At 69.6% G+C, this 56,595-nt stretch carries 47 protein-coding genes (2 of these 47 running past the window's edge); 18 read left to right on the top strand and 29 right to left on the bottom strand.

The genetic code is table 11. The annotated features are described in order from the left end of the window. Window positions 1–830 carry the 3' portion of a LacI family DNA-binding transcriptional regulator gene (locus tag AC3A3H_RS09280; RefSeq protein ID WP_487614274.1) on the top strand. 157 nt of this gene lie to the left of the window's left edge, so only the last 830 of its 987 coding nucleotides appear in the window; the start codon falls outside the window, past its left edge; its stop codon occupies window positions 828–830. Window positions 831–906: 76 nt separating this feature from the next. Further along, window positions 907–1,290 carry a hypothetical protein gene (locus AC3A3H_RS09275; protein WP_487614273.1) on the top strand — a complete coding sequence of 128 codons (384 nt, stop codon included), beginning with the start codon at window positions 907–909 and terminating at the stop codon, window positions 1,288–1,290. On the opposite strand, the gene AC3A3H_RS09270 is transcribed toward AC3A3H_RS09275, so the two are convergent. Genes AC3A3H_RS09270 through AC3A3H_RS09260 form a run of 3 tightly spaced genes read right to left on the bottom strand, consistent with a single transcriptional unit; the run spans window position 1,246 to window position 2,632 of the window. Further along, window positions 1,246–2,067: a DUF1206 domain-containing protein gene (locus tag AC3A3H_RS09270; RefSeq protein WP_487614272.1), complete on the bottom strand. Its 822-nt coding sequence runs from the start codon at window positions 2,065–2,067 to the stop codon at window positions 1,246–1,248. The genes AC3A3H_RS09275 and AC3A3H_RS09270 overlap by 45 nt on opposite strands. A gap of 11 nt (window positions 2,068–2,078) precedes the next feature. Further along, entirely contained in the window at window positions 2,079–2,309 is a 231-nt protein-coding gene (locus tag AC3A3H_RS09265; protein ID WP_487614271.1) for a hypothetical protein, read from the bottom strand. Then, window positions 2,306–2,632, bottom strand: coding sequence for a hypothetical protein (locus AC3A3H_RS09260; protein WP_487614270.1), 327 nt, complete (start codon window positions 2,630–2,632; stop codon window positions 2,306–2,308). The genes AC3A3H_RS09265 and AC3A3H_RS09260 overlap by 4 nt, the downstream gene beginning before the upstream one ends. 244 nt (window positions 2,633–2,876) lie before the next feature. Here AC3A3H_RS09260 and AC3A3H_RS09255 point away from each other — a divergent pair, with 244 nt between their 5' ends. The 3 genes from AC3A3H_RS09255 to AC3A3H_RS09245 all read left to right on the top strand — a co-directional run bounded on the left by AC3A3H_RS09255 (window position 2,877) and on the right by AC3A3H_RS09245 (window position 6,101). After that, complete coding sequence (locus tag AC3A3H_RS09255; RefSeq protein WP_487614269.1) at window positions 2,877–3,416, top strand: MarR family winged helix-turn-helix transcriptional regulator; 540 nt, start codon at window positions 2,877–2,879, stop codon at window positions 3,414–3,416. Window positions 3,417–3,733: 317 nt separating this feature from the next. Beyond that, a complete protein-coding gene (locus AC3A3H_RS09250) occupies window positions 3,734–4,348 on the top strand; it encodes an RNA polymerase sigma factor (RefSeq protein ID WP_487614268.1) in 615 nt (204 codons plus the stop codon). Window positions 4,349–4,646: 298 nt separating this feature from the next. Then, window positions 4,647–6,101, top strand: coding sequence for a glucoamylase family protein (locus AC3A3H_RS09245; protein ID WP_487614267.1), 1,455 nt, complete (start codon window positions 4,647–4,649; stop codon window positions 6,099–6,101). A gap of 93 nt (window positions 6,102–6,194) precedes the next feature. On the opposite strand, the gene AC3A3H_RS09240 is transcribed toward AC3A3H_RS09245, so the two are convergent. Together AC3A3H_RS09240 and AC3A3H_RS09235 are read right to left on the bottom strand one after the other, a co-directional pair. Then, a complete protein-coding gene (locus tag AC3A3H_RS09240; RefSeq protein WP_487614266.1) occupies window positions 6,195–6,656 on the bottom strand; it encodes a hypothetical protein in 462 nt (153 codons plus the stop codon). 158 nt (window positions 6,657–6,814) lie between these two features. Beyond that, the gene (locus AC3A3H_RS09235) at window positions 6,815–7,117 is read right to left on the bottom strand and encodes a hypothetical protein (RefSeq protein WP_487614265.1); all 303 of its coding nucleotides are present in this window, start codon (window positions 7,115–7,117) and stop codon (window positions 6,815–6,817) included. Between the two features lie 281 nt (window positions 7,118–7,398). On the opposite strand from AC3A3H_RS09235, the gene AC3A3H_RS09230 reads away from it, so the two are divergent. From AC3A3H_RS09230 to AC3A3H_RS09220, 3 genes are read left to right on the top strand one after another with little or no spacing between them, the layout of a single operon-like run. Beyond that, window positions 7,399–8,619 carry an epoxide hydrolase family protein gene (locus AC3A3H_RS09230; RefSeq protein ID WP_487614264.1) on the top strand — a complete coding sequence of 407 codons (1,221 nt, stop codon included), beginning with the start codon at window positions 7,399–7,401 and terminating at the stop codon, window positions 8,617–8,619. Continuing rightward, window positions 8,616–9,584 carry an alpha/beta fold hydrolase gene (locus AC3A3H_RS09225; RefSeq protein ID WP_487614263.1) on the top strand — a complete coding sequence of 323 codons (969 nt, stop codon included), beginning with the start codon at window positions 8,616–8,618 and terminating at the stop codon, window positions 9,582–9,584. Before AC3A3H_RS09230 ends, AC3A3H_RS09225 begins: the two co-directional genes overlap by 4 nt. Then, window positions 9,577–10,638, top strand: a complete 1,062-nt coding sequence (locus tag AC3A3H_RS09220) for a redoxin domain-containing protein (protein WP_487614262.1) — start codon at window positions 9,577–9,579, stop codon at window positions 10,636–10,638. Before AC3A3H_RS09225 ends, AC3A3H_RS09220 begins: the two co-directional genes overlap by 8 nt. A 30-nt stretch (window positions 10,639–10,668) precedes the next feature. On the opposite strand, the gene AC3A3H_RS09215 is transcribed toward AC3A3H_RS09220, so the two are convergent. The 3 genes from AC3A3H_RS09215 to AC3A3H_RS09205 all read right to left on the bottom strand — a co-directional run bounded on the left by AC3A3H_RS09215 (window position 10,669) and on the right by AC3A3H_RS09205 (window position 13,946). After that, window positions 10,669–11,487: a helix-turn-helix transcriptional regulator gene (locus tag AC3A3H_RS09215; RefSeq protein WP_487614261.1), complete on the bottom strand. Its 819-nt coding sequence runs from the start codon at window positions 11,485–11,487 to the stop codon at window positions 10,669–10,671. Between the two features lie 78 nt (window positions 11,488–11,565). Further along, window positions 11,566–12,510, bottom strand: coding sequence for a glycoside hydrolase family 6 protein (locus AC3A3H_RS09210; protein ID WP_487614260.1), 945 nt, complete (start codon window positions 12,508–12,510; stop codon window positions 11,566–11,568). A gap of 347 nt (window positions 12,511–12,857) precedes the next feature. Then, entirely contained in the window at window positions 12,858–13,946 is a 1,089-nt protein-coding gene (locus tag AC3A3H_RS09205; RefSeq protein ID WP_487614259.1) for a TDT family transporter, read from the bottom strand. Window positions 13,947–13,991: 45 nt separating this feature from the next. On the opposite strand from AC3A3H_RS09205, the gene AC3A3H_RS09200 reads away from it, so the two are divergent. Further along, window positions 13,992–14,918, top strand: a complete 927-nt coding sequence (locus AC3A3H_RS09200) for a LysR family transcriptional regulator (protein WP_487614258.1) — start codon at window positions 13,992–13,994, stop codon at window positions 14,916–14,918. A gap of 79 nt (window positions 14,919–14,997) precedes the next feature. Here the strand turns inward: AC3A3H_RS09200 and AC3A3H_RS09195 are convergent, their stop codons facing one another. The 4 genes from AC3A3H_RS09195 to AC3A3H_RS09180 form a co-directional block, all read right to left on the bottom strand. Then, window positions 14,998–20,634, bottom strand: coding sequence for a beta strand repeat-containing protein (locus AC3A3H_RS09195; protein ID WP_487614257.1), 5,637 nt, complete (start codon window positions 20,632–20,634; stop codon window positions 14,998–15,000). A gap of 208 nt (window positions 20,635–20,842) precedes the next feature. Beyond that, on the bottom strand, window positions 20,843–22,456 hold the full coding sequence (locus AC3A3H_RS09190; RefSeq protein ID WP_487614256.1) for a helix-turn-helix transcriptional regulator: 1,614 nt from the start codon (window positions 22,454–22,456) through the stop codon (window positions 20,843–20,845). Continuing rightward, a complete protein-coding gene (locus tag AC3A3H_RS09185) occupies window positions 22,453–23,034 on the bottom strand; it encodes a hypothetical protein (RefSeq protein ID WP_487614255.1) in 582 nt (193 codons plus the stop codon). Before AC3A3H_RS09185 ends, AC3A3H_RS09190 begins: the two co-directional genes overlap by 4 nt. 113 nt (window positions 23,035–23,147) lie before the next feature. Then, window positions 23,148–23,786: a GntR family transcriptional regulator gene (locus tag AC3A3H_RS09180; RefSeq protein ID WP_487614254.1), complete on the bottom strand. Its 639-nt coding sequence runs from the start codon at window positions 23,784–23,786 to the stop codon at window positions 23,148–23,150. A gap of 61 nt (window positions 23,787–23,847) precedes the next feature. Here AC3A3H_RS09180 and AC3A3H_RS09175 point away from each other — a divergent pair, with 61 nt between their 5' ends. Beyond that, entirely contained in the window at window positions 23,848–24,741 is an 894-nt protein-coding gene (locus AC3A3H_RS09175; protein ID WP_487614253.1) for a transketolase, read from the top strand. Next, the gene (locus AC3A3H_RS09170; RefSeq protein WP_487614252.1) at window positions 24,738–25,709 is read left to right on the top strand and encodes a transketolase family protein; all 972 of its coding nucleotides are present in this window, start codon (window positions 24,738–24,740) and stop codon (window positions 25,707–25,709) included. The genes AC3A3H_RS09175 and AC3A3H_RS09170 overlap by 4 nt, the downstream gene beginning before the upstream one ends. Window positions 25,710–25,721: 12 nt before the next feature. On the opposite strand, the gene AC3A3H_RS09165 is transcribed toward AC3A3H_RS09170, so the two are convergent. Both AC3A3H_RS09165 and AC3A3H_RS09160 read right to left on the bottom strand, forming a co-directional pair. After that, a complete protein-coding gene (locus AC3A3H_RS09165) occupies window positions 25,722–27,914 on the bottom strand; it encodes a malate synthase G (RefSeq protein ID WP_487614251.1) in 2,193 nt (730 codons plus the stop codon). A gap of 28 nt (window positions 27,915–27,942) precedes the next feature. Next, a complete protein-coding gene (locus AC3A3H_RS09160; RefSeq protein ID WP_487614250.1) occupies window positions 27,943–30,570 on the bottom strand; it encodes a hypothetical protein in 2,628 nt (875 codons plus the stop codon). 203 nt (window positions 30,571–30,773) lie between these two features. Between AC3A3H_RS09160 and AC3A3H_RS09155 the strand changes: the two genes are divergently transcribed. Next, window positions 30,774–31,814 carry an aldo/keto reductase gene (locus AC3A3H_RS09155; protein ID WP_487614249.1) on the top strand — a complete coding sequence of 347 codons (1,041 nt, stop codon included), beginning with the start codon at window positions 30,774–30,776 and terminating at the stop codon, window positions 31,812–31,814. A gap of 27 nt (window positions 31,815–31,841) precedes the next feature. Here the strand turns inward: AC3A3H_RS09155 and AC3A3H_RS09150 are convergent, their stop codons facing one another. From AC3A3H_RS09150 to AC3A3H_RS09130, 5 genes are read right to left on the bottom strand one after another with little or no spacing between them, the layout of a single operon-like run. Beyond that, window positions 31,842–32,861: a lactonase family protein gene (locus AC3A3H_RS09150; protein ID WP_487614248.1), complete on the bottom strand. Its 1,020-nt coding sequence runs from the start codon at window positions 32,859–32,861 to the stop codon at window positions 31,842–31,844. After that, a complete protein-coding gene (locus AC3A3H_RS09145; protein WP_487614247.1) occupies window positions 32,858–33,700 on the bottom strand; it encodes an ATP-binding cassette domain-containing protein in 843 nt (280 codons plus the stop codon). Before AC3A3H_RS09145 ends, AC3A3H_RS09150 begins: the two co-directional genes overlap by 4 nt. After that, a complete protein-coding gene (locus AC3A3H_RS09140) occupies window positions 33,697–35,496 on the bottom strand; it encodes an ATP-binding cassette domain-containing protein (RefSeq protein ID WP_487614246.1) in 1,800 nt (599 codons plus the stop codon). The genes AC3A3H_RS09145 and AC3A3H_RS09140 overlap by 4 nt, the downstream gene beginning before the upstream one ends. Next, complete coding sequence (locus tag AC3A3H_RS09135; RefSeq protein ID WP_487614245.1) at window positions 35,493–36,434, bottom strand: ABC transporter permease; 942 nt, start codon at window positions 36,432–36,434, stop codon at window positions 35,493–35,495. Before AC3A3H_RS09135 ends, AC3A3H_RS09140 begins: the two co-directional genes overlap by 4 nt. Window positions 36,435–36,489: 55 nt before the next feature. Then, window positions 36,490–38,061, bottom strand: a complete 1,572-nt coding sequence (locus tag AC3A3H_RS09130; RefSeq protein WP_487614244.1) for an ABC transporter substrate-binding protein — start codon at window positions 38,059–38,061, stop codon at window positions 36,490–36,492. A gap of 217 nt (window positions 38,062–38,278) precedes the next feature. Between AC3A3H_RS09130 and AC3A3H_RS09125 the strand changes: the two genes are divergently transcribed. From AC3A3H_RS09125 to AC3A3H_RS09115, 3 genes are all read left to right on the top strand, one after another. Beyond that, the gene (locus AC3A3H_RS09125) at window positions 38,279–39,319 is read left to right on the top strand and encodes an aldo/keto reductase (protein ID WP_487614243.1); all 1,041 of its coding nucleotides are present in this window, start codon (window positions 38,279–38,281) and stop codon (window positions 39,317–39,319) included. A 26-nt stretch (window positions 39,320–39,345) separates the two neighbouring features. Continuing rightward, a complete protein-coding gene (locus AC3A3H_RS09120; RefSeq protein WP_487614242.1) occupies window positions 39,346–40,230 on the top strand; it encodes an aldose epimerase family protein in 885 nt (294 codons plus the stop codon). 148 nt (window positions 40,231–40,378) lie between these two features. Beyond that, a complete protein-coding gene (locus AC3A3H_RS09115; RefSeq protein WP_487614241.1) occupies window positions 40,379–41,140 on the top strand; it encodes an IclR family transcriptional regulator in 762 nt (253 codons plus the stop codon). Between the two features lie 5 nt (window positions 41,141–41,145). On the opposite strand, the gene AC3A3H_RS09110 is transcribed toward AC3A3H_RS09115, so the two are convergent. The 4 genes from AC3A3H_RS09110 to AC3A3H_RS09095 all read right to left on the bottom strand — a co-directional run bounded on the left by AC3A3H_RS09110 (window position 41,146) and on the right by AC3A3H_RS09095 (window position 46,630). After that, window positions 41,146–42,522, bottom strand: a complete 1,377-nt coding sequence (locus AC3A3H_RS09110; RefSeq protein WP_487614240.1) for an FAD-binding oxidoreductase — start codon at window positions 42,520–42,522, stop codon at window positions 41,146–41,148. Window positions 42,523–42,712: 190 nt separating this feature from the next. Then, a complete protein-coding gene (locus tag AC3A3H_RS09105; RefSeq protein WP_487614239.1) occupies window positions 42,713–43,786 on the bottom strand; it encodes an alkene reductase in 1,074 nt (357 codons plus the stop codon). A 70-nt stretch (window positions 43,787–43,856) separates the two neighbouring features. Beyond that, a complete protein-coding gene (locus AC3A3H_RS09100) occupies window positions 43,857–44,957 on the bottom strand; it encodes a flavin-containing monooxygenase (RefSeq protein ID WP_487614238.1) in 1,101 nt (366 codons plus the stop codon). Between the two features lie 65 nt (window positions 44,958–45,022). Then, window positions 45,023–46,630: a LuxR C-terminal-related transcriptional regulator gene (locus AC3A3H_RS09095; RefSeq protein ID WP_487614237.1), complete on the bottom strand. Its 1,608-nt coding sequence runs from the start codon at window positions 46,628–46,630 to the stop codon at window positions 45,023–45,025. A gap of 245 nt (window positions 46,631–46,875) precedes the next feature. On the opposite strand from AC3A3H_RS09095, the gene AC3A3H_RS09090 reads away from it, so the two are divergent. Further along, window positions 46,876–47,520, top strand: a complete 645-nt coding sequence (locus AC3A3H_RS09090) for a DUF1269 domain-containing protein (protein WP_487614236.1) — start codon at window positions 46,876–46,878, stop codon at window positions 47,518–47,520. Window positions 47,521–47,714: 194 nt separating this feature from the next. On the opposite strand, the gene AC3A3H_RS09085 is transcribed toward AC3A3H_RS09090, so the two are convergent. The 4 genes from AC3A3H_RS09085 to AC3A3H_RS09070 form a co-directional block, all read right to left on the bottom strand. Further along, window positions 47,715–50,618 (bottom strand): arylsulfatase, encoded by a 2,904-nt coding sequence (locus AC3A3H_RS09085; RefSeq protein WP_487614235.1) that lies wholly within the window; start codon window positions 50,616–50,618, stop codon window positions 47,715–47,717. A gap of 209 nt (window positions 50,619–50,827) precedes the next feature. Beyond that, window positions 50,828–50,983 (bottom strand): hypothetical protein, encoded by a 156-nt coding sequence (locus AC3A3H_RS09080; protein ID WP_487614234.1) that lies wholly within the window; start codon window positions 50,981–50,983, stop codon window positions 50,828–50,830. Between the two features lies 1 nt (window position 50,984). Further along, window positions 50,985–51,443 (bottom strand): DUF6325 family protein, encoded by a 459-nt coding sequence (locus AC3A3H_RS09075; protein ID WP_487614233.1) that lies wholly within the window; start codon window positions 51,441–51,443, stop codon window positions 50,985–50,987. Window positions 51,444–52,089: 646 nt separating this feature from the next. Further along, window positions 52,090–52,518, bottom strand: coding sequence for an Hsp20/alpha crystallin family protein (locus AC3A3H_RS09070; protein ID WP_487614285.1), 429 nt, complete (start codon window positions 52,516–52,518; stop codon window positions 52,090–52,092). A 441-nt stretch (window positions 52,519–52,959) separates the two neighbouring features. Between AC3A3H_RS09070 and AC3A3H_RS09065 the strand changes: the two genes are divergently transcribed. Next, the gene (locus AC3A3H_RS09065; protein ID WP_487614232.1) at window positions 52,960–53,280 is read left to right on the top strand and encodes a MerR family transcriptional regulator; all 321 of its coding nucleotides are present in this window, start codon (window positions 52,960–52,962) and stop codon (window positions 53,278–53,280) included. 141 nt (window positions 53,281–53,421) lie between these two features. Here the strand turns inward: AC3A3H_RS09065 and AC3A3H_RS09060 are convergent, their stop codons facing one another. Further along, complete coding sequence (locus AC3A3H_RS09060; protein WP_487614231.1) at window positions 53,422–53,742, bottom strand: hypothetical protein; 321 nt, start codon at window positions 53,740–53,742, stop codon at window positions 53,422–53,424. A gap of 409 nt (window positions 53,743–54,151) precedes the next feature. On the opposite strand from AC3A3H_RS09060, the gene AC3A3H_RS09055 reads away from it, so the two are divergent. After that, window positions 54,152–54,457 (top strand): hypothetical protein, encoded by a 306-nt coding sequence (locus AC3A3H_RS09055; RefSeq protein ID WP_487614230.1) that lies wholly within the window; start codon window positions 54,152–54,154, stop codon window positions 54,455–54,457. A 126-nt stretch (window positions 54,458–54,583) separates the two neighbouring features. Here the strand turns inward: AC3A3H_RS09055 and AC3A3H_RS09050 are convergent, their stop codons facing one another. Next, window positions 54,584–56,595, bottom strand: partial view of an HAD-IC family P-type ATPase gene (locus tag AC3A3H_RS09050; RefSeq protein WP_487614229.1) — the 3' portion only. It continues 265 nt past the right edge of the window; 2,012 of the gene's 2,277 nt are visible here — the last part of the coding sequence; its start codon lies beyond the right edge, outside the window — the gene reads right to left on this strand; it ends in the stop codon at window positions 54,584–54,586.

Genomic DNA, 56,595 nt, shown 5'->3' with positions numbered 1-56,595 from the left:
GCGCGCTGGCCCGCGGCACGAGCGACGTCGTGGTGCTGCTCGCCCCCGACCTCCCGAACCCGTTCTTCGGCCGCGTCATCACGGCCGTGCAGGAGACGCTGGGCGAGCGCTTCCAGCTCCTGCTCTTCGCGTCGCCGACCGGCGCACAGCCGACCGTGGCGGATGTCCGCCGCCTCGCCGCGCTGCGGCCCGCCGGGCTGCTCGTGTCCGCTCCGACCGCGGCGTTCCTGGACGAGGCGCCCGCGGGCGTCCCGTTCGTCCTGCTCGACGCGCCCGGCCTCGAGGATCGCGCGCCGACGGTCAACTACGACCTCGCCTCCGGCGTGGCCCGACTCATCGCCCACCTCGGCGAGCGCGGCCACACCGTGATCGGCTACCTCGACGGCTCCACCCCGGCCGCCACCTACGAACTGCGCCGCACCCTCCTGGAGGAGGAGGCCGGTCGCCGCGGGATGACGCTGCTCACCTCGCCGCCGGTCCGCAGCCGCCCGGACATCGCGGAGGCGAAGGCGGCGACGGAGGCCGCACTGCCCGGCTGGCGGGCCGCCGGCGCGACCGCGGTGATCGCGGCCTCCGACACCCTCGCCCACGGCGTGCTCGCCGCCTGCGCCCAGGCCGGGCTGCGGGTCCCGGAGGACATCGCGGTCGCCGGCTTCGACGATCTCCCGGCCTCCGCGGTCACCGCGCCCGCGCTCACCAGCGTCGCCCTGCCCGGCGACCTCCTCGGCTCGGTGGCGGCGCGGCTGCTGCTCGCCCTCATCGACGGCGGCGAGGCCCCGGAGACGCACGAGCTCCCCGCCGAGCTCGTCGTGCGCGCGTCCACGGGCTGAGAGTCCGCCGCAGGCCGCGTCATCGTCGGCGTCTCCACTGCTCTCTTCTACGGGGCGGGAGAGGCGAGGAGACGCGATGACCATGCACGACGATCGTCGGTGGGAGGATGCGGCGGGGTGGTCGGTGCGCACGGTCGCCCGCGTCGTTGCCGGCCTGCTCACGCTCGCGCGCGACCGCAGGCCCGTGACCGCCGAGGCCGAGGCCGACGACACGACTGCCCGCCCACACGATCCGGGGAGGCCGGCCGAGGTCGAGCGTCGCGGAACCCTCCGCTGGGCTGTCTGCCCGGTCTGTCCCTGGGAGGGCGGCGACCGCCTCGTCCACTTCGACGCGGTGGCCGACGCCGCCCACCACAATGACGCCGTCCACTGCAACGACGCCGTCCACCGGGCGACCGCCCTGGCCGCGGCAGCCTCAGAACCGGGCCAGCCAGGACCGGGCCATGTTGTACACGCCTGACGCGATGAGGCCCAGCCCGAGCACGACGATGACGGCCCCGCCGAACGGCAGCTCCTGCAGCGCGCCCAGACCACCCGCGAGTCCCGTCGCGGTCGCGGGCTGCATCCGGACCGCCGCGAGCAGGAAGGCCACGCCCGCGAGGACCACGACGACGCCCTTGGCGAGATAGCCCACCGTGCCCAGCACGACGATCCCGCGCCCGGCGGCGCCCGACGGCACGTGGATGTCCTGACGGAAGCCGCGCCGGATCCCCTTGACGAGGAAATGGACGCCCACCGCACCCGTCGCCAGCCCGAGCACGCCCAGCAGGAGCTGGCCTCCCGGTGTCGCGAGGATCCCCGCGCTCGCCTGGCGCGTCGCCGTGCTGGCGTGCGTCGGATGCCCGTCGGCGAACGCCAGCGCGCTGAACCCGAGCACGCCGTAGGCGACCGCCTTGCCCAAGTGCTCCCCGCGGGCGAGCCAGCGGTCGCGCGCCGAACCGGCCCGGACCAGCACGGCCTCGGTCAGCAGCCACAGCGCGAGGGCGAACAGACCGACCGCGGCGATCCAGAGCACGATGAACCCGCCGGGGATCTTCGCGACCTCGTCCAGCGCGCCGCTCTGGTCGGCCTCCCCCACGTGCGCGGCGCCGAGCTGGATGGCCAGGGCGCCGATGAGCAGCTGGATCAGCCCGCTCGCGGCGAACCCGGCACGCGCCGGGATCTCCAGCAGCTTGCTGTCGCCCGCCGTGCGAGCGGCTCTGCGGAGCTGGGCCTTGCCATCGGCGGCAGCGCTCATCGGACGGCCCCCTACGCGTCCTCGTGGACGCTGCGCAGCACCGTCCAGCCGTCGGCCGGAGCGATGGTCAACTCGCCGTCGCTGTCCGGGGAGTGCGCGAAGAACACGGCGGATCCGGGAGTCTCGCCCGGGCCGCCGTAGGTGGAGAGCTCGTCCTCGCCCTCCGGCGACCGGAGGACGTAGGCGCGTTTCTGGACCAGTTCCGCCCAGTCGGCGACCTCGTCTTGCGGGGTATCGGTCATGCGCGGCGCCGGACCCATCCGAAGAGTCCCGCCGCCTTCTGCGGCCGGAACCAGCTCGCGTACACCGCGATCCTGGCCTCCGTCAGCGTGGCGTACCTGCCGAGCGTCCGGCCGTCCGCCGCCGAGGCCGTGAAGCCGTCGTCGAGCTCCTCGATCATGCCGAGGTAGGCGGACGGGGTCTCGGCCACCCACAGCCCGGCGACCGGCTGACGCCAGGCGAGGTGCTCGCTCGGAGCCGGGGCGGCGGCCGTGCGGCGGCCGCGGCGGACCCGGGTCTCCGAGCGGCGCGGAAGCGGTCGTCCTGCCTTTACCGCGATCGTCATGGCGTTCCCTTCGGCTCGGTTGAGGTGGCGTGATCGATGAAGTAACTAGAGCTTCTAGCTAATCCATCGCCGAGGCAAGCTTTCGGAGGGGGGTTGATTCGCCGGGGTTGATCTGCTAGTTCGTTGCGGCGTTTGAACATCTAGGAGTTCACGTAGCTAGATCCACTAGCATTCAACTAGGCTCGACATGCACGACGAACTCGTCGTCAGACTCTCCGTTTTTCGGTGGTCTATCATCTGATCCATGACGACGGACAGGAACAGTCCGGCGCCCCAGCACTGGTACGGCGCCGAGACGGACCGCGCACGGGCCATCGAGGTCCTCGAGCACCTCCGCGGCTACGCAGCGGCCGACACCGCCATGCAACGCCGCTCCGAGAAGGCCATGGGACTGAACGAGAACGACATCTCGGCCCTGCGCTACCTCCTCCGCGCGGACGAGCGCGGCACCACGGTCGGCCCGCGCGAGCTCGCGGAATACCTCGGCATCCAGAGCTCGTCGATCACGGTCCTCCTCGACCGCCTCGAGAAGGCCGGCCACATCCGCCGCGTCCCCAGCCCGTTCGACCGGCGAGCCCTGATCATCGTGCCGACGCCGCCGACCGACCAGGTCGAGCGGGCGATCCTCGGCGACGTGCGCGAAGAGCTGGTCGACGTGGCGTCCAGCCTCAGCACGGAGGACGTCCAGACCGTCGTCGCGTTCCTCGGTCGGCTGCGGGACGCGGTCGATGGGATCAGCACACCCGTCGCGGACGGCGTCGAAACGACCACGTCGACCCGCTGACCGACGCCCGGACTGACCGGCCGCTACGCGACCGGGCTGGGTCGAGCTGAGCCGAGTCCATCAGGACGGAGCTGATCCCGCCGACCCGGCGCGGGACCCGCCCTCTCACGTGGCGGAAAGTGGCCGAATCCCTGTCCGGGAGCGGCTTTCCGGCGCGCGCACGCCCCCGTAGGTTCTTTCCATCCCGCCGCAGCTCCGGCCCGCGCGCACCAGGAATCCGGCTCCCGACCGGACCGCGCCGCGCCGGGCTGCCGGCGATCCCGACATCGTTGGGCCAGCCTCCCGTCCGCGCTCGGCTGCGCCCGGAAGGAACCTCCATGCGCCCGCACGCAGACACCGCCATCGACGACGATCTCGTCGCCCGCAGCCGGGCCGGCGACAACGAGGCGTTCGCCGAGCTCTGGCGTCGCCACGCCGACGCCGGCCGCAGGTTCGCCGCCTCCGTGACCTCCGCTTTCGACCCGGACGACCTCGTCTCGGAGGCCTTCGCCCGCATCTGCCGGACGCTCCGCAACGGGCACGGTCCCGTCCGCGGTTTCCGCGGCTACCTCTACACGACCATCCGCAACGCGTCCGCCTGCTGGGCCGCCGCCCGCCACGAGGTCGCGGTCGAGGACCCGGACCTGTACTACGACGAGCCGTGGAGCGACGACCAGCACGACCGCATCTGGGAGCGCTCCCGCCTCGCCGACGTGCTCGGCTCGCTGCCGGTGCGCTGGCGGGATGCCCTCTGGTACAGCGAGGTGGAGGAGTTGGCACCCGCCGAGCTGGCGGGCCTGCTCGGCGTCTCGCCGAACGCGGCCGCCGCCCTCACCTACCGGGCGCGCGAGGGTCTCCGCCGGGCGTGGGATGCGCACACCACGGAGGCCGCGGACGGGAAGTCCACCGCCGTCGGAGCATCGCCCCGGATCACCGGCGACGTGGCCGCCTGACGACCCACTGACCCGCCGCCCCAACTCCCACAGACCCTTGCGCATCCGAATGTATGCGCATACGGTGCGCGGAGTGATCGCCCCGCGTGAGCCTGTCCCCGCCGGGCGATGGTCGAAGATGACACGAAACGGAGACAGTCCCATGGCCAGGTCCCACCCGCCGCGGCGCTCACGCCGCACCACCGCGATCGTCCGAGCCGGCGCAGTGGCCGCGCTCGCGGTCGCGTCCCTCGCGGCCGCACAGACGGCGACCGCCGCACCGCCCCTACCCCCCTCCGCCCCTCAAGGCATGCAAGGGATGAGCGCCCAGCCGCCACTCACTCCCGCCCAGAAGGCCAGCCTCCTTCAGGTCGCCGAAGACACCTGGAAGTTCTTCCAGAACGACACCGACCCCACCACCCACCTGCCGCTCGACAACCTCGGGCCCGGGACCACGAGGGGCCAGTACACGTCCGCCGCGAACATCGGGACCTACCTGGAGGCCGTGGTCTCGGCCGGCGACCTCGGGATCGTCCCCCGCCCGCAGGAGCGCGCGCTCGTCTCCGCGACGCTCGACACCGTCGCCACCCTGAAGCGCTCGCACGGCTTCCTGTTCCAGTGGTACGACACCACGAACGGGCACACCATCCTGAACCCGGGCGCCGCCGACTGCTCCACCGAGACCACGCCGCAGCAGGACAACTGCTCGTTCCTCTCGGCGGTCGACAACGGCTGGTACGCGTCCGGCCTCTTGGTCGCGCGCCAGGCTCTGCCCGAGCTGCGGAAGCAGATCGACGCGCTCATCGCGCCGATGGACTTCTCGATCTTCTACGACGACCGGGCCCAGACGGACTGCAACACCAACCCGGCCATCGCGGGCAACCAGCCGACCGGGCAGATGTACGGCGGCTACTACGCCGGCCAGGGACCCGCCGGCTACCACAACGGCGCGATCTACAGCGATCCGCGCATCGCGATGTACATCGGGATGGGCCTGCACCAGATGCCCGGCGACGTCTGGTGGCGCACCTGGCGCACGCTCCCGCCGCAGCAGTGCAGCACCGACCCGGACTTCTCCTGGCAGGGCCAGTGGCCGGTCGGCGGCGACTGGCAGAAGTACACCGACCCGCAGAGCGGCAAGGTCTTCAACGTGTGGGAGGGCCACTACACCTTCCCGGGATCGTCGCTGACCTTCCTCCCGACCTGGGGCGGCGGCATGTTCGAGGCGATGCTGGCGAACGAGATCGTCCCGGAGACCACCTGGGGCCCGAACGGCTTCGGCTTGGCGGACGTGCGGACGGCGCAGGTGCAGGAGAAGTACACGACCCAGACCCTGGGCTACCCGGTGTGGGGGATGTCGCCATCGAGCACCGCCGACGACACCGGCGGCTACGGCATCTACGGCGCCACCGGCCAGAAGTTCCCGGCCGGCCAGGCGCTCGCCCAGTGCCCGACCTGCGCCACCGAGGACGTCGTCACGCCGCACGCCTCCTTCACGGCGCTCGGGGTGCTCCCGCAGGACGCGTTCGCGAACATCCAGAAGCTGCGCACGCTCTACCCGGGCAGCTACACCGCGGACGGCGGCTTCTACGACGCGGTCAACCCGGTCACCGGCGCGATCGGCCACCGCCGCCTCGTCCTCGACCAGTCGATGATCATGATGTCGATCGACAACGCCCTCCAGAACGGCGCCATCCGCAAGCACTTCGCGGACGACCCGGTGTCGTGGGCGGCGAAGACGTACCTGGGGATGGAGACGATGACGCTGAAGTAGGGAGTGCGGTCGCGCGCCCTCCCGGTCGAGCACGGCTGCGGCCGGGAGGGTGCGCGATGGCCGACTGGGGAGGACGCTGCCCTGTCACCTCCCTCAGCCGGCGGGCACCGCCGCCCGCCGCACCAGCGCCCGCGCGCCCACTGCCACGTACAGCACCGCGGCCGCGACGAACCCGACCGACATCGCGAACGACAGCCAGTCGCTTCCCGTGAGCATCGTGCCGACGCCGGCGAGGAACGTCAGGACGACCACCACGAAGGCCCAAAGGGCGGCTTGCTGGGCGACGCCCTCGCGGCGGGCGGTCAGCCAGACCCGCACAGCGACCACGAGGATGCCGATCCCGACGAGCGCGTGGAGGCCGAGGACGATGCCGGCGACGACGCGCGCGGCTCCGTCGTTCTCCGCCGGGCTGCCGAGCAGGTTCGCGCCCATCCCGAGCAGGAACTGGGCGGCCAGCGCGGTGAGCGCCTCCCGGGAGCGGCGCACCAGTGCCGCGGGAGGGTTCGCAGCGGCGCGAGGGTTCTGGGCGGCAGGGGATTTCTGGGGCATGGACATCGCGACTTCCCTTTCGGTCGGCGGAACGGACGGCTGCCGCCATTCTGTTCGCGCACCGGCGCCGTGTCATGCGGCCGGTGGAGTACTTGCCGGTACTCCCCCCGGAGTAGGCAGCACCCGCCCCCGGCGACCGCCACGCGCCCGACCGGCCAGCCGCCTCAGGCGACGCGCGGTACCCGGGTCGAGGCGATGGCCCCGGCGACGACGAGCAGGACCCCGAGCACGAGGACGAGCGTGCCCGTCACGAGCCCGGTGTAGTCGGGCGTGAGCGAACGCTGCGTGTACTGCGTGTAGGTGTGCACCGGCAGCGTCAGCATCCGGTCGGCCGAGCGCGCCGCGGCACTGAGCGAGACCTCCGCGATCACCACCCAGGCGACCCCGGCAAGCGCGACGGTCGCTCCGAGCGCGAGCAGCAGGACGACGCCGCTCCGTCGAACGGGTCTCCGGTGGTCATCGGCCATGGGGAGAACGTAGACGACCGGAGACCGGACACGGAAGTCTCCGTCCGGGGCCGACTCACTTCTCCTTCCACCGGCTCCTCCTCGACTTCCTCGGCGGAGCCGGGGTCGGCGAGCGCCGCTGAGGCGGTCGCACCGGCCGCACAGTTGGGGGTTTCCCTCAATTCATCCCCTCCGCCCCGCGGAGGTTGAGGGAAGCCCCCGAAGCCGCGGCGCCGCGGGTGCGGAAAGGTCAGGGGCGGCGACGTCGGTTCATCGCCCCCACCCGGAGAAGGAGCACGATTATGTCCGTCAGCGAACACCCCGCCCGCACCGACCAGGACGACCAGCACAGCGCGGTCAGGCCGTTCACCGTCGACATCCCGCAGGCCGACCTCGACGACATGATGCGGCGCGTGCGGGAGGCCAGGCTGCCCGAACGCGAGACCGTCGACGACACGTCGCAGGGGGTGCGCCTGCAGGTGATCCGCGACCTCATGGAGTACTGGAAGGACCAGCACGACTGGCGTGGTGTGGAGGCGCGGCTCAACAGCCTCCCGCAGTTCGTCACCGAGATCGACGGGCTCGACATCCACTTCATCCATGTGCGCTCGCGGCACGAAGGGGCCCTCCCGATGATCGTCACGCACGGCTGGCCCGGCTCGGTGATCGAGCAGCTGAAGATCGTCGGACCGCTCACCGACCCGACCAGCTACGGCGCGGACGCCGGGGACGCGTTCGACCTGGTCATCCCGTCGCTGCCCGGGCACGGCTTCTCGGGCAAACCCGACCGGCCCGGCTGGGACCCGATCCGGATCGCCCGCGCCTGGGCCGAGCTGATGCGCCGGCTCGGCTACGAACGGTACGTCGCGCAGGGCGGCGACTGGGGCAACGCGGTCACCGAGCAGCTCGCGCTGCTGAGGCCGGAGGGGCTCGTCGGCATCCACACCAACATGCCCGCGACCGTCCCCGACGGCATCCAGGCCGCGCTCGACGCGCACGAGGACCCGCCGGCCGACCTCGACGAGGAGGAGCGCTACGCCTGGGACCAGCTCGCCTTCTTCTACGCGCACGGCCTGGCCTACGCCCAGGAGATGGGCAACCGGCCGCAGACGCTCTACGCGCTCGCGGACTCCCCGGTCGGCCTGGCCGCGTGGATGCTCGACCACGACGCGCGCAGCTACGACCTGATCGCGCGCGTGTTCGCGGGCGGGACGGAGGGGCTGACCCGCGACGACATCCTCGACAACGTGTGCCTCTACTGGCTGACCAACACGGCGGTGTCGTCGGCGCGGCTGTACTGGGAGAGCAAGCTGGCGTTCTTCGCGCCGAAGGGCGTCCCCCTGCCGACCGGTGTGAGCGTGTTCCCGGACGAGATCTACGCCGCCCCGCGCAGCTGGGCGACGGCGGCGTATCCGAACCTGATCCACTTCAACCGGCTCGCGAAGGGCGGACACTTCGCGGCCTGGGAGCAGCCCGAGCTCTTCTCCCAGGAGATGCGGGACACGTTCCGCTCCCTGCGATGAGCGGGACGCCGGCAGATCTCGCGCACATCGTCGCGGGCGAACTGGAGGTCGAGTACGCGGACTCCGGGCCGCGCACCGGGCCGGCCGTGCTGCTCCTGCACGGCTGGCCCTACGACCTGCACGCCTTCGACGACGCCGCGGCGCTGCTGGCCGACGCCGGGTTCCGGGTGCTCGTGCCGAACCTCCGCGGCTACGGCGGCACCCGCTTCCTCGCGGAGGCCACCGTCCGCAACGGCGAGCAGGCGGTGTTCGCGACGGACGCGTTGGCGTTTCTCGACGCGCTCGGCGTCGCCGAAGCGATCGTGGCCGGCTTCGACTGGGGCGCGCGGACCGCGAACGTGCTCGCCGCGCTCCGGCCGGACCGCGTCCGCGGCCACGTCTCGGTCAGCGGCTACCTGATCGGGAGCCAGGCAGCCAACGCCCAGCCGCTGCCTCCCGCCGGCGAGCTCGCCTGGTGGTACCAGTTCTACTTCGCGACCGAGCGCGGCCGGCTGGGCTACGACCGCTACCGCAGCGACTTCGCCCGGCTGATCTGGCGGACGGCCTCGCCACGCTGGGAGTTCGGCGACGCGACGTTCGACCGCACCGCCGCCTCCTTCGCCAACCCCGACCACGTCGCGATCGTCGTCCACAACTACCGGTGGCGCCTGGGTCTGGCCGACGGCGACCCGGCGCTGTCCGGGATGGAGGAGCAGCTCGCGGCCCGTCCGCCGATCGCGGTGCCGACGATCACCTTGGAGGGCGACGCGAACGGCGCGCCGCATCCCGCCGCGGCGTCGTACCGGGACGTGTTCACCGGCCCGTACGAGCACCGCGTCGCGACCGGCGGCGTCGGCCACAACCTTCCTCAGGAGTCCCCGCAGGAGTTCGCCGACGCTATCGTGGCGGTCGAGGGCATGGCCCGGCAGAGTGCGGTGCAGCAGAGTGCGGTGCAGCAGTCGACGGAGGAGGTCCGGCATGGCTGAGACAGGCGACGGCGACGCGCTGGCGGACCCGCGCCGAGCGTTCCGCTCGGTGCTGCACCGACGCCCCGACGAGGACCGCGACCACCTGCCCGACGAAGGCCCGCTCGGCCCGTTCACCCGGGCCACCGCCTGGCTGAACTCGCCGCCGCTGACCCCCGCGCGCCTCCGGGGGCAGGTCGTGCTGGTCGACTTCTGGACGTTCACCTGCGTCAACTGGCTGCGCACCGCGCCCTACCTGCGGGCGTGGCACGCGAAGTACGCCGATGCCGGGCTGACGGTGATCGGCGTCCACACGCCCGAGTTCGGCTTCGAGCACGACCTGGCGACCGTGACGGAGCGGGTGCGAGAGCTCGGGATCGAGTACCCGGTCGCGGTGGACAGCGACTACGGCGTCTGGGGCGACTTCGCCAACCAGTACTGGCCGGCGGTGTACGTCGCCGACGCCGACGGGAGGCTGCGCTACCACCACTTCGGCGAGGGCGAGTACACGATGACCGAGATGGTCCTCCAGGAGCTGCTCCGCGACGCGGGCGCGGCCGGCATCCACGGCGAGCTCGTCGCACCCGACGCCCGCGGCCTGGAGGTCGCGGCCGACTGGGCCACGCTGCGCTCCCCCGAGACCTACCTCGGCTACGGGCAGAGCAGCGGGTTCGTGTCCGAGGACGCCGGCCTCTACGACCTCCCGAGCGTCTACCCCGGCGGTGCGCGCCTCGCCCTGAACGAGTGGGACCTCACCGGCGGCTGGACCCAGACCCGGGACGCGGCCGTCACCGGGGACGCGGGCGGGCGGATCACCTTCGCCTTCCACGCGCGCGACGTCAACCTCGTGATGGGCCCCGCTCCCGGCCGGACGACCGTCCCGTTCCGGGTCCACCTCGACGGGAAGGCGCCGGGCGACGCGCACGGGACGGACGTCGACGCCGGGGGGAACGGTGTGCTCGCCGAGCAGAACACCTACCAGCTCATCCGGCAGCCCGGAGCGATCGCGACCCGGCTGGTCGAGCTGGAGTTCCCGGAAGGGGGCGCGGAGGCGTACTGCTTCACCTTCGGGTGAGCGGAGGCGGGGTGAGCGGAGGCCGGCGGATCACACCACGCCGTGCCGCAGCGCGAACGCGGTTGCCTCGCTGCGCCGCGCCACCCCGATCTTCCGGTAGAGAGAGGTGACGTGGCGCTCCACGGTCCGGTCGCTGAGCCAGAGCACCGCGGCGATCTCCTTGTTGCGGAGGCCCTGGGCGAGCAGCCGGAGCACCTCGGCCTCGCGCTCGGTCAGCCCGAGGGGCCCGCTGGGCTCGGCCGCGGTGCGGGGTCGTCCCGCGTCGCGGACCGTCCGCGCGAGCGCGGCGAGCTCGGGCGCCACCTCGTCGGAGAGCGCGCGGAGCAGTTCCTGCTGGTGGAGCAGGGCGTCCTCGGCTGCGCGGCGTGCGGCGGTCTCCTGTTCGAGCCTCCGCGCGGCATGGATGGCGATGGCCGCCTGCCCGACCGCGACGGTCAGGAGCTTCCGCTCGGTGGCGGTCGGGAAGTCCGGCCGCGGCGCGGAGACGGCCACGATCCCGTTCTCCCACGGCAGCGCGACAGGAAGCGCGACGACCCGCGACGACCCGGCTTCCCCGCCCTCCGGCCCGACCACGACGATCGCGGCGCCGCGCGCGTCCACCCGCCGCAGCATCCGGGTCAGCGCGCCGGGCGGCCGCGCTCCCGCCGGCCGCCACACCTCGATCGGCAGCTCCCGCCCGGCGTCGGCGAGCCGGGCGTACGCGCTGTCGAGCCGGAGCACCCCGAAGAGGACGCTGAGCAAGCCGTTCGCGATCTCCCGCGGCTCGCGGTCCACCCACAGCGCGGGCAGCGCGAGCAGCGCGCTCACGTCGGGCGCCCAGCTCGGGTCCTGCGCCGAGTCGTGCTCCATCCGCCTCCTCCGCCGTGCGGGGGCGACCTGCCCCCGCTCATCGTGAGGCGTGCGGCGGGCGTGCGGCAAGGGGCTCCGCTAGGGCTGACGCCCCAGCACCAGCGACTCCGCAGCGCTCTCGAACCACGTTCCCGCCGCTGGGCCGCCGTTGCAGAAGCCGTCGCTCGTGCCCGGGTGTTTGACCCAGAGCAGCGCGTCGAGTTTGACGGTGGGCGACTCCGTGATCTGCGGGTTCTGGCCGAGCGCCGCGCCCGGCGGGTTGCACCAGTCGCCCGTCCACCCCTTGCCGTTGCGGGAGACGTCGATCACGAAGTGCTTCCAGCCGACGCGCGAGGACACCTTGCCCGCATAGTCGCGCTCGGTCTGGGTGGCGTCGAAGTTGGAGACGTTCGTGAAGAAGCCGCGCGCGTCGGCGACGCCCGCTGCCCTCAGGTAGGACGCCTGCACGTCCGGCGTCAGCCAGCGCGCGTTGCCGCCGTCGAGGTAGGTGGTGATGCCGGCCGCGCCCAGGATGTCGACCGCCGAGTGGAGCAGCGGCAGGCGCGTGTCCGCCACTCCCGCGCACTTCGCGCTCGGGAGCATGGCCAGCGAGTCCGGCTCGATCAGCACGACCGCCCGGCTGCCGGCCAGCGCCGCGGCGATCCGGCGGTTCCAGTCGAGGTACTCGTCGGGCGTGTAGCCGCCGGCGGAGAAGCCACCGCAATCCCGGTCGGGGATCGCGTAGGTCACGAAGACCGGCGTCGCGCCCTGCGCCGCAGCGGCCCGCAGGTGTCGCTGGATGACGCTGAGCAGCAGCGTCGGACTGTACCAGTCGCCCAGCCAGACGGCGGTCGGCTGACTCGCGATCTGCTCGATGAGCGCCGCCCGGGTGGTGTCGCCGGTTGCGGCGAACCAGTCGGCCATCCGCCGGGCGTCGCTGGTCGGGTCGACGTACAGCCGACTGCCGAAGACGGTGTCGTCGGCACTCGCCGACGGGGCCGCGGGCATCAGGAGCGCAGCGGCGGCCAGGGCTGCGCACGTCACGGAGACGATTATTCTGCGCATACCTGCACTATCGGCCGGGTTCGGCAGGAGGACAGGGGGTGAGGGGGATTCGGTCGCGCGGATGAGTGGGCGTTGAGCTCAGCCTCGCCGCCTCAGGGCGACCAGCGCCGCCCCCACCTTCATCATCGGAATCTGGCCGAGCCGGTAATCGCCGCCGCGCCGGAGCCGCCGGGCGAGGTCGGGGCGTTGTTGCCACAGGTAGGCTCGCGCCTTCTCGGCGTGCAGGGAGTTCGGGACGATCGCGATCGAGTCGGTGTCCTCGATGAGTGGGATGGCGTTGGCCGAGCTGCTCGGCGCGGCGTCGCCGCCACCTCCCGGCCCCGCCCTCAGCGGCGGAGCCCCAGGGCTGAGGGAGCGCCGCCGGTCGACCGGCGTGCGGCAGTCCGCGTCCTCGGCGGGAACTGAGCCGCGACGGTCCGGCCCGCGACGAGCAGCCACGCACCGACCAGCAGCAGAAGGAACGCGGCCGCCAGCCAGAGCAGCGCCGGGGACCCGGTGATGATCGCGAGCCCGGTCGCTCCCGTCGCGCAGGTCCCGACCGGGAACGTGAACGACCACCAGGTCAGCGCGAACGGCATCCCGTGGCGTGCGGTGCGGAGGGTGATGACCGTGGCGATCGCCAGCCACAGCAGGGCGAAGCCGAGGATCGGCACCCCGATGAGCACCGAAGCCGTCCGCAGCGGATCGCTCCCGTCGTTGCGGGCGAGCAGGGTCAGCGCGGTGATCGACTGGCCGAGCGGGCCGAGGACGATCCAGAGCGTCGGCATCATCGCGGCCGGGCCGACCTTGTGCCGGGTGAGCCGTCCCCACAGCTGGGCGATGACGAACAGCGACGCCAGCAGGCTGAGCCCGAACATCGCCAGGCAGGCCAGCACCATCGTCTGCCGTGCCGTCCCGTTCAGGTGCGGGAGCAGGAGGGCTCCCGTCGCCGCCGAGACCATCGGGGGGACGACGGGCATCAGCCAACCGCCGAACGCGGATTCGTCCGCCGCCTCGTGGATGGTGAACGCCAGAACCGGGATCGCGACCGCGGTGAGCAGTCCGAGTGCGGTCCCGACGACCCAGAGGAGTTCGTCGACGGTGAGGGCGGCCTGCTCGCCGATGAGGTCCCGGCCGACGAGGAGGGCGCCGGCGCCGACGGTCAGCATCGCCATCGGCGGGGCGCCGTAGAAGTGCGCCATGACCGCGTGCCGGTGATGGGACCGCGCGATCTGCGGATGGCGGAGCCAGTGGATCGCGGTCGCGACCAGCAGGAAGACCAGCATGCCGGCGGCGAGCACCCAGACGGCGAGCGCCGCCGCCCGCACACCCGGGAGCTGGAGGGGGAAGCCCGCTGCGGCGTTCGCGACGATCCCGGTGCCCATGACGGAGGCGAACCAGTTCGGGGTGACCGCGTCCAGGCGGAATCTGTTCATGCCTCCAGCCTCCGGCCGGCGAAGCGGTGGCAGTAGGCTCGATCCGTGACAGCGCTACAACCGTCGCTTGGGGCGGGCACCGAGATCGTGGCCCTCCGGATGCTGTGCCTGGTGTCCGAGCGCGGCTCCCTGTCCGCGGCCGGCGCGGCGCTCGGCGTCACGCAGCAGGCGGTCTCGGCGCGGATGCGCCGGCTGGAGGCCGCCCTGGGGCTGACGCTGCTGGACCGTTCGTCGACGGGGACGCGCCTGACGGCGACCGGGGAGGTCGTGGCTGGCTGGGCGGCCGACGTCGTGGCGGCCGCTGACCGGCTGGAGAGCGGCGCGGCGACGCTGCGGGCCGCGAGACCGGAGGACGCGTCGGTCGCGGCGAGCCTCACGATCGCCGAGCACCTCCTCCCCCGCTGGATCGTCCGCCTCCGGTCGCTGGCCCCCGACGCCCGGGTGGCCGTGACGGCGGCGAACAGCAGCGACGTCTTCCGTCTGATCCGCGCCGGCGACGCTCTGCTCGGCTTCGTCGAGACACCGGAGGCCGCGTCGGGCCTGCGTACGACACGCATCGCGCGCGACGAGCTGATCGTCGTCGCCGCTCCCGACCATCCGTGGGCGAAACGGGGCAGGAGCGGCGTCACCGCTGCCGAACTGTCGGCGACCGCGCTGGTGACCCGCGAGGCAGGATCGGGCACCCGCCTGGCCGCCGATCGCGCCCTCGGTGGTGCCGGGCTGACCCCCGCACCACCCGCGGTGGAGCTCCCGACAGCGGCGGGAATCCGAACCGCCGTCACGTCCGGTCTGGCGCCGGCAGTACTGAGCATCCTGACGGTCCAGGACGACCTCGACTCCGGACGGCTGGTGCGCATCCCGCTGACCGACCTGCGGATCGTCCGCGACCTGCGCGCGGTGTGGCGCCGCGACGTGGATTTGCCCGACACCCTCCGCCGGCTCGTCGCGGTCGCCCGGGGCTTCGACCAGTGAGGTCCTGACGCCGCGCTCACGACCGACCTGGCCGTGGGGTGGTCCGGATCGTGGACCACCCCTCGGCGGCAGGACTGCGTCAGTTCTGCGGCCGGCGTCGCCTGAGGATCAGCAGGACGGCGCCGAGCACCGTCATCCCGAGGGCCGCGACGCCCAGACCCCACGCGATCGTGCTGCCGGTGTGTGCCAGCACGGTCGCCGGGTCCGCCGGGTCGGCGGGGGCCGTCACGACGTCGTCGATCCGGGCGCTCGACGGGTCGGAGACGACCGTCCCACCGCCTGGTGTGTTCGCCTGCACGGTCGCGGTGTTCGACAGCGCCTTGCCGTCCAGGTCGGCGGCGACCACCTCGTACCTCGCAGTGCACGTCATGGTCTCACCGGGCAGCAAGGCGCCGCGCGCCGGGCAGTCGACGACCGGGGCCGTGCCGTGACCGGTGAACGTGCCCTCGTCGACGGAGACCGCGGTCGCCGTCGTGTTGCCGGTGTTCGTGACCGTGAACGTGTAGTCCACGAGCTGGCCGGCCGCGGTCACCTTGGTGGCGTCCGTGGTCTTCAGCAGCGCGAGGGCCGGCTTGGCCGGTTCCGGCACGGTCACCGACGAGGTCGGCGGGACCGGCGGGGTGACGCCGTTGGGGACCGTGCCGGTCGCCGTCGCACTGTTCGTGACCGAGCCGGCGTCGATGTCCGCCTGGGTCACCGTGTACACGGTCTGACAGATCAGCTGATCGCCCGGCGCGAGCGGGCCGGTGCTCGGGCAGCTCGGAGCCGCAAGGGTCCCGGTCCCGGTGAAGGCGCCCTCCTGCACACCGACATCCGTGATCGTCACGTTGCCGGTGTTGGTGACCACGAACGAGTACGTGATGTCCTCACCGGCCACGAAGTCGACCGGGGCCGATGGGGAGGCCGACTTCACCAGCGACAGGGCGGGAGCCCGGTCGATCGTCACCGTCGCGGACGACGGCGCCGAGGACACGGTCGAGGAACCCGCGTCCGCGGTCGCCACGGCCGTGTTCTCGATCGTCCCGGCATCCACATCCGCCTGGGTGACCTGGTAGTCGACCGTGCACGTCCGGTCAGCCCCCGGAGCGAGCGCAGCCGCACCGCAATCCGGCGTGCCGATCGCGCCCGTGCCGGAGAACGCCGACTCGGCGATCGAGACGGCCGTCACCGTGACGTTGCCGGTGTTGGTGACGTGGAAGGAGTAGGTCACGGTGGCTCCCGCGGCGTTCACGGTCGTCGGCGACGCGGTCTTCTCGAGCACGAGAGCCGGCGACTGCACCGCTGCGACGTCCACGGTGGACGGGTCGGACTCGATCGGCACCCCGGCAGACGTCTGCGCGAACGCGGTCGCCGTGTTGGAGACGTCGCCGCGGTCGATGTCGGCCTGGGTCACACTGTAACCCGCAGTGCAGGTGAGGCTCTCGCCGGCATCCAGCTCGGTGCTCGGGCACTGGACGTCGGTCAGCGTGCCGCTGCCTGTGAACGCGCCCTCCTGCACCCCGACGTCGGTCAGCGCGACGTTGCCGGTGTTGGTGACGAGGAACGAGAACCCGATCGGGTCACCGACCGCGTCGTACGACGCGACGTCCGATGTCTTGACCAGCGTCAGCGACGGAGCCGCGTTGACCGTGACCGTCGCCGTCGAGAGGGCGGAGGTCACGCCGGAGTCGGTCGGGTCGATCCCGGTGGCGTCGGCGGTGTTCACGATGGATCCCTCGTTCATGTCGGCAGCGGTCACCGTGTAGGCGGCAGAGCAGACGATCTGCTGGCCCGGGATGAGGACGCTCGTCGGACAGGACACCGCAGGCGAGCCTCCCGAGCCGGAGAACGCCGTCTCCTCGACCTGGATGCCGTGGACGGTCACATTGCCGGTGTTGCGCACGGCGAACGAGTAGCCGATCGTGTCACCTGCGGCGTTCACGTAGGCCGTGTCCGCAGTCTTCACCAGGGTCAGCTTCGCGACCGGGGTCTGCGGGGTCGTGACCGTCGAGTCGTTCGACGTCACCGGCCCGGACGGTGCTGTGCCCGTCGCGTTCGCGGTGTTGCGGAGCGAGCCCGAGTCCACGTCCGCCTGCGTCAGGGTGTAGGTCGCCGTGCAGGTGAACTGCGTCGCGGGATCGAGCTGCGTCGCCGGGCAGCTGATCGCCGAGAGCGTGCCGGATCCGGTGAAGCTCTGCTCGTTGACCACGATGCCGGTCACCGGGATGTTGCCCGTGTTGGACACGACGTAGGTGTAGGTGATCAGCTGACCCACGTTGTAGGCCGCGGCCGCAGACGGGGTCGCCGACTTCACGATCGACAGCGCGCCGATCTGATTCACCGTGACGGTCGCGGTGGAGTCGGCCGAGCTCACCGTCGCGCCGGTGGGGCTCTTCGCCGTCGCCGCGGCGGTGTTCACGACCGAGCCCGCCGTGAGGTCGGCCTGCGTGACCGGGTAGCCGGCCGTGCAGGTCGCGGTGGCGCCGGGAGCCAGGGCGTCGGGCGGGCAGGTGATCGCCGAGAGGGCGCCGCTGCCACTGAACGACTTCTCCGTGATGCCGAGCGTCGTGAGGGTGACGTTGCCCGAGTTCGTGACCGCGAACGTGTAGTCCACGGTGTCGCCGACGGCCTGCACCGTGCCGGGGCTCGCGGACTTGGTCAGCGTGAGTGCGGGGTTCTGCACGGCCGCGACCGTGACGACCTCGCTGCTGTTGCTGAGCCCTGGCCCGGTGGGCGGGTCGGCCGTCGCGGTCGCCTGGTCGGAGATCCCGCCGTGGTCGAGATCCGCCTGTGTCGTGACGTACGTGGCCGAGAAGGTCGCAGACTGACCAGCGGCGAGGGTCGTGACCGTACCCGAGCAGGTCGCCGCCGGGTTCGTCAACGCCGCGCACGAGGCCGTCGGCGCGATGCTGGAGGCCGACGAGTCGACCAGGGCGTCGGAGACGCGGACGTTGCCCAGCGTCACGGCAGTGTTGTTCGTGACCGTGAAGGTGTAGGTGATGGTCTGGCCGACCGCGTCGACGGTGCTGCGCGAGGCCGTCTTGGTGATGGCGGGCTGCGCGCTCTGCGCCTGCAGCCCGGTCAGCGACGACTCGGCGGCGCCGACGAGTGCGGCACCCGCGGTGGCGTTCGTCCCGACGCTGTTCCACGCGGTGTTGCCCGCGGCGGCCGGCGGCGTCGTCACCGTGTAGGTCGTCGAGAATCCGGTGCCGACGGTGACCCGGCCGCTGTAGCTGAAGCGCAACGCGGTGGTCTTCGAGAGCGGCGACGGGGCCGAGGTCGACCAGTCGTCGACGCAGCCCGGGTTGGACGTGAGCACCTCCGGGCGGCAGGGGTTGTTCGACTGCGAGTACGCGACCGTCAGTCCGGTGGGCAGTGCTCCGAGGCTGTTCAGGGAGACCGCGAACTGCGAGTCGCGTGCGGCGGTCGAGGAGGCGCGGGTGTCGCCGACCCGGGGCAGCAGGTCGTACATGACCGGGTCGGTCAGCGTCGACTGGCCGGTGTTCGTGAACGAGACGGTGTAGTCGGCCGTGCCGCCGTCCACGCTCACGTGACCGGTGCCTCCGCTGCCGATCGGCGTCGGATCGAGATTGCCCTGCACCGTCTTGTCGACGGTGAAGCCGGGCTTGACCGGGGCGATCGTGATGCTGGACGAGTAGCCGCAGTAATTGTTCGCGATCGGCGAGCCGTTGGCGCGGAGGTCGGTCGTGCCGAACGGGTACATCGGTGCGGGCTCGATGTGCGCGCTGGAGTAGTTGTTGAAGTAGCACTGCTGGATCGGAGCGCCGTAGCCGACCGTGATGTCGCTCGTGTACGTCCCGGCGCAGCCCGCCTCCAGTGTCAGCGTGACGAAGCTCGCCGAGCGGATGTTGTAGTAGCCCGGAGTGGTGGCGACGCCCGCGGGGATGGTCCAGCGCACGAGTGTCCGGCCGGTGCCGTTGTAGTTCGGCGTCACCGTCGGGGTGACCGTCGGCGAGGTGAACGACTTTCCGCCTGCACCGTTGGTGTTGAACGTGTTGAGCTGGAAGGCCGTCGTCGACGGGGTGACCCCGGTGGCGCCGGCGGGGGCGAGATAGTCGATGTAGATCGCCTGCGACGGCGCAGTGGGGATCTCGATGCGGTTGCTGTACGCGCCGTTGGTGCCGCTGTTGAGGCTGACGTTCGCCGTGCAGGTCGTGCCGACCTGGAGCGTCGTGAGGCCGGGGTAGATGAACGCCGCGCTGTTCGCGGGCGGCGCCACGACGAGGAGACGCGAGGAGGCGGTCACCGAAGCGAGCAGCGGCGACGTGCTGTCACCGGCGGCGTACGGCGTCGTGACGGCCTTGTTCGTCAGCACCGCCGGCGTCGGAACGCTGCTTGCCGCGTAGCCGAACGTGCGGAACCGCATCGTGGCGGTCGAGTTGGCGCCCTCGGCGGCGAAGGGTGGGAAGTCGATCTCGGCGACCGCCGGGGAGGTCGGGATGACCCAGCCGGACTTCGCGGTCGTGTACGCGACCGTGCCGGTCGTGCCGTCGGCGTACACCAGCGTCAGCGTGTCCGCGATCGTCGCTGTGTAGCCGAACGGCTGGATCAGCGTGGGGACGAATGCCGGGGACGAGCAGACCGTGCCGGGCGCGTTCGACGAGTAGTTCTTGTTCGAGCCGTTCGTGAGGCACGGCATCGGGTCCTTGATGTCGTAGGAGATGCCCGCATTCGTGTTGGCCGGGTTGGTCGAGGCCGTGATGTCGTAGTAGACCGAGGCGCCGGACGTGTCCCAGTCCCCGGCGTAGGTGTAGGGGGCGATCGCACCGCCGTCGGCGGCGGTGTACTGGCCGATGTTGCCCAGCGTCGAGGGGGCGATCGTGGACTTGGTCGTGTTGATGGCCAGATCGATCACCGTGGAACAGACCTGGGCGGCCGACCCGGAGCCGGCGACGCCGTCGATGTACGTCCAGGTGCCGGAGGCGCTGAAGCAGATCTTCGAGCCCACGGCATCGGCGACACCGTTGGTGGAGGCCTTGCCGCTCACGATGATCGAGAAGTAGTTGGAGATGTTGAGGGGCGGATTGCCGCACGACTTGCCGGTCGGGTCCGAGTAGGTGAGCACCCGCGTCGCCGCGTTGTACGAGATCGTGCCGGGGAGTGCGTAGTTGGGCCGGGCCGACGCGTAGTCGAAGTTGGCTGGGAGCGTCGTCGTGAGCACGATGCCCGTGACACCCAGGTCACCCGTGTAGTCCTTGACGACGAGTCCGCAGTTGAAGCTGACCGTGTACTGGAGCGTGTTGCCCGAGATCGCCTTGGCCGGGACCGAGTTGCCGATGCTGTCGTTGTGGCCCGCCGTCGCCGTCAGGGTTGCGGGCGCGGCCGTCGCCGATGTGGAGTTGCTGCTGGACAGCGTCGGTGTGATGGTCGCGGTCGCGTTGTTCAGCGTCGTGTACTCGGGAGGGACGACGGTGAACGTGCAGGTGTTGGTGCTGGTGCCGAGGGTGCCGAAGGCGAAGGAGACCTGGCCTGCGACCGTCTTGTTCACTGCCGGGCAGGTTCCCGTCGACACCCACGACGCGAAGTCGGTGGTCGACCCGTCGCCCGTGACCGTCCCCGTCGGGATCGTCACGACCGAGTTCAGGCAGCTGCCCGCTCCGTTGCTGCACGAGTACGTCAGCGTATAGGTGGTCGGCACGCCGCTCTTCGTCGTGGTCGTCGTGGGGCTGATCGAGATGGCCGTGTCCGCCGCCGAGGCGGGCAATGCCGTGCTCAAGCCCGCGATGACCACTCCTAGGACGGCCGCTCCGGCGACGAGCCGGGCGATACGCGAACGCGTGTGCATCTGATTCCCTCCGCAGGGCGACCTCACAGCGCTGCCCTCGCTGGCACGCTATCGACGCGGACGAGGGCTCTCTTCTTTTTTCACCCCGGTCTCACCCTGACCGGATGCGACCACTTCGAGGGACACGCCCGCGGCGGAGTCAGTCGCGCTCGACGAGGAGGTGGCGCTCGAGCGCGACCGCGATGGCGTCGTCGCGGCTGGACACTCCCAGCTTGCGGTAGATGCTCCGCAGCTGGGTCTTCACGGTGTTCGGCGACACGACCAGCGCGGAGGCGATCTCGGAGATCGATCCGGTCTCCATCAGCTGTTCGAGCACGGCGCGCTCACGCGTGCTCAGGAGCAGATCGGGCTCGATGTCGCGCAGCAGGGGCCGCTCGGGAAGGTCCGCCGTCACCTGTGCGTAGCCGGCAGCCTCCAGCGCCACGACGACCCGTGCCAGATCCGCCGGTGGCAGGAGCGCGAGCGGGAGCCGCAGTTCCGAGCGCTGCAGGAGCGAGCCGAGTCGCTGGACTGCGCCGTCGCGCCGGGGAGTCGGCGAGATCCGGATCAGAACGGCCGCCTCGATCGCCGCGGCCTCCGCCGCGTCGCGGGCCGAGAGCCGGTCGCCGGCGATCGGGCGCAGTTCGTCGAGCGCTGCGCCGGTCCGGCCGAGAGCGAGGGCGACCCTCGCCTGCGCGATGTGCGCTCCTGCTCCGCCCGGGATATCGCGCCTGGCGATGGCCGCCGCGGCGTCGGCGTTCCCGAGGGCGAGCTGAAGCGTGGAGCGGGTGCGGGCCAGGTCTCCTTGGGCACGTGTCGAGCGGCCCTCCCCGCCGCGGAACGCCACGAACTCGTCGAGCGCCGCAAGTCCGGCGCCGGGATCGCCATCGACGAGTTCGGTCAGGGCGAGCACCTGCGCGAGGGTCGTCCAGTGCTCGTTGGCGTGCCGTCCGGCGGACATCGCCAGGAGCGACCCGAGCTCGGCCCTCGCCGTGTCGGCGTCGAACCGCTCGAGCGCGACGAGCGACTCGGCGACGCGGTAGAACGTGCCGGAGTAGCCATTGCGCTGCTGGTCGGTCCACGGCCCGGTGCGGCCGTAGGCGAGGTGCTCCCTGGCATGCGGCAGGTCGCCGCGGAGGGTGAGCACGCCGGCGAGCAGCGCGAGGGCGCCCATGCCGTTGGAGGGCGGAACAGCTGACGCCTCGGCGAGCCCGCGTGCCGCGGCCTCCAGCGCCTCCTCGGGTTCGCCCCCGTAGAAGAGGGAGACGCCGATAACGGCGTAGATGCGCGGCAGGTCGCTGATCGACGCGCGTTCTTCCTCGCTGAGGGCCTCCACGTGGCCGAGAGCCGCGCGGGCGGCGGCCACCGACGACGACGTGCGTCCGAGGAGACGGAAAGCGGCGGACTCGCTCGTGCGGATGAGCACGCGGTCGACCGGATTCAGACTCGAGTTCTTCGTCGACCGGGCGCTGCGCACCGCCGTGAGGAAGTAGCGCAGGGCGCGCAGGCGATGGAAGCGGAGCTTGTTGTAGGCGATTCCGAGCTCCATCGCGAGCAGCGGCTGCGCCCGGAGCGCCGCACTCGGCACCCGTTCGAGCAGGCCCCGCGTGATCTCGCTGTCGTTCGCCGCGAGCGCGAACCAGTCCGCGCGCACCGCGGCCGTCGCGGCCGCCCAGTCGTCGTCGTCGATCGCACGCCGCAGCGCGTCGAACGGATCCCGCTCCGCATCCCCGACGCGATCGCCGGCCGACGGCGCGTCCGTGAAGTCGGTCACGACCACCGCCGCGCGCCGAACCGGCGGAGCACCCGGGCGACGATCCCGGCCAGCGCCGACGCAGCGAGCTGGCCGACGAGCCTGCCGGCGAAGACGGCGACCAGGAATGCCGGGAGGCCTCGGTTGCTCGGCGAGAGCACCGGCAGCGAGACCAGGAAGAGCACGAGCGCCGAGACGACAGCAGCCAGCACGAACACCCACTCGGAGTCCCTGGTGCCGCGCCGGAGGCTCGTGATCGCCCAGACGACGGAGTCGTACGCGGCTCCGGCCCCGACGAACGGGACGACGATGAGCAGGCCGATCGGGCTGATCGGGGCGGACAGCACCCCGGCGAGGCAGCCCACGACGGTGGCGCCCCAGCGGTAGCCGAGCAGCCGCCGCGCCAGGAAGGGGAACACGCTGTACCCGCCCGCGATCACGGCGTAGAGCGGAGCGGAGAAGGCGGCCGTCGCGGCGCTGAACGGCGAGAACGCCAGGACGACGAGGGCGCTCGCGGCGCCGGCGGCGACGATCGAGAAGACCAGCTGCAGCACGCTCAGGCGGCGGTCCGCTGCGGTGGAGTGCTGGTGCGCGGTCATGGCAGTACTCCTTGCGTCACGGGGACATCCAGCAAACGAGAGGGAGACTCACATCATTGCAGACAAGTGAAGACGTTCTGCGAATCGCACGCATCCGGCGAGATTCCGGCCCCTCAGACTCCGCTCTCCGCGGCCAACCGCTCGACCAGCGCATCACGTGCCCCGCGGATGTGCGCCGCGAGCAGTGCCGCCGCCCCGTCGCCGTCGCCCGCTTCGATCGCGGTCAGCAGCTCCCGGTGCTCCTTCGCCACCTCCTGGGAGGACAGGACGTCTTTCGACCTGACCTGACCCATGCACAGGTGGGTCTCGCCGATGACGAGCTCGTGCATCGCGGTGAGGCGCCGGCTCTGCGTCGCCCGCACCAGCTCGCGATGGAAGGTCACATCCGCGTCGATGAACTCCCCCGGGTCGTCTTCGCTGGAGGTCTCCATCATCCGCTGGGCGTGTGCGGCCTTCTTGGGCACGATCCGTCCCTCGGCGAGGATTCGGATCGCCGCGCTCTCGACCACAAGCCGGCTGTCGTACAGATCCCGGATGTCGACGGCCTGCAAGAGAGGCACGCGAGCGGGCTTGTTGGACTCGCGCGAAAGGATGCCTTCGTGCGCCAGGCGCTCGATCGCGGCCTTGGCGGTCGGCCGCGCAACGGCGAACCGCTCACACACGAGGATCTCCGTCACGAACGCGCCCGGCGCGATCTCCCCCGAGATGACCGCCGCTCGGAGGGCGTCGCTGGTGGAATCGGTCAACGTCATAAGGAATCGCTCTCCAGCAATTTTTGTAATACAAGTACCATTTGAATACAATCACGATTGAATGGTGATGATGCAAGTCTCCCGTATCAGCACGGCCGAAGGAGTCCGAATGGAAACAGTCGAGAAGGTGCAGAACGTCGCCGACCGGGCACTCGCGATCCGGCAGCACATCATCCGGATGCTCGTGCACGCGGGCAGCGGCCACAGTGCGGGAGCGCTGGGCATGGCCGACCTCATGGCGGCGCTGTACTTCGCGGAGCTGAGGCACGATCCCGCCGACCCCGACTGGCAGGACCGGGATGTCTTCTTCCTCAGCAACGGCCACACTGCCCCGGTGCTCTACGCGACCCTCGCGGAGAGCGGCTACTTTCCCACTGAGGAGCTGGCCACCCTGCGGAAGTTCGGGTCGCGCCTGCAGGGACACCCCGAACGCCTCGCGCTGCCCGGGCTCGAGAGCACGAGCGGCCCCCTCGGAAGCGGACTTTCCCAGGCCGCGGGCTATGCGTACGTGCTGAAGTACCTCTCGAAGCAACCGCACCGATACGTCTTCACCATGCTCGGCGACGGTGAGCTCAACGAGGGGAACATCTGGGAAGCGGCGATGTTCGCTGCCAAGTACGGCCTCAATCAGCTCGTCGGCATCGTCGATCGTAACTACATCCAGATCGACGGCTCCACCGAGGACGTCATGCCGTTGGACGATCTCGCGGCGAAGTGGCGTTCCTTCGGCTGGCACGTCCTGGAGATCGACGGACACGACGTGCCGGGCATCCTCGACGCGTTCGCGACCGCGCGGGCGGAGACCGAACGGCCGACCATGATCATCGCCCTGACCATCCCCGGCAAGGGCGTCGACTTCATGGAGAACGACCACCGCTGGCACGGCAAGCCCCCCACGCCCGAACAAGCTGACGTCGCCCTCGGCCAGCTTTCGCAGAATCGAGAGTCGAAATGAGCACGAACCTGCACCCGTCTGCCTTGACCGCGTCGCCCGAACTGGAGCCGATCCGGGCGGGATTCGGCCGGGGCCTGCTCGCTGCGGGCCACGAAGACCCGCGCGTCGTCGCGCTCTGCGCCGACCTCACCGAGAGCACCCAGATGCACTCGTTCCGGGATGCGTTCCCGGAGCGCTTCGTGCAGATCGGCGTCGCGGAACAGAACCTCGTCACCGTCGCCAGCGGCATGGCCCGCGCCGGGATGATCCCCTTCGCCAGCAGCTATGCTGCCTTCAGCCCCGGCCGCAACTGGGAGCAGATCAAGACGACGGCCGCCCTCAACGATCAGCCCGTCAAGATCGTCGGCTCGCATACCGGACTGAACGTCGGCCCCGACGGAGCGACCCATCAGATGCTGGAGGACATCGCGCTGATGCGGGTCCTGCCGAACATGGTCGTCGTCGCTCCCGCCGACAGCAGCGAGGCCCAGGCCGCCACCCTCGCGATCGCGAAGGACAGCAGGCCCGCCTACCTCCGCCTGGCCCGGGACAAGACTCCGGTCCTCTTCGGCCAGAGCCGGCCCTTCACGATCGGGAAAGCCGAGGTCCTCGTCTCCGGCGCGGATGTGAGCCTCATCTGCACCGGGACGATGACGTTCGAGGGGCTCGTCGCGACGCGGATCCTCGCCGAGAGCGGAATCCGGGTCGACCTGATCCACTCCCCGACCATCAAGCCGCTCGACACCGAGACCGTCCTCGCCAGCGCGGTCAAGACCGGACTGGTCGTGACCGTCGAGGAGGCCCAGATCGCGGGCGGTCTGGGCGGGGCGGTCTCGGAGTTCCTGTCCGAGGTCCACCCCACCCGCGTCAAGCGGCTCGGTGTGCGGGACCGGTTCGGCGAGAGCGGCGACCCGAGAGAGCTCCTCGAGCACTTCGGGCTGACGGGGAAGCACATCGCGCGGGCGATCCTCGACCTGCTCCGGCCCTGAGGCCGCGCGCGCTCAGTCGCGCGCGGCCTTCGCCTCACGGCGGCGTCGGTGCAGGATCGGCTCGGTGTACCCGTTCGGCTGGGCGGTGCCCTCGAAGATCAGATCCTCGGCCGCGTGGAAGGCGATCCCGTCGAGCGCCGGCGCCAGCGGCAGGTAGTCGGGGTCCGACGCGTTTTGCGCATCGACGACGACGGCCATCCGCGCGAGCGAGGCGCGCACCTGCTGCTCCGAGACGACACCGTGGCGCAGCCAGTTGGCCAGCAGCTGGCTCGAGATGCGCAGCGTGGCGCGATCCTCCATGAGGGCGACATCGTGGATGTCGGGCACCTTGGAGCAGCCGATGCCGGCGTCGATCCACCGCACCACATACCCGAGGAGCGACTGCACGTTGTTGTCGACCTCCTCCTGGCGGGCGGCGTCGTCCCAGGCGGAGGGGTCACCGATCGGGATCGTCAGGAGCTGATCGAGCGTGCCGCGCCGCCCGCCGTCCGCGAGTTCGCGCTGCCGTTCGCGCACGTCCACGCGGAGATAGTGGAGCGCGTGCAGGGTCGCGGCGGTCGGCGACGGCACCCACGCGGTGGAGGCTCCGGCCAGCGGGTGACCGATCTTCTGCTCCAGCATGTCGGCCATCAGGTCGGGCATCGCCCACATCCCCTTGCCGATCTGGGCGTGGCCAGGCAGGCCGGCCTCCAGGCCGATGTCGACGTTCAGGTCCTCGTACGCGAGGATCCACGGCTGCTGCCGGAGCGCCGCTTTGCGCACGATCGGCCCGGCCTCCATCGAGGTGTGGATCTCGTCGCCGGAGCGGTCGAGGAATCCCGTGTTGATGAACACGAGCCGGTCGGTGGCCTCCGCGATGCAGGCGGCGAGGTTGGCCGACGTGCGGCGCTCCTCGTCCATGAGGCCGAGCTTGAGGGTGCGCGGTGGGAGGCCCAGCAGCTGCTCGACGCGTTCGAACAACGACACCGCCAGCGCGACCTCGGCGGGACCGTGCATCTTCGGCTTGACGATGTAGATCGAGCCCGCGACGCCGTTCCGCTTCGGGTTCGCCGGGTCGATCCCGGGCAGCGCGCACAGAGCGGTCAGCACGGCGTCGAGGATCCCCTCGCCGATCTCCGCGCCGTCCGGCGACCCGTCGTCCCAGAGGACGGCGTCGCTGGTCATGAGGTGCCCGACGTTGCGGACGAACAGCAGCGACCGGCCGGGCAGCACCAGGTCGGAGCCGTCGACGGCGATATAGCGGCGGTCGTCGTGCAGCCGTCGCGTGACGGTGCGGCCGCCCTTCTGGAAGGTGTCCTCGAGGTCGCCGCGGTTGAGGCCCAGCCAGTTGCGGTAGGCGACGACCTTGTCGGCGGCGTCGACGACGGCGACCGAATCCTCGAAGTCGATGATCGTCGTGAGCGCTGCCTCGGCGAGCACATCGCTGAGGCCGGCCGGGTCGTCGGCGCCGACGGGCGACGTGCGGTCGAACTGGAGCTCCCAGTGCAGCCCGTGGCGGGTCAGCAGGATCGCATCGGGGGCGGCGGGATCTCCCCGCCATCCCGCGAGCGCCGCCGGCTCGACGAGCTCGCTCGATCCCGATGAGAGGGAGACGACGAGTGCGCCGTCGGCGACCGCGTATCCGGTCGCGTCGACATGCGACCCCTCCGCGAGGGGGAAGAACTCGTCGAGCATGCCGCGCACCTCGGCGATCACCTGCCTCCCGCGGTCGCGGTCGTAGCCGCCGGGCTTCGCCGAACCCGGGAGGGCGTCGGTGCCGTAGAGGGCGTCGTAGAGCGATCCCCAGCGCGCATTGGCCGCGTTCAGGGCATAGCGCGCATTCGTGATCGGGACGACGAGCTGCGGTCCGGAGAGTTCCGCGATCTCGCGATCCACGCCCACGGTGGTGACCGTCACATCCGTCGGCTCGGGCACGAGATAGCCGATCCGCTCGAGATGGGCGCGGTAGCCGGCCGCGTCCCACGGCCGGCCGGCGTGATCCCGGGCCCAGGCGTCGAGGTCGGCCTGCAGCCGGTCGCGCTCCGCGAGCAGCTCTCGGTTGCGGGGCATGAGGTCGGCGACGGTGCGTTCGACACCGGCCCAGAAGGCGGTGTCGTCGAGGCCGGTGTCCCGCAGTGCCTCGTCGCGCACGAACTCATAGAGTTCGGGTGCGATCCGCAGCCCGCCAACGGCGACGCGGTCGGTCATGGTCGTGGTGTCGGTCATGCTTCAGCTCCTCGGGTGATCAGCGGGTTCATCGCACGCGGTACGGCGCGCGGGCCTTCGAGCTCTGCACCATCAGATACGGCTGGTTGGAGAGCGTCGCGTCGAGGCCCGGATACAGCAGCCGCTCGCCGCCGCGGAGGCCGAGCTCGACGTAGTACATGAGCGAGTAGTCGGATGCGGTGTACTCGCCGTCGATGACGGCTTCGGCACGACCATCGGTGACGGTCGCCGTCGTCGTGCGGAACTTCTCGGCCTGGTTGACGTGCCGGTAGTGCAGCACGACATCCTCGACCTCGTCCGCGCCGGCGAGGTCGAGCGCGATCGTCAGCGGTTCGCCGCGCTCGTAGCCCGAGGGCGCGTCGTGGCGGATGCCGACGGGGACCGGCGAGCGACGCTCGCGCGGAACCGGCGCCGGCCCGGCCTCCGTGGCCGAGACGACCAGCGTCTCCAGTTCGCGCCGAAGCGCCCGGAGGTCGTCATCCATCGCCGGGACCCGGTCGCGCCAGTGCCCGTACTCGGTGGCCTCGGCGCCGAACTCCAGGTTGTCCTGGTACACCCCGTCCACGGTGTCGATGATGCCCAGCCACTCCACGCGCGACTGCTCCGCGTGCTCGACCGCCGAGCGCATGAGCACCGGGTCCTGCCGAAGCGCCGCGAGTTCGCGGTCGACGGCCGCCCGATAGCGGTGCGCGTAGTGCCGGCCGAGGCCGATCAGCACCTCGAGGTCGATCACGGTGCGGCGAACCTGCGCGGTGTCGGGCGCGAGCGGGCGGAACTCGGCGAGCGCCGTCTCCGCCTCATCCGCCAGCGACTCCATCCAGGACGCGACCTCGATCGGCGTGTACTTCGGCCCGACCGAACCGGCGATCAAATCCGCCACGTACTCGTCCGGGATCGAGAACAGTTCCGGGTCGAAGGGGCTGACCCGCCCCCACGAGGTCGGCTCACCCATGTCCCACGCGTGCTTCACCGAGTGCACCCACGGGGAGATCGGCAGGAGCGTGGGGATCTCCGGCCAGTTGCCGTTGTTCGAGCCGCCGATGCCGTGCACGACGGTGTGGAGCGGGAGGATGCGACCGGCCGCCGCGAGCGCGCGCTCGGCCGCGCCGGCGGCGTCGCCGTAGTCGCGGCGCAGATCACGACGCCACACCTCCGGATCGGTGTCGGGCGCATAGGCCAGCCGGCCCCAGAGCGTGTACGTGTAGCGGTGCTTGTGCCACTCCCGCCCGCCGAGCGTCAGGTCGTCGCGGACGTACGGATCGCGCCGGCCCGGCTTGCCGCTGCCCTTGCGTCCCTTGAAGTAGAGCGGTTCGCAGAAGTCGACGCCGCGCGCGTTGCCGAAGGTGGCGAGGCGCCCGTAGCCGCGCGCGATCTCCGGATCGCCCCAGAGCAGGAGCTTCTGGGTGCCGGGCCAGACCCGGAACATGAGGTCGACGGTCCTGTCCTCGGCGAGGAAGTCCGCGTAGCCGTAGCGCGTGAAGCGGCGAGTGAACTCGGTCACGCCGTTCATCTCGTGGCCGCGCTGCATCGGCTTCGCCTCCTCCCGGGTGCGGATCGTCGTCTGGTGGTAGGGCAGCCCCATGTGCTCGGCCCAGTACTTGGCCGAGAGGACCGCGTCGATCCCCGGCTTGTCGACGGCGTCGAGGAGCGCCTGGTCGACGCCCTTCGCGTGCATGTCGACCTCGACCGGCCGGCCGGCCTCCGAGACCGCCTGGAACATGGCATCCCAGAAGACCTCGTGCCCCTGGTCGTGGATCCCGCCCTCGTAGTGCACGCGGAACGACAGCCCGCCGATCTCGGGGATCTCCGCGAGCAGGTGCCCGAGCGCCGCGGAACTGTAGGCCGCATGGGTCTGCTGGCTGAGCCCGAGGATCGGGAACCAGTGCCGCGCGATCGGCCCGTAGTCGAACGCGTGGTTCCACAGTCCGAGCTGGAAGCGCATCCCGCGCCGCACGGTCTCGCGGGCGATGAACTTCAGCGCCTCGAGGTTGCGGTGCTGCTCGGCAGGGTCGACGCCCTCCGCCCGGACGCCCTCGTAACCCTCGACAGCGAAGAGGAACGGGTACGCGAGGCAGAGGTAGTTGTCCGGGCCGCCGGTGCTGTCGGCGCCGTAGTTGTACTGCATCCCGAGAGCGAGGTGGAACCGGTTGAAGCGCTGTGCCGCGATGAAGTCGAGGTACTCGGTCCAGAACTCGCGGTCGCGGAACCAGCCCAGGTCCTCGTGGAAGCTCGAGAAGGAGCGCATGATGCCCCGGACCGGAACGGAGGGCGACTCGACCGCGGTGCGGGCGTCCACCTCCGCGAGGCTCGCAGCCGCCTCGATGCGCTGTGCCACCTCGCTCAGCGCGTAGGAGAGCCCGACGGCATCGGAGCCGGAGACGAGCAGGCCGGGCGCCGCAGCGTCGATCGGTCCCACCGCGCTCGCCTCGGGGCCGTCCGCGAGGTCGAGTCCCCGCGTGCGTGCGCTCTCGGGCGCCGCGACCTCGATGCTGAACACGTCGTCGGCACTCAGGGCGGTGCGCGGGACGACCGTCGCCGCGTGCCGCGCCGCAGCGGCAGTGATGCGCTCGACAGCCCAGGCGACCGGAGCCGCGGACACCTCGCCCGAACCGATCAGGCCGATGGTGCCGCCGCGGGGGATGGAAATCGGGGACATGGTGACGACCCTTTCGTGATCGGTGGTGCCAGTCGTGATGCGCGGCGCTGCGCCGGAGTTGCTCGCCATTATCTTCCGTATTATGGAATCCTAATTCCAGGATACACTAACCGGGGTGCCAAGGAACAGCATCCGAGCTGCGTGCTAAGTTCTGCATAGCGCAATTTCTTATCCTCATCATGGAAGTTATTGGGACGGGAACAATGGAGTATCGACCCCTGGGAAGCACGAATGTCCTGGTCAGCAGCCTGTGCCTGGGCACGGGGAACTTCGGACGAAGCGACGCCCCTCCGGGCAACTGGGGGGCGACCGACGAGAACGAGGCGTTCCGCATCATGGACGCCGCGCTGTCGCTCGGCATCAACTTCTTCGACACGGCCAACGTCTATGGCAACTTCGGTCCCGGCACGACCGGCGACAGCGAGCGCATCATCGGGCGGTGGTTCGCGCAGGGCGGGAACCGCCGCGAACGCGTGTTCCTCGCGACCAAGGTCAGCCGCGTCATGCTCGACAACGACTTCGACGGGCCGAACACCCGCGACGGCCTCTCGCTCTGGAAGATCAGGCGGCACGTGGAGGGGTCCCTCCGGCGCCTCCAGACCGATCACATCGAGCTGATCCAGATGCACTACGTCGAGCGGCGCACGCAGTGGGATCAGCTGTGGGAGGCGTTCGAGGGCTTCGTACGCAGCGGCAAAGTCGACTACGTCGGCGGCAGCCAGTTCTATGCCTGGGAGATGATGAAGGCCCAGGAGTCGGCGCGGAAGCGCTCCTTCATGGGCCTGATCAGCACGCAGCACCGCTACGACCTGACCAGCCGGGAGGCGGAGCTGGAGGCCTTCCCCTGCGCCATCGACCAGGGGATCGGCGTCCTGCTCTTCAGCCCCCTGCGTCGCGGTGCGCTGGCGGTCGACGTGCTCGAGCCCAGCGACCGGCCGCTCAACGACGAGACCGTGCAGTTCATCGAGACGCACCGGCCGCAGATGACCGAGTACGCCAAGCTGTGCCACGACCTCGGGCACCGGGTCGGCAACGTCACGCTCGCCTGGCAGCTCGCCCATCCGGCCGTCACCGCACCGATCATCGGCCCGGCGACGGTCCGCGACCTCGAGGAGCTCGTCGAGAGCGTCGACATCTCGCTCTCCGACGACGTGCTGAAGGAGATCGACAGGATCTTCCCCGCCCCGCGCGGCCACTTCTACGGTGACGAGGCGCCGAAGGTGCGGCCGCTGTCCTGGGCCTGAGCTCTGTGAGGGCGTGAGGTCACGCCCTCACAGTGACGCGCGGTCCGCGACGACGAGCACGCAGGTCGGTCCCGAGACGCCGTGCACCGCGCGGATCGCGTGCGGCTCCCCGGCGTCGATGACGTTGACCGCATCGCCGCGGCTGTCGGCGACGAGCAGCAGCCCGCCGTCGAGCACGAGGTCGCGCGGCCAGCTGCCGCCGGACCCGGACTCCTGCGGATCGACGAGGCCGTCGTCCGTGCGCCGCGCCTCGAGCACCGTCCCCGGCCCGCGATTCGCCACGACGATCGTGCCCTCCCCGGCACGGATCGCCGACGGCATGACCTCGTCGGCGCCCGAGAGCGACGACGGGATGCCGCGCGCGAAGCCGGCAGGGTCGTCGAGGGCGTCCCAGCGGACCTCGCCGGAGAGCTCGCACGCGACATAGAGCAGGCCGTCGGCCACGACGACGTGCCGTGGTCCGCTCCCCTCGGGCAGTGCGAACCGGTCCGTCTCACGCAACGCGCCGTCGGCCGTGACCTCGATCCGCCGCACGACGTCGGCGCCGAGGTCGGGCACGAGGAACGCGCCGTCCACCTCGAGCACCTGGTGGGGGTGCGAACTCTCCTGCCGCGGCGACGGCCCGGAGCCCTCGAAGCGCAGCTCAGCGGTGCTGCGCAGGATCGCGCCGTCGGGGGCGAGCCGGTACAGGGTGACGGAGCTGGTGCCGTAGTCCGCCGTCAGCAGGTGTCCGCCGTCGGCCGACACGGCGAGGTGCGCCGCGCGGCCGGGCGCACGACCGACGCTCTGTTCGAGCAGCGCGCCTGCCTCCGTCACGGTGTAGGCAGTCACCGTCCCCTCGCCGGCGCGCTCGCTCGCGGCGTAGACGATCGGCAGGGTCGGGTGTGCGGCGACGAAGGCGATCGGTCCGGTGGAGACGGCGTCCGTCACCGTGAGGGAGGTCGTCCCGTCGTCCGCCGTCAGAGCCAGCAGCTCGAGCCGGCCACCGCCGTCCGCCCCTCGGTCGGCGGATCCCACCAGGACCCGCCGGGTTCGCCCGGCGCTCACGCGGTGGCCACGGTCGGCTGCTGGTCGAGAAGGCGTCGGCGCTCACGGCGCCGTTCGGCCTGCCGGTCGGGATCGGCCACGGGCGACGCCAGGATCAGCCGCTGCGTGTAGATGTGCTGCGGGTGGGAGATCACCTGCGCAGCCACCCCCGTCTCGACGACGTCACCGCGGAAGAGCACGCACACCCGGTCGCTGATGTGCCGCACCACCGCGAGGTCGTGCGAGATGAAGAGGTAGGCCACCTTGGTGCGCTCCTGAATCTCGGCGAAGAGCTCGAGCACGCGCGCCTGCGTGGTGAGGTCGAGCGCGGAGACCGGCTCGTCGCAGACGATCAGCCGCGGCTCGGGTGCGAGCGCGCGGGCGATCGCGATGCGCTGCCGCTGGCCTCCCGAGAACTCCTGCGGGCGCCGGTCGACCGAGTCGGACGGCAGGCCAACCTGGTCGAGCAGGGTTTTCACGCGTGCGCGGGCGTCCCGCGACGACGAGCCCTGCTGCACGATCGGCTCGGAGAGGATGTCGCCGATCGCCATCGCCGGATTGAGGGAGCTGTACGGGTCCTGGAACACCACCTGGATGTCCTTCGCCAGCGCGCGGCGCTGCCGCTGACTCGTCGCGGTGATGTCCTGCCCGTCGAACCGGATCGATCCACCGTGCACCTTGGCGAGGCCGAGCACCGCGCGACCGATCGTCGTCTTGCCGGAGCCGGACTCCCCGACCAGCCCGAGGGTCTCGGACTCGCCGATGTCGAAGCTCACGCCGTGGAGCACTTCGGTCGCCTTGCGCCGCCCCTTTCCGGCGAACTGGACGCGGAGCTGGTCGACATCGAGCAGCGCGCTCATCGTGCGGCCTCCACCAGGCGATCGACCGGGGCGGACGGCGCCGGCGAATCGTCGTCCTCGAGGATCGCGTCGAGCAGCTGGCGCGTGTACGCGTGCGCCGGTGCGCGGAAGACCTCGCGCGTCGTGCCCGTCTCGACGATCTCGCCGGACCGCATGACCGCGATCCGGTCGCAGATGTCGGCGACGACGCCGAAATTGTGCGTGACGAGCAGGATCGCCATCCCGTACTCCTTCTGTAGGTCGCGGAGGAGGTCGAGGATCTCGGCCTGGACCGTCACGTCGAGGGCGGTCGTGGGCTCATCGGCGATGAGCAGCCGCGGCCGGCTCGCGATCGCCCCGGCGATGAGCACGCGCTGCGCCATACCGCCGGAGATCTGATGCGGGTAGGAGTCGAAGACCCGTTGCGGGTCAGCGATCTCGACCCGCGCCAGCAGGTCGAGCACGGTCTGCCGCGCCTCGCGCCGGGACACCCGGAGGCAATGCCGCACGCGCTCCGTCAGCTGCGATCCGACGGTGAACGACGGATCGAGGTTCGACATCGGCTCCTGCGGGATGTAGGACACCACCCGACCGCGGAGCGCAGCGAGCTTCGAGTCGGCCAGGCCGACGAGCTCGCGACCCTCCAACCGCACCGATCCACGAGTGACGAGCGCCTCGGGCGCGAGGACGCCCAGGATCGCGAACGCGGTCTGCGTCTTGCCGGATCCGGACTCGCCGACGAGGCCGACGACCTCCCCCTCGGCGACCGTGAGACCGACACCCTTGACGACCTCGCGCAGTCCTTTCGTGCCGGGAAACGAGACCCGGAGGTCCTCCACCGCGAGCACAGGGGCGTGGGCGGAGATGCTGGAGGTCGGGGTCTGCTCGGGCGCGGCGCCGTCCGCGACCCGCAGACCGTGCACCGGCTTGGGGCGCTTCGGCCGCGGACCGCTGAAGGCGTCCCGCAGCGAGTTGCCGAACAGCACGAGGGACCCGGTGATCAGGCCGAGGCAGATGCACGGCCACACGAACTGCAGCGGGGCCGCGTAGATGTTGTTGAATCCGGACGAGATCATGAGGCCGAAGCTCGGCACGTCCTTCGCGCCGACGCCGAGGAAGGCGAGGCCCGACTGGGCCGCGACGGCCGCCCCCATGAGGAACGCGGTGTTGACGATCACCGGGCCGCGCACGCTGAACAAGACGTGACGGGAGAGGATCCGGAAGTCACGGAGCCCCGAGACGCGCGCCGCGTCGATGTACAGCTCCTTCTTCACCCCCAGCACCAGGTTCCGCACGATCCGGTAGGTGCCCGGGGCGAGGAGCACACCGAGTATGAGCATGGTCCACCGGTAGTCGCCGCCGGTCAGCGGCAGGAGCACGATCAGCGTGATCAGTCCGGGGAAGGTCATGATGAGGCTGGAGACCCACTCGACGCTGTTGCGCACCGTGCTGCTGAAGTAGCCGCCGACCAGGCCCGCCGTGAGCCCGATCGCGAGAGCGACGCTGGCGCCGATCAACGCGGAGATCAGGCTGGTCTCGATCGAGTACAGCAGTCGCGACAGGATGTCCCGGCCGCTCTCGTCGCCGCCGAGCGGGTAGCCGGGCGTGCCGACGCCGGCGTTGATCGCGTCGAGGTTGGCGGCATTGGGGTTGTGCGGCGCGATGAGCGGGCTGAGGAGCCCCGCCGAGAACAGGACGATCAGGAGGATCGCGGTCACGATCGCCTGCGGGTCCTTCAGCAGATGGCGCAGCACCGATCGACGCGGCACGGTCGAGCTCGTCTGGTCCGCCGGATCCGGGATCACTGTGATGCTCAATGGGTCCTCGCTTTCGGGTTCAGATAGCCGTTCGCGATGTCGGCGAGCAGGTTGACCACGACCACCAGGATCACGCTGACGAGGGTGACACCCATGATGACGGGGACGTCGATGGTCTGCGCCGAGCTGAAGGCGAACGACCCGAACCCCGGGAGGGCGAACACGTTCTCGATGATGACCGAGTAGCTGAAGAGCTGGATGAACTCCAGCGACATCACGGTGAGCGCAGGGCTCGCCGCGTTCCGCAGCGCATGCTTCAGCACGATCGACCGGGTGGGGACGCCGGCGGTACGGAGGGTGCGGACGTAGTCCTTGCCGAGCTCCTCGATCATCGATCCGCGGATCTGCGCAGTCATGCTGGCCATGCCGGCGATGACCAGCGCGACGACCGGGAGCGTGATGCTGCGCAGCCATCCGTACGGGTTGTCGGCGAACTGGACGTAGCCGGTGGCGGGGAACATCTTCAGTTCGACGGCGAAGACGACCACCAGCACGATCGCCGTCAGCAGCGCCGGGACGACATGCCCGACGAGTGAGATCCCCTGCGCGACCCGGTCGGCGGCCCCGCTGCGGGATGCCGCCCAGACCCCCAGGACGACGCTGACGATCACGGCGATCAGGAGCGCGGGGAAGACGATCGACATCGTGACGACGATGTGCGACAGCACCGAGGGCCCGACGGGCAGGGTGGTGAACAGCGACGTTCCGAGGTCGCCGCGCACTGCGTGCACGAGCCATTCCCCGTACTGCACCAGCACGGGGCGGTCGTACCCGAGCTCGTGCTCGCGCCGCGCGACGGCGTCGGGGGTCACGTCGGGCCCGAGCAGCGTCGAGATCATGTCGTGGAACGACGTGCTCAGCAGCAGGAAGGTGATGAAGGTCACGAGGACCGCGAGCACCACCCCGGTGAGGAGACGCCGTAGCGCGTAAGTAATCACGGGTCGAACTCCTTCTGCCCGAGGGGCCGCCGCGAGGCGGCCCCTCGGGTCAGGGTCACTTGCCGGCGATGCCGAACTGTCGGATGTCGGAGGGGAGCCCGGCGCGGTCCACGAACGCCACGCCCTCGGACGTCGCCCACAGTGCGCTGGTCATAGTGACCGGGGCGGCCAGCGCCTGGTCGACCGCGTACTTGTTCAGCTGCTTGTAGAGTTCGATCGACTTCTGGGCGTCCGGCGTGGTCGTGATCTTGTCGTAGAGTGCGCTGATGGTCGGATCCGTGTAGCGCTCCGGGTTGACCGTTCCGCCCTGCGGGGTGAAGTAGAGTGCCGCCGTATACGCGTCGGAGACGATGCCCGACTGCTTCAGGTAGATCGGATACTTGCCGGTCAGGATGATGCTCGCGGTCTGGGACTCCGGGATCGGCACCCACTTGAGCGTGATCCCGACCGCCCCGAGTTCCTGCGACAGCGTCGGCTCGTATTGCGTGGTGGCCTGGCTGCTCGGGATCTCGACGGTGAAGCCGTTGGGGTAGCCGGCCGCGGCCAGCAGCTTCTTCGCCTTCGCCGGGTCGTACGGGTAAGCCTTCTCCAGACTCTGGTCGAAGATGTCGCGCGAGGGGAAGAAGACCTGGTCGGTCGCGGTGCCGAGGCCCAGCAGGAGCTTCTTGGCGATGCCCTCCCGGTCCAGCGCGTAGTTGACGGCCTGCCGCACCCGCACGTCCTTGAACTGCGGGAACGTCTTGCCGTACTTGTCCAGGAACAGCAGCCAGTACAGCGTCGACGCGCTGGTCTTGGTGACGGTGGCGCCCTGCACGGCCTTCGCCGCGGCCTCCTGCTGCGCCGTGATGGCGGTGGCGTTCACCTGGCCGGCCTTGAAGCCGTTGATCTGCGCCGTCGGGTCGTTGTCGATGACGATGTTGATCGTCTTGAAGGGGAATGCCTTGGCGTCCCAGTAGTCCTTGCGCTTGTTGAGGACGTACTTCGTGCCCGGGACGGTCGCCTTGGTGTCGAGCGTGTACGGACCCGACCCGATGGGGTTGGTGGCGACGTCCGGGCTGTTCAGGTCGGAGGCCTTGGCGATCACGCCGACCTCACGGCCCATCAGCGAGACCCACTTGGGGTCGTAGTTCTTGAAGTGGACCACGACGGTGGTGTTGTCGGGCGCATCCGCCGACGCCACCGAGGTGTCGATCGACTGCATGTAGCCCGGCGTCGTGACGCTGTGGTTGATCGTCGCCGCGACATCCGACGCGTGCACGGGGCTGCCGTCGCTGAACGTCAGCTTGTCGCGGAGCTGGATCGTGAGCGTCTTGCCGTCGGGCGAGTAGTTCCACTTCTTGGCGGCCCACGGGGTGACGGCGCCGGTCTTCGGGTCCCAGTAGGCGAGGGACTCGTAGATCGACCCCCAGATGTACCGGCTGGCCGTCGGCTGCATCTGAGCAGGGTCGAACGTGAGCGCGCTCGGTGGAATGGCCAGGTTCAGGGTGTCGGTGGCCTTCGACGATGACGAAGAATCGGCGTTCGACGATCCGCCGAGCGGGGAGCAGGCGGCTAGGGGAAGTGCGACGGCGATCGCGGCCGCGACGGCCGCGATTCGGAAACGCCGGCGGGTGGGTGTGCGGAACAATTCAAACTCCCTCGTATGAATGCGGGCAAAACCGGGCAAAGCTGGCACTAGCGGTGTGCGTCTTGTCGGCGCGGACGCCGGGCCACCGGGCTCGCGCCCATCTCGTCGAACCGGCCGTGCGGGGGCGCCCGGACGACGTACGAGGAGCTTAACTCCGGCGTGGTAGATTCCACAATACATTTGTTTACTTCCGCACCATGGAATTTGTGAGGTCAGCATGGAATATCGTGAACTGGGCAGTTCCAACGTCCTGGTCAGCCGCCTCTGCCTGGGAACGGGCAACTTCGGGTACAACGAGTCGTGGTCGGGCGATCTCGCCGCCACCGGCGAGGATGAGGCGTTCCGGATGATGGACGCCGCGCTCGACCTGGGCATCACCTTCTTCGACACCGCGAACGCCTACGGCAATCACGGCCGCGGCACCAGCGGCGACACGGAACGCATCATCGGCCGGTGGTTCGCGCAGGGCGGCGGCCGGCGCGAGAAGGTCTTCCTCTCCACCAAGGTCGGCCGGACCATGTTCGACAACGACTACGACGGCCCCAACACCCGCGACGGCCTCTCACTGTGGAAGATCCGCCGTCACGTCGAGGACTCGCTGCGCCGCCTCGGCACCGATCATGTCGAACTGCTCCACATGCACCGCATCGACCGCAACGCGCAGTGGGACCAGATCTGGGAGGCCTTCGAAGGCTTCGTCCGCGCCGGGAAGGTCGACTACATCGGCAGCAGCCAGACCTACGCCTGGGAGCTGATGAAGGGGCAGGAGGTCGCGCGCCGTCGCAACTTCATGGGGCTCGTGAGCACGCAGCACCGCTACGACATGCTGACGCGCGCCGCAGAGCTCGAGGCCTTCCCCTGCGCGATCGACCAGGGCATCGGCGTCCTGCTGTTCAGCCCGCTGCGCCGCGGAGTCTTCGCGGTCGACCTGCTGGAGCCCGAGAACCGCCCGATCAACGACTCCGACGCCTGGTACGTGGAGAAGTACCGCACGCAGTTGACGGAGTACGCGAAGCTCTGCCACGACCTCGGCTACTCGCCCGCCGTGGTCCACACCGCCTGGCAGCTGACCCAGCCGGCGATCACCGCGCCGATCATCGGCCCGGCCGACGTGAAGGACCTGGAGGAGCTCGTCCAGAGCGTCGATGTCGAGCTCAGCGCCGACACGCTTGCCGAGATCGACCGGATCTTCCCGCCGCCTCCCGGCCACTTCTACGACGTGGAGCCGCAGCCGATCCGTCCCGTGTCGTGGGCGTAGTCCGGCCGACCGAGGACGGGAGCAGCATGCGCATCACCATCGCCAACGACGAGGTGGCCTTCGTCTCCGACAGCCACGGCGCAGAGCTGCACTCGTTGCGCTTCAGGGACGAGGAGCTCGACTACCTCTGGATGCCGGCCGAGCCGGGGCTGGGGCGGACCTCCACGTGCTTCCCCCTGCTCGGGACCGTGCCGGACGGGCGGTACGAGTTCGCAGGCGCCGTCTATGACATCCCGATGCACGGGTTCGCGCGCAGCACCGACTTCGCCGTGGTCGACCGCACCGACGACAGCGTCACGTACGAGATGACGGACACCGCGGAGACCCTCGCGGCGTACCCGTTCCCGTTCCGGCTGCGCGTGCGGTACGCGCTCGACGGGCCGACGCTGGTCACCGAGTACGCCGTGGACAATCCCGGCGACGCGACGATGCTCTACTCGGTCGGTTCGCATCCGCGCTTCACCTGCCCGGTCGACCCGGGCGAGGGCGTGGCGTTCGCCGACCACGAGCTCGTCTTCGACGCGCCGGAACGACCGGAGAAGCTGGTGCGCACGTTCGGACCCCGCGAGGCCGTCGACGCGGCGTTCACCCCCGATCGCCGCCGGCTCCGGCTCGACGACGGGCTCTTCACCGAGGGCGCCTTCTGCTTCGGGTCGCTCGACTCCGACCGGGTCGTCGTCGCCAGCGACCGCAGCAGGCGTGCGCTCGCGCTCGACTTCCCCGGCGCCTCGCACCTGCAGGTCTGGAGCGTCCCCGGCTCGCCGTTCGTCGCGCTCGAGCCCTGGTACGGCGCCATCAGCGGCAACCCGCCGCGCGAGGAGGACGGGTTCTGGGACCGGCGCCCGGGGACGCTCGGGCTCGCGCCTGGCGCGACCGCGACGCACTCCTTCCGGGTCACACCGATCCGCTAGGAGAGGCGCTAATTCCGGGAGATGACATTTCATTTCCGTCACGGGTTACCATGAGGGAGGCGGACTTCGAGGTCGGGCAAACCCGTAAGCTGAGCCTGTTTGGGCCGAGCGCCCACGATACTTGTACATCGAGTCGGAGAGGGGGGACATGGCCGACAACGCTGCCGCGACCGGTGTCCAATCCGTCGAACGCGCATTCAACCTGCTGGAATACATCGCCGAGGCGGGTGACGCATTGACGCTGAGCGAGCTGGCGTCCGTCTCCCGGCTCCCGATGCCGACGATCCATCGGCTGCTCCGCACCCTTGCGGCGCAGGGGTATGTGCGTCAGCTCCTGAACCGGCGATACGCGCTGGGCCCGCGCCTGATCCGGCTGGGCGAGAACGCGAGCAAGCAGCTCGGGGAGCTCGCTCACGCGCCCCTCGCCGGCCTCGTCGATTCGCTGGGTGAGACCTCGAACATGGCGGTGCTCGATTCGTCGATGGTGCTCTATGTCGCCCAGGTCCCGTCGAAGCACTCCATGCGGATGTTCACCGAGGTGGGTCGCCGTGTGCACGCCCACAACAGTGGAGTCGGGAAGGCGATCCTCGCGCAGCTCGGCGACACCGCCGTGCGCAACATCATCACTCGGGTCGGCATGCCGACACCGACAGAGAAGAGCATCGGCACCATCGACGATCTTCTGGTCGAACTCCAGAGAATCCGTGATCGCGGCTACTCGATCGACGACGGGGAGCAGGAGCTCGGCGTCCGCTGCATCGCGGTCTCGGTGCCGGATGCCCCGACTCCGATGGCGATCTCCGTGTCCGGGCCCGCTGCTCGAGTGGATGCCGCCTTCACGGAGCGCGCGGTCCCCCAGCTGCAGTCCGCGGCCCGCGCCATCGCCAAGGAACTCGACGAAGGCCGCTAGAAGCGCTAGAAGACCGACCCCGGGTTGAAGATGTCGTCCGGGTCCAGTGCCGCTTTGACGCGCCTGTTCAGCGCCATGACGTCGGCGCCGAGATAGTCCTCCAACCACGCCTTCTTCATGCGGCCGACGCCGTGCTCGCCGGTGATCGTGCCGTCGAGCTCGATCGCGAGATCCATGACCTCGCCGTAGGCGCGCCGCGCCCGCGCCGCCTCGTCCTCGTCGACGGGGTCGAAGACGATGAGCGGATGCGTATTGCCGTCGCCCGCGTGGGCGATGACGGCGATGGCGACGCCGAGCCGGCGCGAGATGGCGTCGATCCCGAGGACGAGCTCACCGAGCCGAGGGATCGGCACGCCCACGTCCTCGAGCAGAATCGTCCGCCGGCGTTCGACGGCCGGGATCGCCATCCGCCTCGCCGCCGTGAACGTCTCGCCCTCGGCCGGGTCGTCGGTGGTGTAGACGTCGCTCGCGCCGTTGCGATCGCAGAGCTCTTCGACCAGCGCGATCTCGGCGGCGGCGAACTCGGCCGGCTCGTCGGATTGGACGAGCAGCAGGGCCGCGGCCTCCCGGTCGAGCCCCATCTGCGTGATGTCCTCGACCGCGTTGATCGAGGTCCTGTCCATGAACTCCAGCATGGAGGGCCGCGTCCGCCGGGTGATGTCGAGCACCGCCTGCGACGCCCCCGCCAGCGTCGGGAACGACGCGACCAGAGTGATCGGCTGGCGTTGCTCCGGGACGAGCCGCAGCACGACTTCGGTGATGATGCCGAGCGTCCCCTCGCTGCCGACGAACAGCTTCGTGAGGGAGAGCCCCGCGACATCCTTGAGCCGCGGCCCGCCGAGCGTCACGGCGCTGCCGTCCGCGAGGACCACGGTCATCCCGAGCACGTAGTCGGTGGTGACCCCGTACTTCACGCAGCAGAGCCCGCCGGCGTTAGTGGCGACATTCCCTCCGATCGAGCAGAACTCGAACGAGGACGGATCCGGCGGATACCAGAGGCCGTGCTCCCGGGCCGCGGCTTTGACTTCGGAGTTGAAGGCACCCGGCTGGGCCACCGCGATGCGGGTGACCGGATCGATGGAGATGTCCCGCATCCGATCGAGGGAGACGACGATGCACCCGGCCTGGGCTGACGAGCCCCCCGACAGCCCGGAGCCGGCGCCGCGCGGGATGACACCGAGCCCATTCGCGGCCGCGAACCGCACTGCCGCCTGAACGTCCTCCGTGGACTCGGCCCGCACGACCGCGACGGGCACGCCGACATCAGGGTCGAGCGCACGATCCCAGCGATAGTCGTCCATGCCGGCAGGGTCGGTGATGACGCCACCCTGCGGCAGCTCTGCGATCAGCGCCGCGAAGTCGGAAACAGAGGACCACGTCATTGGGCTCAACTTTCACAATAAGGAAACTTGATTCCAAAATCTATGCCTTGCGGGGGTGGGTGTCAATCCACGGGTCGGCGCGATGGAGGAGCCGCAGGCCAGTCCGCCGCCTTGTCCTGCGCAGCGCAAGAAAGTGCTCCAGGCGCTTCACCTGCTGGGCAGGTCACCTGGAGCACTCGCCGCCCGGCGCCTACGCGCTCAACCGCGGATAGTCCGTGTACCCCTCGGCCCCCGGCCCGTAGAAGGTGGCGGCGTTGGGCTCGTTCTCCGGGTGCTCGCCCCTCCAGCGCTCGACGAGGTCCGGGTTCGCGATCGCGAGACGGCCGACCGCCACAGCGTCCGCGTGCGAATCCTCGACCAACGCGATCGCCTCGTCGCGCGTCGTGACGGAACCGAATCCGCTGTTCACGATGAACGGGCCGCCGAAGCGCTCGCGCAGGTCCTGCACGAGGGCGCCCGTCGGCTCGCCGTGCAGCACGCTCACGTAGGCGAGGCCGAGCGGCGCAAGCCCGTCGACGACCGCCTCGTAGGTGGCGGTGGCGTCGGCGAGGTCGGTCTCGAAGACGTCCTGGATGTTGTGCATCGGCGACAGGCGGATGCCCACCCGCCCCGCACCCACGGCCTCGGCGATCGCCGTGGTCACCTCGACGACGAAGCGGGCACGCGCCTCCGGGCTGCCGCCGTACTGGTCGTCGCGGATGTTGGACACCGGCGACAGGAACTGATGCAGCAGGTAGCCGTTGGCGCCGTGCGCCTCCACGCCGTCGAAGCCGGCCGCGATGGCGTTCTTCGCCGCCGTGACGAACTCGTCGCGCACGATCGCGAGCTCTTCGGTGCTGAGCGCGTGCGGCACCGGGTAGGCCGCCTTGCCCGCGAGAGTGCGCGCCTCACCGTCGATCGCGACCGCGCTCGCCCCGACGACACGGTCCGTCCCGTTGATGAGCGGGTGCGAGACCCGGCCGCTGTGCATGAGCTGCATGACGATCCGGCCGCCCTTGGCGTGCACGGCGTCGGCGACGGCGCGCCACCCGGCGATCTGCTCATCCGTGACGATGCCCGGCTGGCCGGGATACGCGCGCGACTCGTGGCTCGGGTAGGTTCCCTCGGAGATGATCAGGCCCACGCTCGCCCGCTGCGCGTAGTGTTCCGCCACCAGCGGCCCCGGGACACCGGCTTCACCCGAACGCGTGCGAGTGAGCGGCGCCATCACGACGCGGTTGGGAAGGTGGAGGTCGCCGAGCGAGACGGGGGAGAACAGATCCATCGAGGGGGTGCCTTTCAGTTTGCGGAAGCAGCCTTTGGCCCGAACAGCTCCCATGCCCCCACTATTCCGGTCAGGCGAGCGCGACGCGCTCCGGCGCATGCGCGGCGAACATCTGCTCGTCCACATACTTGGCATCCCGCCCCATCCCCATGAGCGTCGGTGAGGCCACCGAGTACTGGAACGGCAGTCCCATGAACGCCAACCCGGGCACCTCTGTGGCGACGCCCCGCTCGTGCACGGGCCAGCCGTGCGCGTCGAACGCGGCCGGGATGTCCACCCAGTCGAAGCGCGGCAGCGAGCCCGTGCACCAGACGACCGTGGTCGCGTCCAGCTTCTCGCCGTCCTGGAGGACGGGGCGCCCTTGCTCTACCCCGACGATCCGTCCCACGTGGCGGGCGCCCGCCTTTTCGAGGTCCGCCATGTGGTTGCGCACCAGGTTCACGCCGTGTCCGCGGTGCTCCTGCTGGAACCGGCGGCCCTTCTCCGTGTCGATCGTCGTGTTCCGCAGGCGTCGGACGAAGATACCGAGCATCAGGTTTCCGAGCGGAGTGTCGATCGGGACCGGCACTTCGCCTGGGACGCGTCCTGCGATGGTGGTCGGGTGACCCGAAGCGATGGAGTCCAGCGCGATGTCGGTCCCGGAGTTGCCGGCGCCGACGACGAGGACAGGGCCCGGGAGAAGGTCTTCAGGGCCCCGGTAATCCACCGAGTGGATCTGGTGGATCGAGGGGTCGAGGTCGCGTGCGAACCTGGGGATGATCCGCTGATGGTGTGCGCCCGCGGCAACGATGACGCGGTTGGCGGTGACGTCCTCGCCGCCTGACAATGCGAGGCGGAACGCCCGAGGCGCATCGAGAGTCAGCCGCTCGACCCGGGTCGAGGTGCGCACCGGCAACTGGGACGCCACCGCGTACTGCTCCAGGTAATCGGCCAGTTGGGCGCCGGTCGGGTAGTCGAAGATCCCCACGTCGATTCTCATTCCGGGCAGGCTCGCCCAGCGCCGCGGGGTGAATAACCGCAGCGAGCGATACCGTTCGCGCCAGACGTCGCCGATGCGGGCATGCTCGTCGAAGACGGCGAAGTCGACTCCTCGAGCGGCTGCGAAGTGTGCGGCGTGCAGGCCGGCCGGGCCGCCGCCGATGATGGCCAGATCTAATGCTGCCGTGGACATGAGGCCTCCCTTTTGCCTCACGGTACGGTCGGGCTGCCCGACAAGCATCGGCAGAAATGACCAATTCAGGACGCCGGCACCAAGTCGTGTTCGAAGGCGTACGCAGTGGCCGCCGACCTGCTGGGCACGTCGAGTTTGGCCAGGATGTTGCCCACGTGCCGCGCGACCGTGCGCTCGCTGAGGAACAGCCGCTCGGCGATGCCTCGATTGGACAGTCCGTGCGCGACGAGGTCGAGCACTTCCCGCTCCCGGCGGCTCAGCCCGGGATCCGGGGCCGTCGTTCCGGTTCGGGCGGCGGCGCGTTCGAGCCGCGCCAGGTCGGGCACAGCACCGAGTGCTTCGAACACGGTACGGGCCGCGTCGAACTCGAGCTGCGCTCCCTCTTCGTCGCCGGCCTCTCGGGCAGCCCGCCCCAGCGCGAATCGTGTCCGGGCCGCGTCGTAGGGTGCATCCAGGCGCCGCCACAGAGACCACGCGGTGCGAAGCAGCGTGAGCGCGTCGATGATCGCAGCCTCGGCTGTCGCGACCTCGCCATCCGCCTGTGCCGACAAGGCCCACAGGTAGAGGGTGTCGGCGACCTCGGCGCAGTCCCGCAGTCCGTCGGCCGCCACCCGGGCACGCGGAACCTGCCGCATCGCGAGAGCGACCTCGACGGCGGCGGCGAGCAGCTCCGCCCGAAAGGCAGGCTCGACGGCCGCTGCCCGGGCGCGCTCGAGCCCGGCCCAGGCAACGTCGAGCTGTCCGGCATCCCGGTGCAGCAGGGCAAGGCCCGGCTGCACCACGCGGCCCATCGCCGACGCCTGCCGGTACGCGTTCCGTGCCTGGGCGGCGCGTCCCGCGACTCGATGCAACTCACCGACGCGGTACCACGCATTGCCCAGCGTCTCCGGGCGCTCTTCGGTGCGGCAGACGCTATCGGCAGCCGCCACCGCCGACGCCCACTCGCCGCCGATCTGCATGACCGTCGCCCGGTGGAGCGTGCACTCTCCTCGAAACGGCTGGAGTCCTCGCTGCGCGTCGCACCATTGCCCCAGGTCTTGCGTCCATACACGCGCCCGTTCGATGTCGCCTCGAGCGAGCAGACTCGCGATCGTCGCGCAGTAGGCCGGGCCGGCTGCGCGATCAGTGACGCCGCCCGTCCCGATGAGCAGCATGACCCGGTCCATACAGGCCAGGGCCTCCTCGATCCGGCCCAGGCGCATGAGCGCGCGACCCTCCCCCATCGTCGCCAGAACCTCGACGTCTGGATCCGCCTGTTCGGCAAGGCCGGCGGCATCGTGATAGAGAAGCGCGGACGCCGGAATCTCCCCTCTCGCAAACGCCACTTGTGCGCGGCACAGCTCCGCGCACGCATCGACGAACGGATCGCCGGCGAAGCGGGCGCACAGTTCGAACAATCGAGCCATCCATGTCTGGGCCTTCACGACCTCGCCGTGCTCGGCGAGGGTGAATCCCAGCCAGAAGACGCACCGGACGGCGCCCGCTCCATCGCCGCTCTCCAGGTGCTTCAGATGCCCACGTTCCCAGGCTCTGGCCGCGACGTCGTCCCGCCCGATGAACCACGCCGCCTGGCCGAACTCATCCAGCTCGGCCGCAGAGAGCGAGGCCTCGTCGCTGAGGAACTGTGCGAAGCGCCCGGTCCAATCCACGACCGGGGCCTCTCGAATGGCCATGCGAGAAGTATCCGCGCGGCACCCCGCCTCCCGCAATGCGTCCACCCCGACGAGCACGGGTACGTGGATCCGCTCTGCTGGGAAGGTCAGCAGCTCATTCCCCGTCACCTTCGCGGGCGGGGCCGCGAATTCGCTGAGTGGCACGAGGCCCACTGACGAGCGCCTGGATCCGGCATAGCCGCCAGCGAAGCGCCCTCCTATACTTTCGCCCGAACGGCAGTCACCGCTCGTTAAGGAGACCCGAAATGACCGATGCAACATCCACTCCCGCCGACCAGTCCGGCGCGGATGACGAGTCCGTCAGCGTGGCGGCGGCGGGCGTCAGCGACGGCGCATACACGCTGATCGCCGCCGATTTCTCGGACACCGATATCGCGATGGAGGCGTACGAAGCGCTCAAGGAGATCGAGGACGGCGCGACGGTCAAGATCGACGGGGTCGTCGTCGTCAGACGGGACGCGGGCGGCAAGCTCGAAGTGCAGAAGGCAACCGACCACAGCACCCGCGAGGGCCTCACCTGGGGCGCTGTCGGCGGCGCCGTCCTGGGTGTCCTGTTCCCGCCTTCGATCATCGGCAGCGCCCTCGTGGTCGGCGCGGGCGGCGGCATCATCGGCAAGCTGCGTGAGCGCCACCACAAGAAGGAGCTGGCCAAGGAGCTCGAGGACGCGATCGCACCCGGCCACTCCGGCATCATCGCGCTGGTCTCCAACCCCGGCGAGGTCAAGATCCGCAAGGCGCTCGAGAAGGCCGACCGGATCGTCGAGAAGGCCCTCGACGATGCCGCCGCGGCCGACATCAAGGCGGCGGGCAAGGATGCAGACAGCGCGGCCGACTCCGGTGCTGCGGCCGAGGCACCCCCTGCCACCGAGAGCGACGCCGACAAGAAGTAGGCGGCGGCGCGGAGGGCACTCGCGACTCAAGGAACGGCACGGCTCCCGCCGTGCCGTTCCTTGCGTGCTGCGCGGCGGGAGCCGATAGGTCTCCTGTGAAACAGTGTGGACGCACGAGGTCGTCGGTATCCATGTCCGCTTAGCTTCGTCGGTGACCCTGCGAGGAAAGAGTCCACGACAACGCTTGCGACGGCTCAGCCGGCGGCTCCGTGGGCGATTGCGGCCTGCGCGGCGGATTTGTGAAGTGTGAACTCGTCCTCGTGCGAATGGGGTGCGATGTCGAATACCACGTTGCGGACGGTGCCGGTGAAGGCGTAGGGCGCCCGGTCCTCGTAGTCGAGGTCGACGACGCCACCGTTGTCCCGGGAGATGTCCATACCGGCGTAGGTGGTGAAGATGAGCGAAATGGTGTGCGGGATATCCCCTTCGCCGATCTGCTTGTCATCGGCCCACAGAGTGACATGGCCGCTTGTGCCGGGCGTCGTCTCGTCGGCATCGAACATCATCTTGAGGGTGACATCGCCGGTGGGGATCTGCATGGTCGAGGTCTGCCGGTACGTGTCGATGCCAAGGTACTGGTAGGTGTGGTTCAGCAGTCCGTTCTCGTCGACCCACAGCGCGAATCCTCCGATGAAGTCTGCGAAGGCTACGAGTACGCCCTCCGCGCCGTCATCCGGCACGTGCACTTCCGCCTCGATGGCATACGAACGACCGATGATGCGGGGGATCTGGGTCGTCTGGATGTTCTGGACATCGCCGGAGAACGTGAACCGGGTCCGTGTCGGCATCGGTGGCAGGATTCCGAAGAACACCGCGAACCCGCCAAGGAGAGGAAGGACCCGGTTGCGTTCGGCTTCGGCCCAGAAGAGTTCCACCAACTCCGCAACCTTGTCGGGCTGTTCGACGGCGAGGTTGTGAGCCTGGGAAAAGTCGTCGGGAAGGTAGTACAGCTCCCAGGGCTCCTGGTCGGGGTCCCAGCCGCTGCCGGGCCCGAACCGCGAAAGCGTGGCCGGTGTGAAATCCCAGGGCAGCTTGTCGAGCTTGGCGCAGGCCCACCAGCCATCTTTGTAGATCGCACGGCTCCCGTACATCTCGAAGTACTGCACCGTGTGCTGGTCCGGCGCCTCGGGTGCGTCGAAGGTGTAGGCGAAGCTGGTGCCGTCCATCGCCTCTTGCTCGATGCCGTCCACCATGGTCGGCTCCGGAAGCCCGATGACCTCCAGCACTGTGGGGACGATGTCGATGCAGTGGGTGAACTGCGTCCGCAGCCCACCGCCGCCCGCGATCCGCCGCGGCCACGAGATGACCATGGGGTTACGCGTCCCGCCGAGGTGGCTGGCCATCTGTTTGCCCCACTGGAACGGCGCATTGTTCGCGTGGGCCCAAGCCGCTGCGAAGTGTGGGGCGGTGTGAAAGCCGCCGAGCTCCTCGAGACCGCCGTATTTGTCGATCATCGTGAACTGCTCCTCAGCGTCCAGCACCACCCCGTTGAAGAACGTGGTCTCGTTGAAGGAGCCGGTCACGGTGCCCTCCATCGAGGCGCCGTTGTCGCCCCAGACATAGACGACCAGCGTGTCGTCGGACTCACCCATCTCCTCGATCGCGTCCAGCATCCGGCCGACGTTCCAGTCCGCGTTCTCCGAGTACCCCGCGAACACCTCCATCTGACGGGCGTACAGCTTTCGCTCCATGTCATTCAGGCTGTCCCACGCCGGGTACGCTGCCGGACGCTCGGAGAGCTCGGTGTCGGCCGGGACGATGCCGAGCTTCTTCTGTCGTTCGAGGGTCTTCTGGCGGTACACGTCCCAGCCCTCGTCGAACTGTCCCTTGTACTTGTCCGCCCACTGCTTGGCCACATGGTGCGGCGCGTGCGTCGCGCCCGTCGAGTAGTAGACGAACCACGGCTTCTCTGCGTCCTGGGCCCGGACCGCGTGCAGCCACTCGACCGCTTTGTCGGTGATGTCATCCGGGAAGTAGTAGAGCTTTCCGTTGGCACCCTCCGGAACGCCGAGGGTCGAGTTGTCCTGGGTGATGATCGGGTCGTACTGACCCGCGGCCCCGGTCAGGAAGCCCCACCAGTGGTCGAATCCCCATCCCGTAGGCCAGTGGTCGAACGAGCCCGCCGCGCCCATGTCGCGCCCCGGGGTCACGTGCCACTTGCCGAACCCGCCGGTAATGTACCCGTTCTCTTTCAGGATCCGAGGCAGTGCAGCACACGACCGTGGACGGATCCCCGTGTAGCCGGGGAACGGCCCAGGGAACTCCGCGACGCCGCCCATCCCCACCCTGTGGTGGTTACGACCGGTCAACAACGCGGCGCGCGTCGGGGAGCAGACCGCCGTCACGTGGAACCGGTTGAAGGTGATTCCTTGCTGCTGCACACGGGTGAGGTTCGGGGTCCGGATGCCACCGCCGAAGGTATCAGGCCCACCGAAGCCCGCATCGTCGATGAGGACCACGAGAACGTTGGGGGCGCCGTCGGGCGCTTTCGTGGCCGCCACGATGCTCCAATCCCCCACGGACCCGTCGATGATCCGGCCGCCGACACCGCTGAAGCTCCGGTCGGGAATCGGCAGGACGCTGCGGTCGGGGTTGAACTTGCCCATCGCCTCCGCCAGCTTCACCTTCAGCTCATCGATACCGCGCTCGTCGCTCTCCACAACAGACTTGAGGGGTGAACCCGGAAGGGCGCGCTCGACATCGAGGCGGGACTCGGCGGGAAACACTCCGATGATCACGGCCGTCCCTGCCTTCAGGGCGGCACCGACCTGCTCCTGGACGGCCGCGGTGAGCTTGTGGCCCGCGAAGTGCCCGACCACCGCACCGGCAGCCGTGCCCACTGCCACGGCGGCAAGCATCGGCGGGGCGAACAGCCCCACCAGCACACCCGCTCCCCCGCCCCAACCGGCACCACGACGCCCGAGGTGATTGCCCGTGTCCATGAGCCGAGGCTTCCCGTCGGCGTCCTGCCCGACAAGAATCATGCCCTGACTCGTCAGTTCCTTGACACCGACCTTGTCGGCAAGCGCCCGGAACTCAGCCACGGCGACGTCGACATCGGGGTATCCGGCCACAATGAGCATCTGCGTATTGGACATATTCCGACCCCTCGAATACACGGCCGCCGATCCGCAACCCTCCGTCTATTGCACCGGTCGACGGCCATACCGGGGCAGGGCCGAAGGTCCCACACTTCAGAGGCGCTCACCACGCTGGGTTACGGAGGCGTAGCGCGAGGAGGTCCGCCCAACGAGTGCGCGTGGCGATCGGGGTTCATGGTCGTCGCACCCTCTTTCGCGTGCCGTGGTCAGATCCGTCGCCGGCGCGGCGTCACGGCCGCTCCGACGACGGCCGCTTTCGCGACCGGCGCAGGGCCGGGGGTGACCGCCTTCGTGACGACAGCGGCTTTGACGACGGGGGCCCCGACGACCCCGACCCGTCCTACTCGGCCTGCTCTCAACATCTCAAGCTCCTTCTTCTTCGAGTTCTGCTTCTGCTTCAAGCGCGGCGGCAATCGCCTGTGAGTGGATGCGTCCGTCGGCGATCAGCTGACCTCCCGCTCGTCGCGCGGCGACCGCGAACGGCGCCGCCCACAGGTTCTCGTAGACGATCACGCCGGCGACGGTTCCTGGATCCATCGCCGCCGCCAGGTTCGCGACATCCTCCTCCGCGAGGAACTCCGCCAGATCGGCTTCCAGTGCCGCCAGCGGACCCAGATCATCGAGGTCGGACAGTTCCAGCGCATCGACATCGCCGTCGGCGTCCTTCACGAGGACGATGGCATCGATGAGCCGGATGGTCCCGGCATCGACGAGCTTCACGAGTTCGTCGGCCATCTCGCCCGTGAATTTCGATTGGCCGGCAGGAAACTGGATGATCACATAATCGATCGGTCCCACCTGTTCAAGGTCGTCATCCGCCATGGTGCGCTCCTTCGCTGATGGTGCTCGCGCACAGTCGCGCGGCAACCCGCTGCGGTGACGGTATCGCCGTTCCACTGCACGGTGCCACCCACCTCTTCTGCGCGTTGCCTCCCTCGCGCTGCCGAGCGAATTCCCTATCGACCCTTCGCGTCTCGACGACGATCTGCAGTCGATCGGTCTCTCGCCGGAGTGATCCCAGGTCGCGGGAGATGCCGTGCTCGGCGTAGAACGCGGTCACCGACCCGCGCGGAGCCACCTGGTTCAGAAGCGACTGGATCGGATCGCTCGCCGTCTCAGAAGCCAGCACTGAGCGGCTCGACCGCTTCACTACCAGCGAGCTCGAGAAACGGCCCTGGCGCCGCTAAGGCGTGCCGAGCGGTCTTCTCCGGGATGATGGGCTTGGCCGGGCCGTCCGACCTCGTATGTACGAATCCCGTCCGCGAGATCGGGCACATCGTGTGGTGTATCAAGACATCTCTGACGATTCTGCATCAGGACATTGCCGTGCCCAACTACTACCTCGTACGCCGTGAGGGGTGGACGCCCGGGCCCGTACCGGCGCCCACCCCTGTCGCTCTCGGGAATGCAGTCCGTCGTCCGCCCCATACGGTCCGACCTGTTCGTCCGAGAGCTCTTCGTGCTGTTCTCAGGCGGTCACGGATCGGTGACCGCGTTCGGCGGCCGACTCGACCTGGATCTTGCGCGGCTTGGCGCGTTCGGCGATCGGGATGACCACCGACAGCACGCCGTTGTCATAGCTGGCGCTGATGCCTTCGGCGTTCACGTCGTCTCCGATCGAGAACTGGCGCATGTATGAACCGAACGGCCGCTCCTGGGCGAGCCAGCGGGAGTTCTCCCGGTTCGCGGCAGAGCGTTGCGCGCGAATGGTCAGCAGGTGCCCATCGACATCCACATCCACCGAGCCCGGGTCGATCCCCGGCAGATCGGCGTTCAGGACGTACTGATCGCCTTCACGGAACAAGTCCACGGGCATGATCCGGGGCTGCCTGCTGGTGTCGAAGACGCTTTGGGCGATCCGATCCAGCTGGCTGAAAGGATCAAATGACATCGACATGGTGAAATTCTTCCTTTCCACTTCACTGTGTGCTTCGGTTCTCACGCTGGGGTGCTCACTCCCCTGGTCGGTGGCGAACGGATGGGCGAATCCGTCCGATGGAGTGCGCCCCGAGCATCCGGGAGCCCGGTCTCGTCAGCGTCCTCGACGCCACGGGAACGGGCCGGGAGCGATGCGTCGATGGCAGCCGGGATATCATCCGAGCCGCCCACGATCGCCCAGAATTCGCCGTCCACCCATTCCGGGTCGGCACAGATGATGTCCGCGAAGATCTCCGCGGTCGAATCGACCATGCCTGGCAACGCCGGTCACCTCCCCACTCCACTGCAACAGCACGGGCGAATGTACCTCGTCCCGGCGTCAGCATCATCTGCAGTTGTCGGTATAGATTTTCTACATCTCACGTTGACTTAATGCAAGTCATGCGAGGAAGATTCCTACATGAGTGATCTGTCGAGCAGCCAGCCCGTCTACAGCATGGCCGTGGCCGCAGAGCTGCTTGGACTTGCGCCGACTACCTTGCGGCTCTACGAACGCAAGGGACTGCTGACGCCGGCGCGCACCGACGGCGGAACCCGCCGGTACAGCGCGGACGACATCGAGCGGATGCGCCGCGTCGCCGACCTCCAGAACGAGGGCGTCAACCTTACCGGGATCAGGATGCTCCTCACCCTCGAAGGCGAGAACTCGGCACTCCGCGAACACATCGCCAACACCACACCGATGCCAGCGGACGAAGGCTTCGGCCCAGACGACGCATAAGGCCAAGAGCGGCATGCCGCGAATCGCCCCCACAGCTGACCTGGACGGCGGATGGCCGCACCGGTCAGGCCGGACCGCCCGACAAACCACCGTCGCCGCATGCGGTCAACCACTCGGCCCGTCCTGAGGACGCTCTGCCCCTCACCGAGGGCCGACGAACTCGAACGCCTCGCCCGCCACGTCCGTCCACTCGAGGTCAGACGATGGGTCCACGGACAACCACTCGCGCATCGGCCGTCCACGGCGTCCGTCGTAGTGATCTCCGAGGCCCTCGCCCACGAGCTCCCGTACCCGGTCGGCGGGGAGCTTCACGATGAGCCGATCGTTCGAGAGGAAGGCGAAGATCTTCCCGTTTCGGCGCAGACTGGCAGAGCCGAACCCGCCGCCGCTGTGCGGAACGGTCACCTCGGGAACAGCGATATACAACGCGACGAGGTCGGCAAACCGTTCGTGTGGATCCATGCGCCGATGGTCGCGCGCACCACTGACAGTGCCCAGCCGTCGACACGGCCACAGCGCCGCGCCAATCAGGCGAGTTTCTTCACCATAGCGTTATCCCCCTCACCGCGCTTCGAAACCTTGACACGGACTGTACCCGCCGTCTGGAATCGCTCAACACGTCGGTCGAAGAGTGCGCGAAACCCTCCGATCAAGCCCCGCCGACTCGAGAAGTGCTCGATCCGTGGGCGCGAGGTCACGTGCGAATAGGCGGACGCGCAGTACCCATATGGTTGACTCAGCCGGCTTGACAGATCTATGGTTTGCTCAAACAGAACCAACCGAATTTCTTGATTTGTTGGCGGCGCCCGGACCCTGCGCTGTTCGCTTTCCCCGTCTCTGTACGTCGCGTCCTCAAAGAGATGGGGAGATCATGCCTAAGAACGTCAGGATTTTCGCGCGCGACGACCGGGAATTCCTTCTCGACCTCATCGATACGCGCTGGTATCTTTTCGAAGTCATCGAAGACGGCGACGAGCTGATCGGCTCGATCACCGAACGCGGCGACTCCTTCCTAGTCGAGTGCTTCTGGAGACCTCGCCCAGATGCGACGGCGGCGGCTGAAAGCATCGACGACAGCGTCCTTCAGCTCCTGGAAATGGCCGACGCACAGGCGACCCTCCTCGCCGACGCGCAGCCGGAGCGGGACATCACCCCGTTCCTGAAGGGCACCGGCTGAGGCGCGCCACATACACCTGGGACTAGCGTCACCAGCGAGCGCCCGGACCGCCCGTCACCGGGGGTGGATGCATCGTCTCGAATGAACGCGCCCGACGAGGGCGCGGGCTGATTCCGGGCGCGAGGGTCACCGCCATGTGAACGTCGTGCCTCGTCGGTCACGGGCACACCTCCCCTCGCCCAGCATCCAGATGAGACTCTCGATGAGGGCGATGCCGACGATCGAGACTCCGGCGACGACGGCCGACCCCGCCGGCGACAGTTCGACAAGCACGAGAAAGCGTCGGAGCGTCGGGAGAGTGAACACGACTGCCAGACCCGTGACCATCGCGGCGAATACCGCGAGTTTCCAGACGTCGAACGGCCGCGAGACGATCGCGAGCACCCAGAGTGCGACGATCGCGAGGATCGCAGTCGACCCGGTCCGGAGGGCCTCCTCACCTGGCACGCCCAGAACCGTGGCAGACAGCGCGTAGACGAAGATCAGGAGGCCGATGATGCAGCCGGAGGGGAGGGCGAACCGTAGCGAGCGCCGCAGGAAGCCGGGCTCATACCGGCGGAGGTTCGGGAGGAGGGCAAGAAAGAACGCTGGTAGCCCGATAGTCAGGCCGTCGACGACCGACAGTTGTCGCGGAAGGAACGGAAAGACCAGCACGAACGCACCGCACATGAAAGCGAGCACCGCCGCGTAGACCGTCTTGGTGAGGTAGAGCCTGGAGACCCGCTCAATGTTCGCAATGACGCGCCTGCCCTCTGCCATGACCGCAGCGAGTTCGGCGAACCGTTCGTCGAGGAGCACCATCCGGGCGATCGCCTTCGTCGCGTCGCTGCCGGACGACATTGCGATGCCGATGTCGGCCCGTTTGAGGGCGGGGATGTCGTTCGCGCCGTCGCCGATCACCGCCACGGTGCGCCCAACTGACTGCAGCGCTGCGACGATGTCGCGTTTGCGGTCAGGGTCGACGCGCCCGATCACGATCTGTTCGCCGACGACCGCCACCAGGCGGCGAGGGTCGTCGGGAAGGTCGCGGGCATCGAAGCCGTCGTGGCCGCCCAGCCCGACTTCGTTCGCGATAGCAGCCGCCGTGCGGGGATCGTCGCCCGAGAGAACGAGGACGGCGATACCCTCGCGGTCGAGGAGCGCCAGCGTCTGAGCGGCGTCCGTCCGTACGTGCTCACGGAAGGTCAGCACTGCGACGGGCCTCAGCCCTGCGGGCAGACTGGCGTCGGCGCACTGCGGCGCATCGCTGTGCGCGAGGACCAGGGTTCGGCGGCCGCACGCGGTCAGCGCGGTGATCGTCTCCTCGAGGCGGCAATCGGGGAACACGACGTCCGCCGCGCCGAGAACCCAACTGCCTTTGGCCGCTTCGTCGGCGAAGGACACTCCGCACCATTTCCTGGTGGATGAGAACGGCACCCGTGCTGTCGGCGCTGCGCCGGCGGGCGCCGGATACCGCTGGGCAAGGCCGCGCGCTGTAGCGTTCGCGTCAACCGCGGCCCCGAACCATCCGAGGACCTCCCGCCACCCGCGAGGGAGGGCCGCAAAGGGGAGCAGCACGAGCTCGTCGTCGAAGCGGACGTCGCCCTCGGTCAGGGTTCCGGTCTTGTCGAAGCAGATCACGTCGACGCGTGCCAGGACCTCGACGGCCGCGAGCTCCTGTACGAGCACCCTGCGGCGCGCGAGCCGGATCGCGCCGGCGGCGAATGCGATGCTGGTCATGAGAACCAGGCCGAGGGGGATCAATGCCACCACCGCGGCGATCGTATAGACCGCGGCTTCCCGCCATTCTTCACCACGGAACACGGCCGACCACCCGCCGAGAGCGAACACTTGAGCATTGAAGACCAGCAGCGCGAGCGGCCCGATCGCCCAGGCCACCCAGCGCAGCACGGTTCGGATTCCCGAATGGAGCTCGCTTGAAACCAGGGAGAATCGGCGTGCTTGCGCGGCCAGGCCGTTCGCGAAGGTGTCCGCTCCGACCCGCTCAACGCGTCCCGTGCCCTCGCCGCCGACGATTACGGACCCGCCGAGCAGAAAGTCGCCCACCCCTTTATCTACAGGGTCGGACTCCCCAGTCAGCAACGATTCGTCGGCCTGAAGCCCGTCCGAACTCACGACTCGCGCATCTGCGGCCACGC

This window comes from Leifsonia sp. Soil_N53, from assembly GCF_057655165.1.
This window is presented reverse-complemented; position numbering and strand designations above follow the sequence as displayed.

What these genes read in the sequence shown, in the direction of transcription:
- AC3A3H_RS09275 (WP_487614273.1), top strand. Translation starts at nt 907, where the DNA reads ATGACCATGCACGACGATCGTCGGTGGGAGGATGCGGCGGGGTGGTCG.
- AC3A3H_RS09270 (WP_487614272.1), bottom strand. Translation starts at nt 2,067, where the DNA reads ATGAGCGCTGCCGCCGATGGCAAGGCCCAGCTCCGCAGAGCCGCTCGC.
- AC3A3H_RS09265 (WP_487614271.1), bottom strand. Translation starts at nt 2,309, where the DNA reads ATGACCGATACCCCGCAAGACGAGGTCGCCGACTGGGCGGAACTGGTC.
- AC3A3H_RS09260 (WP_487614270.1), bottom strand. Translation starts at nt 2,632, where the DNA reads ATGACGATCGCGGTAAAGGCAGGACGACCGCTTCCGCGCCGCTCGGAG.
- AC3A3H_RS09255 (WP_487614269.1), top strand. Translation starts at nt 2,877, where the DNA reads ATGACGACGGACAGGAACAGTCCGGCGCCCCAGCACTGGTACGGCGCC.
- AC3A3H_RS09250 (WP_487614268.1), top strand. Translation starts at nt 3,734, where the DNA reads ATGCGCCCGCACGCAGACACCGCCATCGACGACGATCTCGTCGCCCGC.
- AC3A3H_RS09245 (WP_487614267.1), top strand. Translation starts at nt 4,647, where the DNA reads ATGAGCGCCCAGCCGCCACTCACTCCCGCCCAGAAGGCCAGCCTCCTT.
- AC3A3H_RS09240 (WP_487614266.1), bottom strand. Translation starts at nt 6,656, where the DNA reads ATGTCCATGCCCCAGAAATCCCCTGCCGCCCAGAACCCTCGCGCCGCT.
- AC3A3H_RS09235 (WP_487614265.1), bottom strand. Translation starts at nt 7,117, where the DNA reads ATGGCCGATGACCACCGGAGACCCGTTCGACGGAGCGGCGTCGTCCTG.
- AC3A3H_RS09230 (WP_487614264.1), top strand. Translation starts at nt 7,399, where the DNA reads ATGTCCGTCAGCGAACACCCCGCCCGCACCGACCAGGACGACCAGCAC.
- AC3A3H_RS09225 (WP_487614263.1), top strand. Translation starts at nt 8,616, where the DNA reads ATGAGCGGGACGCCGGCAGATCTCGCGCACATCGTCGCGGGCGAACTG.
- AC3A3H_RS09220 (WP_487614262.1), top strand. Translation starts at nt 9,577, where the DNA reads ATGGCTGAGACAGGCGACGGCGACGCGCTGGCGGACCCGCGCCGAGCG.
- AC3A3H_RS09215 (WP_487614261.1), bottom strand. Translation starts at nt 11,487, where the DNA reads ATGGAGCACGACTCGGCGCAGGACCCGAGCTGGGCGCCCGACGTGAGC.
- AC3A3H_RS09205 (WP_487614259.1), bottom strand. Translation starts at nt 13,946, where the DNA reads ATGAACAGATTCCGCCTGGACGCGGTCACCCCGAACTGGTTCGCCTCC.
- AC3A3H_RS09185 (WP_487614255.1), bottom strand. Translation starts at nt 23,034, where the DNA reads ATGACCGCGCACCAGCACTCCACCGCAGCGGACCGCCGCCTGAGCGTG.
- AC3A3H_RS09180 (WP_487614254.1), bottom strand. Translation starts at nt 23,786, where the DNA reads ATGACGTTGACCGATTCCACCAGCGACGCCCTCCGAGCGGCGGTCATC.
- AC3A3H_RS09175 (WP_487614253.1), top strand. Translation starts at nt 23,848, where the DNA reads ATGGTGATGATGCAAGTCTCCCGTATCAGCACGGCCGAAGGAGTCCGA.
- AC3A3H_RS09170 (WP_487614252.1), top strand. Translation starts at nt 24,738, where the DNA reads ATGAGCACGAACCTGCACCCGTCTGCCTTGACCGCGTCGCCCGAACTG.
- AC3A3H_RS09165 (WP_487614251.1), bottom strand. Translation starts at nt 27,914, where the DNA reads ATGACCGACACCACGACCATGACCGACCGCGTCGCCGTTGGCGGGCTG.
- AC3A3H_RS09160 (WP_487614250.1), bottom strand. Translation starts at nt 30,570, where the DNA reads ATGTCCCCGATTTCCATCCCCCGCGGCGGCACCATCGGCCTGATCGGT.
- AC3A3H_RS09155 (WP_487614249.1), top strand. Translation starts at nt 30,774, where the DNA reads ATGGAGTATCGACCCCTGGGAAGCACGAATGTCCTGGTCAGCAGCCTG.
- AC3A3H_RS09145 (WP_487614247.1), bottom strand. Translation starts at nt 33,700, where the DNA reads ATGAGCGCGCTGCTCGATGTCGACCAGCTCCGCGTCCAGTTCGCCGGA.
- AC3A3H_RS09125 (WP_487614243.1), top strand. Translation starts at nt 38,279, where the DNA reads ATGGAATATCGTGAACTGGGCAGTTCCAACGTCCTGGTCAGCCGCCTC.
- AC3A3H_RS09120 (WP_487614242.1), top strand. Translation starts at nt 39,346, where the DNA reads ATGCGCATCACCATCGCCAACGACGAGGTGGCCTTCGTCTCCGACAGC.
- AC3A3H_RS09115 (WP_487614241.1), top strand. Translation starts at nt 40,379, where the DNA reads ATGGCCGACAACGCTGCCGCGACCGGTGTCCAATCCGTCGAACGCGCA.
- AC3A3H_RS09110 (WP_487614240.1), bottom strand. Translation starts at nt 42,522, where the DNA reads ATGACGTGGTCCTCTGTTTCCGACTTCGCGGCGCTGATCGCAGAGCTG.
- AC3A3H_RS09105 (WP_487614239.1), bottom strand. Translation starts at nt 43,786, where the DNA reads ATGGATCTGTTCTCCCCCGTCTCGCTCGGCGACCTCCACCTTCCCAAC.
- AC3A3H_RS09100 (WP_487614238.1), bottom strand. Translation starts at nt 44,957, where the DNA reads ATGTCCACGGCAGCATTAGATCTGGCCATCATCGGCGGCGGCCCGGCC.
- AC3A3H_RS09095 (WP_487614237.1), bottom strand. Translation starts at nt 46,630, where the DNA reads ATGGCCATTCGAGAGGCCCCGGTCGTGGATTGGACCGGGCGCTTCGCA.
- AC3A3H_RS09090 (WP_487614236.1), top strand. Translation starts at nt 46,876, where the DNA reads ATGACCGATGCAACATCCACTCCCGCCGACCAGTCCGGCGCGGATGAC.
- AC3A3H_RS09085 (WP_487614235.1), bottom strand. Translation starts at nt 50,618, where the DNA reads ATGTCCAATACGCAGATGCTCATTGTGGCCGGATACCCCGATGTCGAC.
- AC3A3H_RS09080 (WP_487614234.1), bottom strand. Translation starts at nt 50,983, where the DNA reads ATGTTGAGAGCAGGCCGAGTAGGACGGGTCGGGGTCGTCGGGGCCCCC.
- AC3A3H_RS09075 (WP_487614233.1), bottom strand. Translation starts at nt 51,443, where the DNA reads ATGGCGGATGACGACCTTGAACAGGTGGGACCGATCGATTATGTGATC.
- AC3A3H_RS09070 (WP_487614285.1), bottom strand. Translation starts at nt 52,518, where the DNA reads ATGTCGATGTCATTTGATCCTTTCAGCCAGCTGGATCGGATCGCCCAA.
- AC3A3H_RS09065 (WP_487614232.1), top strand. Translation starts at nt 52,960, where the DNA reads ATGAGTGATCTGTCGAGCAGCCAGCCCGTCTACAGCATGGCCGTGGCC.
- AC3A3H_RS09060 (WP_487614231.1), bottom strand. Translation starts at nt 53,742, where the DNA reads ATGGATCCACACGAACGGTTTGCCGACCTCGTCGCGTTGTATATCGCT.
- AC3A3H_RS09055 (WP_487614230.1), top strand. Translation starts at nt 54,152, where the DNA reads ATGCCTAAGAACGTCAGGATTTTCGCGCGCGACGACCGGGAATTCCTT.